Raw genomic sequence first — 54,513 nt, forward strand, 5'->3', positions numbered from 1 at the left:
GCCGCCCCAAACCCAGGCGCCTCGGTCTACCTGAAACACCCCAGCGTCCTTGTTGGGGCGGCTTCGCCCCCCAGCGCGGGGCAAGCCCGCTCACTACATGCGGAGTGTGATTACTGGCCAGCCGCGCTTCTCGGCCTCGGCACGAAGATTCGGATCCGGATCCACCGCCACCGGATGGGTCACTTGCTCCAGCAGCGGCAAATCATTCATCGAGTCGCTGTAGAAGTAGCTGTCTTGCAGGCTATATCCGGTTTCTTCCAGCCAACGGTTCAAGCGCGTCACCTTGCCTTCACGAAAGCACGGCACGTCGGTGCTGCGCCCGGTGTAGCGGCCATTGTCGATCTCGCACTCGGTGGCGATCAGGGTTTCAACGCCCAGGCGTGCGGCAATCGGCGCGGTGACGAAACGGTTGGTGGCGGTGATGATCACCAGCTTGTCGCCGGCGGCGCGGTGTTTGGCCAGCAGTTCCTCGGCCAGCGGCAGCATCAGCGGGTCGATGCAGTCGCGCATAAAGTCTTGGTGCCACTGCTCCAGCTGGGCCATTTCGGTACGGCCGAGGATTTCCAGGCTGAAGTTCAGGTAGGCGGCATTGTCCAGCTTGCCGGCCAGGTAGTCCTGGTAGAACGCGTCGTTGCGGGCCTTGTAGGCCACCGGGTCGAGAATCCCACGGGCGCACAGGTAATCGCCCCACGCGTGATCGCTGTCACCGCCGAGAAGGGTGTTGTCCAAGTCGAATAAAGCCAGGCGCATTGCAGTTACTCGCTGAAAAGTCTGTAAAAAGGCGTCCAGAATACGGTCTTTTCACAAGAGTGCACATAAGGTAAGAAGCCTCGTTGCCGCTTCATCAACCTTTGTGGAACAATGCGGCGACATGCGTTTGCGAGGTTGTTGCCGTGATCGACCCCGATGGTTTCCGTCCTAATGTCGGGATTATTCTTACGAATGATGCCGGACAGGTGCTATGGGCTCGCCGAATCAACCAAGATGCCTGGCAGTTTCCTCAAGGTGGGATCAACCCCGACGAAACCCCTGAAGACGCCTTGTACCGTGAGTTGAATGAAGAAGTCGGCCTTGAGCGTGAAGATGTGCAAATTCTGGCCTGCACCCGTGGCTGGTTGCGCTATCGTTTGCCGCAACGCCTGGTGCGTACCCACAGCCAACCGCTGTGCATCGGCCAGAAACAGAAATGGTTTCTCCTGCGCCTGATCTCCAATGAGCAGCGGGTGCGGATGGATTTGACCGGTAAACCGGAGTTCGATGGCTGGCGTTGGGTCAGCTATTGGTACCCGTTGGGCCAGGTGGTGACATTCAAGCGCGAGGTTTATCGTCGCGCTCTTAAAGAGCTTGCCCCGCGCCTTTTAGCGCGCGACTGACGACGGAGTTCGACCCCGAGCCATGCTCAATACGCTGCGCAAGATCGTCCAGGAAGTTAACTCCGCCAAGGATCTCAAGGCGGCGTTGGGGATTATTGTGTTGCGCGTCAAGGAAGCCATGGGCAGCCAGGTCTGCTCGGTTTACCTGCTGGACCCAGAGACCAACCGTTTTGTGCTGATGGCCACCGAGGGCTTGAACAAGCGCTCCATTGGCAAGGTCAGCATGGCGCCCAATGAAGGTCTGGTTGGCCTGGTGGGGACGCGTGAAGAACCCCTGAACCTTGAAAACGCGGCCGATCACCCGCGTTATCGCTACTTTGCCGAAACCGGCGAAGAGCGCTATGCCTCGTTCCTCGGCGCCCCGATCATTCACCACCGCCGCGTCGTCGGCGTGTTGGTCATCCAGCAGAAAGAGCGCCGCCAGTTCGACGAGGGTGAAGAAGCCTTCCTCGTGACCATGAGCGCACAGCTTGCCGGGGTCATTGCTCACGCCGAGGCGACGGGTTCGATTCGCGGCCTGGGCCGCCAGGGCAAGGGCATCCAGGAAGCCAAGTTCGTCGGTGTTCCGGGCTCGCCGGGGGCTGCGGTGGGGACGGCGGTGGTCATGCTGCCGCCAGCCGACCTCGACGTCGTGCCGGACAAGACCGTCGATGACATCGACGCAGAAATCAAACTGTTCAAGACCGCACTGGAAGGCGTGCGCGCCGACATGCGCAACCTGTCAACCAAGCTGGCGACCCAGCTACGCCCCGAAGAACGGGCGTTGTTCGATGTGTACCAGATGATGCTTGACGACGCGTCCCTGGGCAGCGAAGTCAAGAACGTGATCAAGACCGGCCAGTGGGCCCAGGGCGCGTTGCGCCAGGTGGTGACCGATCACGTCAACCGTTTTGAACTGATGGACGACGCCTACCTGCGGGAGCGCGCCTCGGATGTGCGCGACCTGGGCCGTCGCCTGCTGGCTTACCTGCAGGAAGATCGCACCAACAACCTGGTTTATCCCGATAACACCATCCTCGTCAGTCAAGAACTGACCGCCACCATGCTCGGCGAAGTGCCTCAGGGAAAACTGGTGGGTCTGGTCTCGGTACTCGGCTCGGGCAACTCCCACGTCGCAATCCTGGCCCGGGCCATGGGCATCCCGACGGTAATGGGCCTGGTGGACCTGCCGTATTCCAAGGTCGATGGCATCGACATGATCGTCGATGGTCATCGCGGCGAGGTCTACACCAACCCCAGCGTAGTGCTGCGCAAGCAGTACACCGAAGTGGTGCAGGAAGAGAAACAACTGGCGCTGGGCCTGGACTCATTGCGCGAACTGCCGTGTGTCACCCTGGATGGGCGCCGTATGCCGTTGCTGGTCAACACCGGCCTGCTGGCTGATGTAGCTCGCGCGCAGCAGCGTGGCGCCGAAGGGGTCGGCCTGTACCGTACCGAAGTGCCGTTCATGATCAACCAGCGGTTCCCGAGCGAGAAGGAGCAGTTGGCGATCTATCGCGAGCAACTGCAAGCCTTCCACCCGCTGCCGGTGACCATGCGCAGCCTGGATATCGGCGGCGACAAGTCACTGTCGTATTTCCCGATCAAGGAAGACAACCCATTCCTCGGCTGGCGCGGCATTCGCGTGACGCTCGACCACCCTGAGATTTTCCTCGTGCAGACCCGCGCCATGCTCAAGGCCAGCGAGGGCTTGAACAACCTGCGCATCCTGCTGCCGATGATTTCCGGTACCCATGAGCTGGAAGAGGCGCTGCACCTGATCCATCGTGCCTGGGGCGAAGTCCGCGACGAAGGTGCCGACGTGCCGATGCCGCCGATTGGCGTGATGATCGAAATTCCGGCTGCGGTTTACCAGGCCAAGGAGTTGGCGCGGCAGGTGGACTTCCTGTCGGTGGGTTCCAACGACCTCACCCAATATCTGCTGGCCGTGGACCGCAATAACCCACGGGTGGCCGACCTTTACGACTACCTGCACCCGGCCGTGCTGCAAGCCCTGCAACATGTGGTGCGTGAAGCCCATGCCGAAGGCAAGCCGGTGAGCATCTGTGGTGAAATGGCCGGCGACCCGGCAGCGGCGGTGCTGCTGATGGCGATGGGCTTTGACAGCTTGTCGATGAACGCCACCAACTTGCCGAAGGTGAAGTGGATGCTGCGCCAGGTCGAACTGAGCATGGCCAAGGACCTGCTGGCCGAGTTGATGACCATCGACAACCCGCAAGTTATCCACAGCTCGCTGCAGCTGGCGCTGAAGAACCTGGGGCTGACGCGGATGATCAACCCGGCCTCTGCCAAAACTCTCTAAAGCTTGGTACACATCAAAAATGTGGGAGGGGGCTTGCTCCCGATAGCGGAGGGTCAGTCAAGTAGATGTCGACTGACCCCCTCCCACAGTAGTTTTGTGGTGTTGCTCAGAGGCTGAGTTCTACTTCGCCCAACCTGCCTCCCAGTGGGCCGAAACTGCGTTCCACCATCCGCCGCGTCCCGTCGGCATTCACGATCAGCGCCGTACTCGCCCGCGTCCCATAGCTGGGGCTGGCAATGAACACGCTCGACAATAAACTCTCCGTGGCCAATCCCACGCCGGTGTCCGGCAAATCGGCAAACGGTGCGGTTTGTGGGTCACTCAATATGTCCAGCAAGGCTTGCGGCTGCGGATCTTCGAGCCGTTCGCGCAACGCCGCCTTGGCCTTGAGCAATTTGGGCCATGGCGTATCCAGCCCGGCATTGGAGAGCCCATAAACCCCAGGCTCCAGCCGTGTAGGCGCGGTGTGCTTGGCGTTGTAGTGCCACAGCTCATCGGGCGTGCCCACCAGCAGGTTAAAGCCGGCATATTCAATCGATCGTCCGTTAACGTCGGCCAAATAGTCGTCAATCGCTAATGTTCCGCTGAGAAAGCGCGCCACCAGCTCTCCCCGGGACTTGCGTGCCGGCGGCTGGTGCGGGTCCCGGATGTTGGTCAGGGCGGCAAAACGCCCGTCGGCGCTCACGCCCAACCAGGTGCCGCCCGCTTCCTGATCGCGACCGGCATACACCTGGGGCGCATCCGGCCACTGGGCCAGCGGCAGGCTGGGGCGGGCGTAGAACTCATCACGGTTGGCCGCGACGATCAGCGGTTGGGCGTGGCCCGGCCGCCAGGCGAAAACTATTAGGCACATCAGGCAAATCCCTTTTGTGTTTTTTGCCACTCTACTCACACCGCGGCGGGTGTTCCATCGCATCGAAGTTGGGTCGCACGCCTTCCATCCGTTAACATGCCTGGCGGTTCGGTACGTGTGAACTTCTTAATTTGAAATAGCGGCTGTAACGCAGGCTTAATCGCACACCGGCATGGTCCGGTGCGCCATGACTAATGATTTAACGAGGAGTCGCAATGCTGCCTTACCCGCAGATCAACCCGGTGGCCGTGGCCATCGGTCCGCTGCAAATCCACTGGTACGGGTTGATGTACCTGATCGGCATCGGCGGTGCCTGGCTGCTGGCTTCCCGGCGCCTGAACCGTTTCGACCCGACCTGGACCAAGGAGAAACTCTCCGACATGGTGTTCTGGATGTCGATGGGGGTGATCGTCGGCGGGCGCCTGGGGTATGTGTTGTTCTACGATCTGCCAGCCTATATCGCCCATCCGACGCTGATCTTCGAAGTGTGGAAGGGCGGCATGGCGTTCCACGGCGGGTTTGTCGGCGTGATGATCGCCGCGTGGTGGTTCGGCCGGCGCAATGGCAAGTCGTTCTTCCAACTGATGGACTTCGTCGCACCGTTCGTGCCGATCGGCCTGGGCGCCGGGCGCATCGGTAACTTCATCAACGCCGAATTGTGGGGCAAGCCGACTGACGTGCCGTGGGCCATGGTGTTCCCGCCGTTCAGCGACCCGGCGCAATTGCCGCGCCACCCGTCGCAGCTCTACCAGTTTGCCTTGGAAGGTGTGGCACTGTTCCTGATTCTGTACATCTTCTCGCGCAAGCCGCGTCCGACCATGGCGGTTTCCGGCATGTTCGCGCTGTTCTACGGGATCTTCCGTTTCATCGTCGAGTTCGTGCGGGTGCCGGATGCACAGCTGGGCTACCTGGCGTGGGGCTGGTTGACCATGGGGCAGATTCTCAGCCTGCCGATGATCATCGCGGGTCTGGGCCTGTTGTGGTGGGCTTACAATCGCCCGCAAGGCATCAAGAACACAGCGCTTTAAATTCGACGCCGAGGCTTTTGCCGGCCTCGGCTTCAACGATACGGGTACTCACATGAAGCAATATCTCGAACTACTGAACGACGTCGTGACCAATGGATTGACCAAGGGCGATCGCACCGGCACCGGCACCAAGGCCGTGTTTGCCCGTCAGTATCGGCATAACTTGGCCGACGGCTTCCCGCTGCTGACCACCAAGAAGCTTCATTTCAAAAGCATCGCCAACGAATTGATCTGGATGTTGAGCGGCAACACCAACATCAAGTGGCTGAACGAAAACGGCGTACGCATCTGGGATGAATGGGCCACCGAAGACGGCGACCTGGGCCCGGTGTACGGCGAGCAGTGGACCGCCTGGCCGACCAAGGATGGCGGCAAGATCAACCAGATCGACTACATGGTCCACACGCTCAAGACCAACCCGAACAGCCGCCGCATCCTGTTCCACGGCTGGAACGTCGAGTACCTGCCGGACGAAACCAAGAGCCCCCAGGAAAACGCGCGCAACGGCAAGCAGGCTTTGCCGCCGTGCCACCTGTTGTACCAGGCGTTCGTGCATGACGGTCATCTGTCGATGCAGTTGTATATCCGCAGCTCCGATGTATTCCTGGGCCTGCCGTACAACACCGCCGCGCTGGCGTTGCTCACCCACATGCTGGCCCAGCAGTGCGACCTGATCCCCCACGAGATCATCGTCACCACCGGCGATACCCATGCCTACAGCAACCACATGGAACAGATCCGCACCCAGCTGGCGCGTACGCCGAAAAAGCTGCCGGAGCTGGTGATCAAGCGCAAACCTGCGTCGATCTATGACTACAAGTTCGAAGATTTCGAAATTGTGGGCTATGACGCCGATCCAAGCATCAAGGCCGACGTGGCCATCTGAGGCCTGCACCGGTCATTGTGGGAGGGGCTGTGGTCACTAGAATCAGTGCCCATGGCTTCTGCCCACATGCGAAGGCTCAGCCTCGCTGGCCGCCACACTGCCGCTGACTTCCAGCCGCTGCAAAATCCCGCATTGATCCAGGCCCGCTCCACCGCCGCAGCGTTGGCGCAGGTCCAGCAGCTGTTCCTGTAGCACCAACAGCCCATCGATCCGCGCTTTCACGTGTTGGATATGCTCGTCGATCAAGGCATTCACGCTTTCGCATTGGTCCTGGGGGCTGTCGCGTAGCCCGAGCAGGCTGCGGATTTCTTCCAGGGTCATGTCCAGGCTGCGGCAATTGCGGATGAAGATCAGCCGTTCGGTGTGGGCCTGGGTGTATACGCGGTAGTTGGCGTCGGTGCGCGCCGGGGGCGGTAGCAGGCCCTCTTTCTCGTAGTAACGGATAGTTTCCACCTGGCAGTCGGTCAGTTTGGCCAGTTCGCCGATCTTCATTGCTGCAATCTCCAAATGGGTGCTTGACCCTATAGTGGCTACAGGGTCTTTACTTGGCAACAGGCACCTTTACGGACGCGACCGAATGAGCGATTCCATCCACACCCCGAATAAGCATGATCACAAACATGATCATGACCACGATCATGCACATAGCCACGACCACGGCGCCAAACTGACGCCGGTCAAGCCGCATGATCATGCCAGCCATGCGGGCTCTTGCTGTTCGAGCAAGGCTGCGCCTGCTGTGGTGACGCTCAGCCAAACGCCGACGGCGGGCTCGCGCTTGAGCACTTTTCGCATCGAAGCCATGGACTGCCCCACCGAGCAGACACTGATCCAGAACAAACTGGGCAAGCTCGCCGGCGTGCAGCAGCTGGAATTCAACCTGATCAACCGCATCCTCGGCGTGACGCATGACCTGCCGAGCACCGCGCCGATCATCGATGCCATCAAATCCTTGGGCATGCAGGCCGACCCGATTGAAGAGGGTGCCCCCGCCGCGCAGCCTCCCGCCAAGAAACACTGGTGGCCTTTGGCTGTGTCTGGCGTAGGAGCGTTGGGCGCCGAGGTGCTGCACTTCACTGGCGTCGCGCCGACCTGGGTGATCGCCTTGGTGGCGTTGGTGTCGATCCTCAGCGGCGGGCTTACCACCTATAAGAAGGGCTGGATCGCGCTCAAGAACCTGAACCTGAACATCAATGCGCTGATGAGCATCGCTGTTACCGGTGCCGTGCTGATTGGCCAGTGGCCCGAAGCGGCGATGGTGATGTTCCTGTTCACCGTGGCCGAGTTGATCGAAGCCAAATCCCTGGATCGTGCTCGTAACGCCATTAGCGGCTTGATGCAAATGACGCCGGAACAGGCCACGGTGCGGCAGGCCGACGGTTCATGGGTGGAACAGGAGGTCAAAAGCATTAAACTGGGCGCGATCGTTCGGGTAAAACCCGGTGAGCGCATCGGCCTCGACGGTGAAGTCACTGCGGGCCAGTCCACTATCGACCAGGCGCCGATCACCGGTGAAAGCCTGCCGATTGAAAAGACCGTGGGCGATAAAGTCTTCGCCGGCACCATCAACCAGGCCGGCTCCCTGGAGTACAAGGTCACCGCCGCGGCGAACAACTCTACGCTGGCGCGCATCATTCATGCGGTGGAACAAGCCCAAGGCGCGCGGGCACCGACCCAGCGTTTTGTGGACAGCTTCTCGAAGGTCTATACCCCGGCGGTGTTCCTGTTCGCGCTGGGTGTGGCGATCATCCCGCCGTTGTTCATGGCTGGCGCCTGGTTCGACTGGATCTACCGTGCCTTGGTGTTGCTGGTGGTGGCTTGCCCTTGCGCCTTGGTGATCTCGACGCCCGTGACCATCGTCAGCGGCCTGGCGGCGGCGGCGCGCAAAGGCATCCTGATCAAGGGCGGCGTGTACCTGGAGGGTGGCTACAAACTCGACTACCTGGCGCTCGACAAGACCGGCACCATTACCCACGGCAAGCCGGTGCAAACCGACTACCTGGCGTTGTTCCCCAACGTCGCGGACACCTCGCCCGCCCTGGCTGCCAGCCTGGCCGGGCGCTCCGACCACCCGGTGTCCCTGGCGATTGCCAATGCTGCTGTGGATAAAAAGCTGCCCCTACACGCTGTGGATAACTTCGCGGCCCTGGCCGGCCGTGGCGTGCGCGGGGATATCAACGGCGAAACCTATCACTTGGGCAACCACCGGCTGGTGGAAGACCTTGGCCTGTGCTCGCCGGCACTGGAAGAAAAGCTGTTCGCCCTGGAGAAACAAGGCAAGTCCGTGGTGTTGTTGCTCGACAAGTCCGGCCCCTTGGCGTTGTTCGCCGTCGCCGACACCGTCAAAGACAGCAGCCGTGAAGCCATCCAGCAACTGCACGACCTGGGTATCAAGACCCTGATGCTCACCGGCGACAATACTCACACCGCCCAAGCCATTGGCGCCCAGGTCGGTATCGATCAAGCCCAAGGCGACCTGCTGCCCACCGACAAGCTGCAAGCCATCGAAACCCTCTATGGCCAAGGCCACCGTGTCGGCATGGTCGGCGACGGCATCAACGACGCGCCGGCCCTGGCCCGCGCCGAGATCGGGTTTGCCATGGCCGCCGCCGGCACCGACACGGCGATCGAGACCGCCGACGTGGCCTTGATGGACGATGATTTGCGCAAGATCCCGGCATTCATTCGTTTGTCGCGGCAAACGTCGAGTATCCTCAAGCAGAACATCGTTCTGGCGCTGGTGATCAAGGCGATCTTTCTTGCCGTGACTTTCCTGGGCATGGCCACCATGTGGATGGCGGTGTTCGCCGATATGGGCGTAAGCCTGCTGGTAGTGTTCAATGGCCTGCGCCTGTTGCGCAAATAGAGGATGAGAGGGTGGTGTGCTGAGTGCCGAGTTGAAGGCGTTTTTCATGGTCGCCCGCCTGGGCAGCATTACCCAGGCGGCGAAGAAGCTCGGCCTGAGCCAGCCCACCGTCACCACCCAGATCCGCAACCTGGAAAGCCAGTACGGGGTCGAGCTGTTTTACCGTGGCGGGCGCCGCCTCACCGTCAGTGACGAAGGCGCGCGCCTGCTGCCGATGGTCAAGGCGCTGTTGCAGCAGGAAGCGGACATCGAGTTCTTCCTGCGCAACAACGGTCAGGTCCAGGGCGCTCTGCGCATCGCCGCGACGGCGCCGTATTACATCCTCGACCTGGTCAAAGCCTTTCGTGAGCGCCTGCCCCAGGTGGAGGTGTCGGTGGAAATCGGCAACTCCCAACAGGTGCTTGAAGCGCTGGATGATTACCGCGTTGACGTCGCCGCGTCCTCGCAATTGCTCGAAGACCCGCGGCTGATCCGCCGTGTGCTCGGCACCGACCCGTTGGTGTTGGCGGTCCATCGCAATCACCCGCTGGCAGCGCTGGAGCATGTGCCGCTGACGGCACTGGCCGGGCATACCTTGTTGATGCGCGAAGCGGGCTCGACCACACGGCGCCTGACGGAGGACCTGTTGCAAGGCGCGGGCGTGAGCCATGGCCCGTTGCTGGAAATCGGCAGCCGCGAATCGATCCGCGAGGCGGTGCTGCGCAACATCGGCATCAGCATCATTGCCCGCCAGGAAGTACCCCACGACCCGCAATTACGCGTGTTGACCATCGAAAACGCGCCGCAGATTGCCGAGTATCTGTACTGCCTCAAGGAGCGCAAGGGCGCACGGTTGCCGGCGGCGTTTCTGGGGTTGGCGCAGGAAATGTCGCCCCTCTGAGTAGGTAGGCGGCTTTGAGGGCCTCATCGGGAGCAAGCCCCCTCCCACATTCTGAATGTATTCACAGATCAAACTGTGGGAGGGGGCTTGCTCCCGATAGCGGCAGTCCAGCCACCGCACCTCCATGAGCCACACCCAAATCCACCAATACCACTATCACCGCGTTTTGCCTTCCTGCCACATGACCGACGCATTGCCCACCTAGCATGGCCTTCATCCGTTCGATGAGGTGCCTTGCATGAACACAGCCCTGACCCACCCCGGTGCGCCCATGACGGTGCGGGGCATCCAGAAACGCTTTGGTGCGTTTACCGCGCTGGACAACGTGTCCCTGGACGTCGCCGCCGGCGAGCTGGTGTGCCTGCTGGGCCCGTCCGGTTGCGGCAAGACCACCTTGTTGCGCTGCATCGCCGGCCTGGAACGCCAGGATAGCGGTGAACTGCGCCTGGGCCATCGCGACGTTTCCCTGCTCCCGCCTCAGGCGCGGGACTACGGGATTTTGTTCCAGTCCTACGCGCTGTTTCCCAACCTGACCGTCGAAGCCAATATCGGCTACGGTCTCACCGGCAGCGGCCGCGATGAGGTGCGCAAGCGCGTCGGCCAGATGCTGGAACTGGTGGGCCTGGTGGGCAGCGAAAAGAAGTACCCCGGCCAGTTGTCCGGCGGCCAGCAGCAACGTGTCGCCCTGGCGCGAGCGCTGGCACCGGCCCCTTCGCTGCTGTTGCTGGATGAACCGATGTCGGCCCTCGACGCCCGTGTCCGCGAGCACCTGTGCACCGAGCTGCGCCAGCTGCAACGACGCCTGGGCATCACCACCTTGATGGTCACCCACAACCAGGACGAGGCCATGTTGATGGCCGACCGTATTGCCGTGATGAACAACGGCAAGGTCGAGCAATACGCGACGCCCCAGGCGATCTACGACCGTCCGGCCACACCGTTTGTGGCGGAGTTTGTCGGCCAGGGCAACTGGTTGCCGTTCAGCCGCAACAGTGTCAGCCACGCTCAGGATGGTGGTATGAACCTGCGCTTGGCCGATGATGCCGGCGTGGCCCAGTCCGGGCGTTTGTTCTGTCGCCCGGAAGCCATCAGCGTCAACCCGCCGGTGCATGAAGAAAACCTGTTCCCGGCCAAGGTCCGCGAGATCACCTTTCTCGGCAACCGCTGCCGCATGAGCTTTGAGCTGGCGCAATTGCCCGGTCATCCATTGCTCGCCGAGCTGGCGCCGGAAGCCATGCCGCGCCTGGGTGCCCAGGATATCTGGGTGGCGCTGCCGCCGCGCAGCCTGCAGGTGTTTGCCTGAGATGGCTGCGGTGATGACGCTGCCGATAGCCCGCCAGGTGTCCCGTGCACAAATGGACGATCGTATTTTTGTGCTCGGCGGCAAACTGCTGTGGCTGTTTTTGCTGGTTATCGCGGTGCTGCTGCCACTGCTGGCGATCTTCTGGCGAGGTTTCAGTAGCGAAGCCGGGCAGGGCGGCGGGTGGATCGCGGCGCGAGAGCTGGTGACCAGCGACAATTTTCACTGGCTGCTGGGTAACAGCCTGAAAGTGTCAGTCAGTGTGGCTGCCATTGTCGTACCGCTGGCTTACCTGTTTGCCTACGCCCTGCAACGCACATTGATTCCCGGCAAGGCCGTTTGGCGCGGCCTGTCATTGCTGCCATTAATGGCGCCGTCGATGTTGCCGGGGATTGCGCTGGTGTACCTGTTCGGTAACCAGGGCCTGTTGCGCGGTTTGCTCTCTGAGAACATTTACGGCTTCTGGGGCATCGTGTTGGGTGAGGTGATCTACACCTTCCCACACGCCTTGATGATTCTGCTGTCAGCGCTGTCCCTGGCGGATGCGCGTTTGTTCGATGCCGCTTCCAGCATGGGTGCGAGCCCGGCCCGGGCGTTTCGCAGCATCACCTGGCCGGCCACGCGCCAGGCCGTATTTGCTGCGTCCTGCCTGGTGTTTACCCTGACCATCACCGACTTCGGGGTGCCCGTGGTGGTGGGAGGGGATTATCAGGTGCTGGCGCTGGAAGCCTACAAGGCGGTGGTCGGCCAGCAACAGTTTGGTCGTGGCGCATTGATCGGCATGGTGTTGCTGCTGCCGGCGCTGTTCAGTTTTGGCGTGGATGCCTGGTTGCGCCGGCGGCATGGCGACGCCATGAGCGGCCGCGCGCAAGTGTTTCGACCCGCGCCATCGCGTGCAAGAGACGGCTGTTATCTGGCCATCGTGATGCTGATCTGCACGGCACTGCTGCTGGTGTTCGGCATGGCGGTGTATTCCTCGCTGGTGAAGTTCTGGCCCTACAACCTGTCGTTGTCGCTCAACCACTACCAGTTCGAAGACACGGCAGGCGGTGGCTGGCTGGCCTATCGCAACAGCTTGACCATGGCCCTGTGCACGGCGTTGCTCGGCAGTGTGCTGATCTTCACCGGTGCCTACCTGATGGAAAAAACCCAAAGCCAGAAAGGCCTGAACCTGGCCCTGCGCATGCTCAGCTTCGTACCGATGGCGGTGCCAGGCTTGGTGCTGGGCCTGGGCTACGTGTTCTTTTTCAACCTCAACGGCAACCCGCTGCATGTGTTCTACGGGAGCATGACGTTGCTGATGGTGTGCACCATTGCCCACTATCTGACCACCGCACAAATGACCGCGACCACCGCCCTGCGCCAGTTGGATGCCGAGTTCGAAGCCGCCGCGCTGTCGCTCAAGGCGCCGCTGTACCGCCACTACCTGCGCGTCACGGTGCCGATCTGCCTGCCGGCGCTGCTGGACATCGTGCGCTACCTGTTTGTATCGGCGATGACCACCGTGTCCGCCGCGATTTTTCTCTACAGCCCCGACACTATCCTCGCCGCCGTCGCCGTGTTGAACATGGACGACGCCGGCAACGTGGGCGGTGCGGCGGCCATGTCGAGCCTGATCCTGTTCACTTCGGCCGGCGTTTCGCTGCTGCTGGCGTGGGCCTCACGTGGCGCGCTGCGTCGCTCCCAAGCCTGGCGCCAGTCCGCTCCCGGCCAATGACAACCCTGAAGGAGGTGCTCCATGTTCAAGCCCCTGGCGCTGGTCGCTGCGGTACTCACGGCATTCAGCCTGAATGCCTTCGCCAAGACCGAACTGACGGTGTACACGGCGCTCGAAGCCGAGCAGTTGAAGACCTACAAGCAGGCTTTCGAAAAGGCCAACCCTGACGTTGAGATCAAGTGGGTGCGCGACTCCACCGGCATCATCACGGCCAAGCTGCTGGCCGAGAAAGATCGCCCGCAAGCCGATGCAGTGTGGGGCCTGGCAGCTTCGAGCCTGGCGATCCTCGACCAGCAGGGCATGCTGGAGAACTACGCGCCCAAGGACCTGGGCAAGATCGGCAAAAATTACCGCGACCCCGCCAACCCACCGGCCTGGGTCGGCATGGACGTATGGGCGGCGACCCTCTGCTTCAACACCGTCGAGGCCGAGAAACAGGGCCTGACCAAGCCGGTGAGCTGGCAGGACCTGACCAAGCCTGAGTACAAGGGCAAGATCGTGATGCCCAACCCGGCGTCGTCCGGCACCGGCTTCCTCGATGTGAGCGCCTGGTTGCAGACCTTCGGTGAAAAGCAGGGTTGGCAGTACATGGACGAACTGCATCAGAACATCGGCCAGTACGTCCACTCCGGTTCCAAGCCGTGCAAGCTGGCCGCCTCGGGGGAGTTCCCGATTGGTATTTCGTTCGAGTACCCGGCGGTGCAGCTCAAGCGCCAGGGGGCGCCATTGGACATCATCCTGCCGAAAGAGGGTCTGGGTTGGGACATTGAAGCAACGGCCGTGATGAAGGGTACTGCTCACGCCGATGCGGCGAAAAAACTTGCCGACTTCTCCGCCAGCCCCGCCGCGATGGAGCTGTACAAGGACAATTTCGCTGTCCTCGCCCAGCCGGGCATCGCCAAGCCGCAGACCGAGCTGCCGGCCGACTACGAGCAGCGCCTGATCAAGAACGACTTTGCCTGGGCCTCGAAGAACCGCGACAGCATCCTCACCGAATGGCGCAAGCGCTATGACGGCAAGTCCGAAAAACAATAACCGATCGTTCCCACGCTCCGCGTGGGAACGCCACCCGGTCCCGAATTTGTGACGCAGAGCGTCATAGGATGCATTCCCACGCGGAGCGTGGGAACGAGAGGAATGCATGAGTAGTGATCTGTTGATTGTTGGCGCCGGCATCCTCGGCCTGTCCCACGCCTACGCGGCTGCCAGGCGCGGGCTCAAGGTCAGGGTCTTCGAGCGTAGCGCCACACCGCTCGGCGCCTCGGTGCGCAACTTCGGCCAGGCGCTGGTCAGCGGCCAGCCGCCGGGGCCGATGTTCGAGCTGGCGCGGCAAAGCCGTGACATCTGGGGCCATTGGGCCCAAGTGGCGGGCCTGCAACTCAAGCGCAACGGCTCGTACTTGTTCGCCCGCACCGAAGCCGAAGAGCATCTGCTCGAAGCCTTCTGTGCCGGCCGCGCAAGGGAACACGGCTACAACGTCGAGCTGCTGCAAGGCTCGGCGATGAAGGATCTGTACGGCGGCCAGTTTCGCCATCACCGCGCCGCGCTGCACGGCAAGGACGATCAGCAGTTGTATTCGCGCGAGGCGATTCCGGCGCTGATCGCCTATCTGGCCCAAACGCTCAAGGTCGAGTTTCACTTTTCCACTTTGGTACGCGACGTCGAACCGGACCATGTGCACACCACGGCAGGCAGCTTTCGTGGCGAGCAGGTCATCGTGTGCTCCGGCCACGACTACCAGACGCTGCTGGCCGAGGCGATGGCCGAACTCAACCCGCAGATCTGCCGCTTGCAAATGCTGCGGGCGCGACCGGCGGTCAATCTGAACCTGCAACATGCGTTGCTCACCGGCCTCAGCTGTGTGCACTACGGCGCCTTCGCCGACTTGCCGCAAGCTGCATCGGTGCAGGCGCAGATCCTGCGTGAAGCGCCTCACCTGGCGGCACAGGGTATTCACTTGCTGATCAGCCCGACGCCCCATGGCGAACTGATCATCGGCGATTCCCACGACTACGGCCGCGATGCATCGCCGTTCAACGCCGAACAGGTCGATGACTGGATGATCGAACTGGCTGAGCAGACCTTGGGGTGCAAGATCCAGGTGGTGGAGCGCTGGCAAGGTGTCTACGGCTCACGCGGTCCCGGGCCGTTCTCATTCCTGCGCGTGGCGCCGGGGGTGAGCGCAGCGCTGATGCATACCGGCGTGGGCATGAGCGTGGGGCCGGCGCTGGCCGAACGCAATATCAGTGCGTTGTGGGGCGCGGCGTCATGACCGCGGAGCAGGTGATTGCCGACGTCTTCGGTTTATACGAAAGGCATGGCGCGGCGGATTACATCGGCGAGCCGGTGTCGCAGATCGAGCACATGTCCCAGGCCGCGCAGTGGGCAATGGCTGAGGGTTTTGACGATGAAGTGGTGCTGGCGGCGTTTTTTCACGACATCGGGCATCTGTGCGGCCAGGGTGGTGAAAATATGGGCGGTTATGGTGTGGTCAGCCATGAGCGGCTGGGCGCGGATTATTTGCGCCGGGCCGGGTTCAGCGAACGCATGGCCAGGCTGGTGGAATATCACGTGCAAGCCAAGCGCTACCTGACCTTCAGCCAGCCCGACTATTACACCCGCCTGAGCGAAGCCAGCCGCCGTACCCTGGAGTACCAAGGGGGCGTGATGACGGCAGAAGAAGCGCGGGCTTTCGAGCAAGACCCGCTCTGCCAGGTCAGCCTGCGCCTGCGCTATTGGGACGAGCAGGCCAAGCAGATGCACGTGCCGGTGCTCGACCTCGAGGTGCTCAAGGGCAAGGCCCGGCAGGCATTGGCGACTTAGGTTTCGTCGAGGCGCAGAGCCAGCGCTTCAACTTGCTCCTGGCGCTCAGCCTGGCTGAGCTTGGCGTGGGGGTTGAGGGACGACCATTGCGGATGGGCGCGGGCTTTATGCAGTGCGTCCGGCAACTTGCCTTCGCGCCAGGTTTTGTCCTGCGGCGTATCGACCTTGATGCTGTGCATGGCCGCATGACCGCGCAGGTTGAGGGCTTTGAGCAACTGGCGCTGGCGCAGGGCGAGCAGGCGCAACACGCTGTCGTCCACAGTCAGTTCGCGCTGGCCTTTGATCTTGCCCAGCAGGCGGCTGCCATAACTGCGCGCGGTCTGCAGTGCGCCACCGGCAATCGCACCGGCCAGGGCGGCGGCGCCCAGGGTCAGGCCGCCGACCAGCAGGTCGACACCGGCACCGGCCGCCGCCCCCGCGGCGATCCCGCCCCCGACGCGCACGCCCAATTGCTTGAGCGTCTCCGGGTTGAACAGGTCGTCGCCCCAGCGGCCGTCGAGCAGTGGCAGGTCACTGGCGGCGGCATCCTGCGCGCGGAAGCCGAACTGCTTGAGCAGGGCTTCCACACATTTCTGTTCGCGCTGGCGCACGGCCTTGCGCAAATCGCTGATGGCTTGCTGCTCATCTTCGGTAACCACGCTGCGACGGCAAGCGGCGCAGTCGATCAACAGCTCGGCGATCAAGCGTGCGGCACTTTGCTGGCGGGCCTGGCGTTGGGCTTGCTGGTCGAGGATCAACCGTTCCAGTTGCGGCCGGGCGTTTTCCAGTAGCAGTGCCAGGCTTTCATACAAGCGCCGCTCGCCGTCTTCCGGTGGCGCTACGCTGTCGAAGCGCACCAGTGCATGCAGGCCCAGACGGGCCAGGGCTTCGCGCCAGTCCGGCTCGCGGTGGTCGCTGCTGCTGACGAAGTTGAGCACCGGCAGCAACGGCTTGCCGCAACTGGCCAGTACTTGCAGCTCATCGCGGTACTTGGCCAGCACCGGCTCGCGGGCGTCGATCACATACAGGCCGGCGTCCGAGGCCAACAATTGGCGCAGCACCTTGGCTTCCTGTTCGAAACGTTGGCGCGCTTCGCTGCCGTCCAGGAAGCGCGCCAGGCGCGCCGGGCCATCGAGGCGTTCGCCGGGGCGATCCAGGCGCTCCAGGTAGTCGAGCAGGGCGATGGCATCTTCCAGGCCGGGTGTGTCGTACAGCTCCAGCAAGGCTTCGCCGTCCACCGACAACCGTGCACCTTCGACATGCCGTGTGGTGCTGGGGCGATGGGAGACTTCACCGAAGCCCACATCCCGGGTCAGCGTGCGCAGCAGCGAGGTCTTGCCGACATTGGTGTGGCCGACCACAGCGAGTTTCAGCGGTTTAGTCATGACCGGTCTCCAGCCAGTTCAGCGGTGCGCAGTCGGCGAAAGGCAGCTCCAGTTGTTGCAGTGCGGCGTGCCAGTCACCCAGGCGTTCGGCATCCAGGGCTTGGCCGGGAGGCGCTTGCAGCAGCCAGACGCGGGTGGCGGTTGCGCTGCGCGCAAGTTCTGCGATCAATGCCAGGCTGCCACGGTCGGGTGAGCGGCGTGGGTCGCAGGCGATGGCCAGGCGTGCCGGCGGGAAGCGGCTGAGTTGTTCCAAAAGCTTGTTGCGCGACTCGCGGCTGTCGAGGATCCCGGCGTTTTTGACGCCGGCCGGCAATTTGGGAGGCCAGGGGTGCTGATCGTCCAGCTCGATGGCTACCAGCAAAGCGCCGTCGCTTTCCAGTTCGCTGACGCCGCCGGTGACGGCGTGCAGTTGCTCCGGTGCGGCATCGTTGACGCCGAGGCGTTCGCTGCTCGGCATCAGGCGTTCGCGCAATTGGCTGTAGCCGGGCAGGTTGAGGTCCAGGCGCAGGGCGGCGCGCCCGCGTTTCCAGCGCCACAGGCACAGCAGGGCAAGGATCAGCCTGGGCAGTATGCCGTAAACCAGCAACACCCCGACCAGCCACGCGGCCCAGGCCTGGCGGGCGCTTTCGATATTCAACGCGGAGTCGCCGCTGGCACGGATCATCTCGACCGTCGGCACATTGAAGCCCAGCCACGCGGGCAGGGCACCCAGGGCCTGGGTCACGGCGACGAAGGTGTCGGCGCCAAGGATGGTGGTTTCCCATACGAACCCATAGCGTCGGGTAGCGAGCAGCGTCAGCAAAATCACCATGGCACTGAGCAGCGCCAACAGCCAAAGGCTGTTGACCAGCACGCCCACAGCCCAGCGATTGAGTTTCTGCCGTTGCAGCAAGAGCAACAGCGCAGGCGCCAACTGAGCGGCCTTGGCGTCGCGGGCGAGCTTTTCGCTGAGCCACAGCCATAGGCGTCCCAGGCTGGCGCCGTGCTCACCGGCAAACAGCAGGCCCAAGGCCCAGCTGACCAGCAGGATCAGGTTCAAGCCGAGCAGGCTGCCCAAGGCCCAGAACACGTTGACCGGGGCCAGCCCGTTGCCCAGCGCGGCAAAGGCCAGGCCGGCGCCGCTGACGATCGCGACGATCGCCAGCAACACCAGGGCCAGGCGCGCGCCTTGCAGCCAGCGGGTCAGGGCGGCAGTCAGGCCATCGCGCTCGGCCAGGTGCAGGGCGCGCTGTTGAATACGCGTCGGCAGGTCGCCACCGGCCGTGCGGGCCAGGCGGTTGGCTTCCTGGTCTTCCAGGGGGCCGGCGTGTTCTTCACGCAGGCGCACGGTTTCCGTCAGCCAGAGTGTGTGCAGTGGGTTCAGTGCCGTCACGCGCCATCCTGTTGTGTCAGTGAGCCTGGAGCATAACCCCTGGCTCGTGGCTCTGGTATTCTCGTCGCCATGAAAAAAACTCTCCCTTTAAGCCTGATCGCAGCCCTCGGTGAAAACCGTGTGATCGGCGTCGACAACAGCATGCCCTGGCATTTGCCGGGGGATTTCAAATATTTCAAGGCCACCACGCTTGGCAAGCCGATCATCATGGGGCGCAAGACCTGGGACTCCCTGGGCCGACCGTTGCCGGGGCGCTTGAACATCGTGGTCAGCCGTCAGACCGATCTTGAGCTTGAAGGTGCGCAAGTTTTTCCATCACTGGACGCGGCGGTCGAGTGCGCCGAGGCGTGGGCGCTGGAGCAAGGCGCGGATGAGCTGATGCTGATCGGCGGCGCGCAGCTGTATGCGCAGGGGCTGGAACAGGCGGACCGCTTGTACCTGACGCGCGTGGCGCTGAGCCCGGAAGGGGATGCGTGGTTTCCGGAGTTTGATTTGAACCAGTGGAAGCTGGTTTCGAATGTCGAGAACCCGGCCGACGGTGATAAGCCGGCGTACACCTTCGAAGTCTGGGAAAAAGCTTAAAGCACCGGGAGCAAGCCCCCTCCCACATTTGAACGCGTTGCAACATGAGAATGCGCTCAAGTGTGGGAGGGGGCTTGCTCCCGATAGCGGTCTATCAGGCCTGCGCTAACTCGGCGTGCTCATCGGCATTCAGCAGCGCTTTATCCGTCTGCCCCATGATCTGGCTGGTAATCGCACCCGCCGTCATCGACCCGTTTACGTTCAACGCCGTGCGGCCCATGTCGATCAGCGGTTCCACGGAAATCAGCAGCGCCACCAGTGACACCGGCAAGCCCATGGCCGGCAGCACGATCAGCGCGGCAAAGGTTGCACCGCCGCCTACACCGGCAACGCCAGCCGAACTCAAGGTCACAATCGCCACCAGGGTTGCGATCCATAGCGGGTCCAGCGGGTTGATGCCCACGGTCGGGGCAACCATCACCGCCAGCATGGCGGGATAAAGCCCTGCGCAACCGTTCTGGCCGATGGTCGCGCCGAACGACGCCGCAAACCCGGCGATGGATTGCGGGATGCCCAACCGGCGGGTTTGCGCCTCAATGCTCAGTGGAATCGCCGCCGCGCTGGAGCGGCTGGTAAAGGCAAACGTCAGCACCGGCCACACCTTGCGGAAAAAGCGCAACGGGTTGATCCCGGCCAGCGACAGCAGCAGGCCATGCACCACGAACATCAGGCCCAGGGCCAGGTACGAGACCACCACGAAACTGCCGAGCTTGATGATGTCTTGCAGGTTGGAGCCGGCGACCACTTTGGTCATCAGCGCCAATACACCGTAAGGCGTCAGTTTCATCACCAGGCGCACCAGGCGCATCACCCAGGCTTGCAGGGTGTCGATGGCGTTGAGTACTTTCTGGCCTTTTTCCACGTCGTCCTTGAGCAGCTGCAGCGCGGCAACCCCGAGGAAGGCGGCGAAAATCACCACGCTGATGATCGACGTCGGCTTGGCTCGGGCCAGGTCGGCAAACGGGTTGGCCGGCACGAACGACAGCAGCAACTGCGGGATATTCAGGTCAGCGACCTTGCCGGCGTAATCGCTCTGGATCACTTGCAGGCGGGCCATTTCCTGGGTGCCGGCTACCAGGCCTTCGGCGGTGAGGCCGAACAGATTGGTCAGGCCGATGCCGATCAGCGCCGCAATGGCGGTGGTGAACAGCAGCGTGCCGATGGTCAGGAAACTGATCTTGCCCAGGGAAGAGGCGTTATGCAGGCGCGCCACGGCACTCAGGATCGAAGCGAATACCAGCGGGATCACGATCATTTGCAGCAGTTGCACGTAACCGTTGCCGACCAGGTCGAACCAGCCGATGGACGCCTTGAGGACTGGATTGCCGTCACCGTAGATCGTGTGCAGAACCGTACCGAACACCACGCCCAGGGCGAGGGCGAACAGGACCTTTTTGGCGAGGCTCCATTGGGCCCGACGGGTTTGTGCCAGGCCCAGCAACAGGGCCACGAACACCAGTAAGTTGAGAATCAGGGGCAGATTCATTAAAGCTCCGTTGAGAAGGCAGCCAATCGCACGAGCCTGCGATTGCGAACCGGGAAGCCTAACAGCTTGAAATATATTGATTTAATACCGATATGGAATGGTATCTGTCGTTTTTGGAATAAGCGTCTGACGCTCAGGCACATGCCTTTGGCGTGATCACGATGTAAGCGGTCGTGCTCGGGCGATAACTGTCATACAGATTTGTTAGCGTCGATGTCTTTGACCCAGGGAGAAAACGCTTATGAAGCTCGCGCCAACATTACTTGCCGCCGCCTTCTGCCTTGGCCTCGCCAGCCAGGCATCTGCCGCCACCGAGTTGAAGCATTGGCCGGCGCCTGCCGCCGAGCAACTGAACAAGATGATCGCTGCGAACGCCAACAAAGGTAATTTCGCGGTATTCGACATGGATAACACCAGCTACCGCTACGACCTCGAAGAGTCCCTGTTGCCCTACCTTGAAAACAAGGGCCTGATCACCCGCGACACCATGGACCCTTCCCTCAAGCTGATCCCGTTCAAAGATACCGCCGACCACAAGGAAAGCCTGTTCAGCTACTACTATCGCCTCTGCGAAGTCGACGACATGGTTTGCTACCCGTGGGTTGCGCAGATCTTTGCCGGCTTCACCCTCAAAGAACTCAAGGGCTACGTGGATGAGCTGATGGCCTCCGGCAAGCCCGTGCCGGTCACCTATTACGAAGGTGATGTGGTGAAGACCTCCGAGGTCCAGCCGCCGAAGGTGTTCACCGGCCAGGCCGAGCTGTACAACAAGCTGATGGAGAACGGCATCGAGGTGTACGTGATGACGGCGGCCTCGGAGGAACTGGTACGCATGGTCGCTGCCGATCCGAAGTACGGCTACAACGTCAAGCCTGAGAATGTCATCGGCGTGAGCACCCTGCTCAAGGATCGCAAGACCGGCGAGCTGACCACCGCACGCAAGCAGATCACGGCCGGCAAATATGATGAGAAGGCCAACCTCGGCCTGGAACTCACCCCCTACCTGTGGACCCCGGCGACCTGGATGGCCGGCAAGCACGCCGCGATCCTCACCTACATCGACGAATGGAAAAAACCGGTGATCGTCGGGGGGGATACCCCAACCAGCGATGGCTACATGCTGTTTCACGATGTGGACGTGGCCAAGGGCGGCATCCACTTATGGGTCAACCGTAAGGATAAGTACATGACCCAGCTCAACGGCATGATGGCCAAGCACGCGGCGGCGCAGGCCAAGGAAGGGTTGCCGGTGACGGCGGACAAGAACTGGGTGATCGTCAAGCCGGACGAGATTCAGTAACCAGGAGTGATATGGGAGGGGGCTTGCTCCTGATAGCAGAGTGTCAGTCGATACATGGGTTGGCTGGACTACCGCTATCGGGAGCAAGCCCCCTCCCACAATTGACCTCCAGTGTTTTGGAGAATACTCCCGGCAAAAAAAAGCCCCGCACTTGGCGGGGCATTTTTATGGGGGAGGCTTACAGGCCGTCGAGCATCGCCTTGTTACGCACCGCACCTTTGTCGGCACTGGTGGCCAACAGGGCGTAAGCCTTCAGCGCGGTGGTGACTTTGCGCGGGCGCTTTTCCACCGGCTTCCAGCCTTTCTTGTCCTGCTCGACCCGGCGCGCAGCCAGTTCTTCATCGCTGATCAACAGGTTGATCGAGCGGTTCGGAATGTCGATCAGGACTTTGTCGCCGTCCTGCACCAGGCCAATCGCGCCGCCGGCGGCGGCTTCCGGAGAGGCGTGGCCGATGGACAGGCCCGAGGTGCCGCCGGAGAAGCGGCCGTCGGTCAGCAGGGCGCAGGCTTTGCCCAGGCCTTTGGATTTCAGGTAGGACGTCGGGTAGAGCATCTCCTGCATACCCGGGCCGCCTTTCGGGCCCTCGTAGCGGATGATCACGATATCGCCTGCTTTTACTTCGTCGGCGAGGATGCCGCGTACGGCGCTGTCCTGGCTTTCGAAGATCTTGGCGTTGCCTTCGAACACGTGGATGGACTCATCCACACCGGCAGTTTTCACCACGCAGCCGTCCAGGGCGATGTTGCCGTACAGCACGGCCAGGCCGCCTTCCTTGGAGTAGGCGTGCTCGACGCTGCGGATACAGCCGTTTTCCCGGTCGTCGTCCAGCGTTTCCCAGCGGGTCGACTGGCTGAATGCGGTCTGGGTCGGAATGCCCGCCGGGCCGGCCTTGAAGAAGTGATGCACCGCTTCGTCACGGGTCTGGGTGATATCCCACTTGGCGATCGCTTCTTCCATGCTACGGCTGTGTACGGTCGGCAGGTCGGTATGCAGCAGGCCACCACGGGCCAGCGAGCCGAGAATCGAGAAGATCCCGCCGGCACGGTGCACATCTTCCATGTGGTACTTCTGAATGTTCGGCGCGACCTTGCACAGTTGCGGCACGTTGCGGGACAACCGGTCGATGTCGCGCAGGTCGAAATCGATCTCGGCTTCCTGGGCGGCAGCCAGCAAGTGCAGGATGGTATTGGTGGACCCGCCCATGGCGATGTCCAGGGTCATGGCGTTTTCGAACGCCTTGAAGTTGGCGATGTTGCGCGGCAGCACCGATTCATCGTTCTCGGCGTAGTAGCGCTTGCACAGCTCGACGATGGTGCGGCCGGCCTGGAGGAACAGTTGCTCGCGGTCGCTGTGGGTGGCCAGCGTGGAACCGTTGCCCGGCAAGGCCAGGCCCAGGGCTTCCACCAGGCAGTTCATCGAGTTGGCGGTAAACATGCCGGAGCACGAACCGCAGGTCGGGCAAGCACTGCGCTCGTATTCCGCGACCTTCTCGTCAGAAGCGCTGGAATCGGCGGCGATGACCATGGCGTCGACCAGGTCGAGGCCGTGGGAGGCGAGTTTGGTCTTGCCGGCTTCCATCGGGCCACCGGACACGAAGATCACCGGGATGTTCAGGCGCAGGGACGCCATCAGCATGCCGGGGGTGATCTTGTCGCAGTTGGAGATGCACACAATGGCGTCGGCGCAATGGGCGTTGACCATGTACTCCACGGAGTCGGCAATGATCTCGCGGCTCGGCAGGGAATACAGCATGCCGTCATGGCCCATGGCGATGCCGTCATCCACGGCGATGGTGTTGAACTCTTTGGCTACACCGCCGGCGCGCTCGATCTCGCGGGCGACCAACTGGCCCAGGTCCTTGAGATGGACGTGGCCCGGTACGAACTGGGTGAACGAGTTGGCAATCGCGATGATCGGCTTCTTGAAGTCGTCATCCTTCATCCCCGTGGCACGCCACAGTGCGCGTGCACCGGCCATGTTGCGGCCGTGGGTGGATGTTTTCGAGCGGTAATCTGGCATGGAGCACTCCGGGCGGCTAATCAGGTACTAAAGGGAAGTGAGCCTCTATTGACGTCAGGAACACCCGAAAAATGGCCGTGGTGTCCGGAAGTTGCCTCAAACGCTACGGGATCGCCGCGCGCAGTGGCCTTGAGCTCATAAACCCGCCGGGGGATGACTGGCGATGAATAGGGCCGATTCTACACCGTCTTCCTGTAGGCGCGAGCTTGCTCGCGAAAAACGTCAGCGAAGTCGCGGCGCTATCAGATAGCCCGCGTCGTCTATGGGTTTTTCGCGAGCAAGCTCGCTCCTACAGGGGCGGGACATATTCAGAACCACTGTTTAAAGGCCCATCGACGCCGCAACGCCTACCGTTTCTCTTCCACTCACGGAAGAGGACGATGGAATGTCCACTCAACAACATGCACATAGGCTACGCGCCGGGCGCTATTCGGAGTCGGGCCGCATTTACCTGATTACTGTGGTGACTCATCAACGGCAATGTGTCTTTCAGGACTGGCGCATCGGCCGGTTGCTTGTCAGTGAGTTCAGGGCGGCCCAGGAAGAGGGGGAGGCGACTTCGCTGGCCTGGGTAGTCATGCCTGACCACTTTCACTGGCTGGTCGAGTTGCATAACGGCGACTTGCCGAGGTTGATGCGTATCACCAAGTCGCGTAGTGCCCGTGCGATTAATAAGGCCAGGTGTTCGTTCGGGAGCTTATGGCAAAAGGGCTATTTCGACCGTGCACTTCGTCGGGAGGAAGACTTGAAGGCCATGGCCCGTTACATCGTGGCCAATCCCTTGCGAGCAGGACTGGTCAAACATATTGGCCAGTACCCGCTGTGGGACGCCATCTGGTTGTGACCTATCTCTCTGTAGGAGCGAGCTTGCTCGCGAAGAACGTCAACGATAACGCAGCGCTATCAGGTAGCCCGCGATGTCCTTGCGTTTTTCGCGAGCAAGCTCGCTCCTACAGGGGGCCTTGTGTTACTTAGCTATTCGGCAACAACCGGCAAGTAATGCTCTTGATATACCGCGTCTCGGCAATCGCCGGGTGCACCGGGTGGTCTGGGCCCTGGCCGCCGCGTTCGAGCATCTGGATATTGCGGTCCAGATGGCGGGCGCTGGTCAGCAGGATGTTTTGCAGGTCGTCTTCCGGCAGGTGCATGGAGCACGAGGCGCTGACCAGGATGCCGTCCTTGCTGAGCAGGCGCATGGCTTGCTCGTTGAGGCGACGGTAGGCGCCTTCGCCGTTTTTCATGTCTTTTTTGCGTTTGATGAAGGCCGGTGGGTCGGCGACGATCACGTCGAAGCGTTCTTCGCTGGCTTTCAGTTCTTTCAGGGCTTCAAAGACGTCGCCTTCGATGCAGGTCATTTTCTCGGCGAAGCCGTTCAGCGCGGCGTTGCGTTCTACGCCATCAAGGGCGAAGGCGGAGGCGTCGACGCAGAACACTTCACTGGCGCCGAAGGCGGCAGCTTGCACGCCCCAGCCGCCGATGTAGCTGTATAGGTCGAGTACGCGCTTGCCTTTGGCATACGGGGCCAGGCGCGCGCGGTTCATGCGGTGGTCGTAGAACCAGCCGGTCTTCTGGCCCTGGATCACCGGGGCTTCGAATTTCACGCCGTTTTCTTCCAGCGCCACCCACTCCGGCACCAGGCCGAACACGGTTTCGACGTAGCGGTTGAGGCCCTCGGCGTCACGTGCGGCGGAGTCGTTCTTGAACAGGATGCCGCTTGGCTTGAGCACTTGGGTCAGCGCAGCGATCACGTCGTCTTTGTGGGCTTCCATGGTCGCCGAAGCAATCTGCACCACCAGGATGTCGCCGAAACGATCGACCACCAGGCCCGGCAGCAGGTCGGAGTCACCGTAGACCAGGCGGTAGAACGGCTTGTCGAACAGGCGCTCACGCAGGGACAGGGCGACGTTCAGGCGGTGTACCAGCAGCGACTTGTCCAGCGGCAACTTGATGTCGCGCGACAGCAGGCGGGCGCAGATCAGGTTGTTCGGGCTCATGGCCACGATGCCGAGGGTCTTGCCGCCGGCCGCTTCCAGGATGGTCTGGTCGCCTGCCTGGAAGCCGTGAAGTGGGGTGGCGGCCACGTCGATTTCGTTGCTGTAGACCCACAGGTGGCCGTTGCGCAAACGACGATCGGCGTTGGCTTTGAGACGCAGGCTTGGCAGGGACATGACGTCGCTCCGGAAAAAAGAGCGGGAGTATACCTGTTGCGGCGCGGTTCATGTGGGAGTGGGCTTGCCCGCGATGCAGGCGGCGCGGTGTATCTGACGTACGGCGCTGATGCAATCGGCAACCAGCCCTCTCGCGCGTTTGACCGGGTTTTTGTTCAGGTTTTTGAGGTGTCAGTCAGGTTCCTATAGAGGTTAGAATCCCCGCCTAGCCCAGAGTGTGTACTTATGTCCCAAGAGCTTTCCGCCGAACAGATCCAACAGGCCCTGCAAGGCATCAGTGTGCCGCCTCAACCGCAAATCATGGTGGATTTGCAGATGGAGCAGTACATGCCCGACCCAGACCTGGAGGTGATTGCACGGCTGATCTCCCAGGACCCGGGCCTGTCCGGCGCGTTGTTGAAAATCGTCAACTCGCCGTATTACGGCCTGAGCAACAAGATCGCCTCGATCCAGCGCGCCGTGAACCTGCTGGGCAGCCGCTCGATCATCAACCTGATCAACGCGCAGTCGATCAGGGGCGAGATGAGCGACGACACCATCGTCACCCTCAACCGCTTCTGGGACACTGCCCAGGATGTGGCCATGACCTGCCTGACCCTGGCCAAGCGCACCGGCTCGCAAGCGGTCGACGAGGCCTATGCCCTGGGCCTGTTCCACGATTGCGGCGTGCCGTTGATGCTCAAGCGCTTTCCCAATTACATGACGGTGCTCGAGGAAGCCTACGCCAACGCCAACCCCGACTGTCGTGTGGTCGACACCGAAAACAACGCGTTCAACACCAACCATGCCGTGGTCGGCTATTACACCGCCAAATCCTGGCGCCTGCCGGAACACGTGACCGACGCGATTGCCAACCATCACAACGCCCTGGCGATTTTCAGCGATGAGTCGTCGCGCAATTCGCAGCTGAAAAACCTGCTGGCGATCCTGAAAATGGCCGAGCACATTTGCTCGTCGCACCGCGTGCTGGGCAACCAGGCGGTGGACCACGAGTGGGAAGCCATCGGCCATCTGGTGCTGGACTACGTGGGCCTGTCGGACTACGACTTCGAAAGCATGAAATTGTCGATCCGCGAACTGGGCGCCCACTAAACCTGTCTTCAAGAGGTACACATGCCCGAGTTACCAGAGGTCGAAACCACGAGACGCGGAATTGCCCCGCACCTGGAAGGCCAGCGCGTCAGCCGTGTGGTGGTGCGTGAGCGACGCCTGCGCTGGCCGATCCCGGAGGACTTGGACGTGCGCCTGTCCGGGCAACGCATCGTGCTGGTGGAGCGGCGGGCCAAATACCTGTTGATCAACGCTGAAGTGGGCACCCTGATCAGCCACCTGGGCATGTCGGGTAACTTGCGCCTGGTGGAAGCCGGCCTGCCGGCGGCCAAGCATGAGCATGTGGACATTGAACTCGAATCCGGCCTGGCGCTGCGCTACACCGACCCGCGGCGCTTCGGCGCGATGCTGTGGAGCCAGGACCCGCACAATCACGAACTGCTGATCCGCCTCGGCCCGGAGCCTTTGACCGAGCTGTTCGATGGCGAGCGCCTGTTCCAACTGTCCCGTGGCCGTTCGATGGCGGTGAAGCCCTTCATCATGGACAACGCGGTGGTGGTGGGCGTGGGCAATATCTACGCGACGGAAGCGCTGTTTGCGGCGGGCATCGACCCGCGTCGAGAGGCCGGCGGTATTTCACGAGCGCGGTACTTGAAGCTGGCGATCGAGATCAAGCGCGTGCTGGCGGCCGCCATCGAGCGGGGGGGTACCACGCTGCGGGACTTTATCGGCGGTGACGGACAGCCGGGGTATTTCCAGCAGGAACTGTTCGTCTACGGCCGGGGAGGCGAGGCGTGCAAGGTCTGCGGGAGCGAGTTGCGCAATGTGGTGCTGGGGCAGCGGGCGAGTGTGTTTTGCCCCAAGTGCCAGCGCTGATTGCGGTGTGATGGCGGATATCGCCATCGGGAGCAAGCCCCCTCCCACAGTTGACCAGGTTCCAACATGAGAATGCGGTCGAGTGTGGGAGGGGGCTTGCTCCCGATGAGGCCCGAATGGGCGCCGATAAGCTTCAGGCCTTACCGGTAATCTTCCGGTACTTCTCCATCAACTGCTCTTCGGTCTCGGGATGCGCTTCGTCGAGTGGAATGCAGTCTACCGGGCACACTTGCTGGCATTGAGGCTCGTCGTAGTGGCCGACACACTGGGTGCACAGGTTCGGGTCGATCACGTAGATCTCTTCGCCCTGTGAAATGGCAGCGTTCGGGCACTCGGGTTCGCAGACGTCGCAGTTGATGCAATCGTCGGTGATGATCAGGGACATGGAAACTCCTGCCAGGGCGGTCAGCCAAGGCATCTGAAAACTAATGCGCGCAATTGTGCCGCATTGGCGCCCGCAGTGCGAGCCTGTGGCGAGGGAGCAAGCTCCCTCGCCACAGTCATTCTTACTTCTTGAAGCGTAACGTCAGCGCATCGGCGACGGCCGGGTGCACGAACTTGGTGATATCGCCGCCCAACGCCGCGATCTCACGGACCAGCGTCGAGGAAATGAACGAATAACGTTCCGACGGCGTGAGGAACAGGCTTTCCACGTCCGGCGCCAATTGGCGGTTCATGTTGGCCAGCTGGAATTCGTATTCGAAGTCCGACACCGCACGCAGGCCACGCAGGAATACATTGGCGTTCTGCTCTTTGGCGAAATGGGCCAGCAGTGTGGAGAAACCCACTACTTCCACGTTGGGCAGGTGCTTGGTGACCTCACGCGCCAGTTCCACCCGCTGTTCCAGGGGAAACAGCGGGTTTTTCTTGGGGCTGGCCGCGACTGCGATGATCACATGGTCGAACAGGCGAGAGGCGCGTTCGACCAGATCGCCATGGCCTTTGGTAATCGGGTCGAAGGTACCTGGGTACAACACTCGGTTCATCGCGTCGTCCTGGCGGAGTCCGTTGGGGAACCGGATGGTATCGCAGCCATCCCGGTCGGCCAAGTCGACTTATGTAGATAGATACCGTGAATACCTGGTTTTTTCATGCTGTTTTCAGACGTTCGGCCAATGCCGTCGCCAGTTGCGCCGTCAAGCCATACACCGACAATTGCGGGTTGGCACCAATGCTGGTGGGAAATAGCGAGCCGTCGTGGATCGACAGGTTACGCAGTTGGTGATGGCGACCGAGGCTGTCGGCCACTGCGATTTTCGGGTCTTCACCCATGGCGCAACCGCCCATCACATGGGCGCTGCCCAGCGTGGTTCGGTGCAGTTCCAGGTTCAGGCCGTCAATCAGTTCGCGTGCTTGGGCCAGGGTGTTCACATGACGCGCATCGTGATGCAGTGGCTTGACCGACTTTGCGCCGGCGGCGAACTGGATCTCGGCCATGCTGTGAAAGGCCCGGCGCAGGCCGTCCCAGGCATAAGGTGAGACTTGATAGTCGAGCACGGGCGTACCGTCCCCGCGCAAGTCCACGGTGCCGCCTTGGCTGTCGGGGTGAAAACCGTCGCGCATCAACGCCAGCATGGCGTGGGTGTGGGGCAACTGGCCCATCTCCAGCGCGTTTTGCGTGCCGTAGCCACCGAACAAGGTACTGGCCAGGCCCGGGTGCAAGGGCGGCGCCTCGAGCTTGTAGGACATTTTGCCGGTGGTGCCGTCCTGCCATTGGAAGTGGTCGGAATAGATCGACTGTGGCGCACCGTAGAATGGGTTGATCACCTCGTCGAACAGCCCGGCGGAAAAATTCACCAGATGCAGGAACGTGCGCTTGCCCAGGCGCGAGTGCGGATCCGGCGCGTCCGAGCGCATCAGCAGTGCCGGGCTGTTGATGCCGCCGCCGGACAGCACGTAATGCTTGGCCTTGACCGTGATCTTGCGGCCGGTGGGTGCCACGCAGTGCTCGTCCATGGCCACGCACTCCAGGCTGCTGATGGTGTCGCCGCTGTATTTGAGGCGTTCGGCACGGGCCAGGTAGAGCAGCTCACCGCCTTTTTCCAGGGTGGCCGGAATGGTGGTCACCAGCATTGACTGCTTGGCGTTGACCGGGCAACCCATGCCGCAATAACCCAGGTTGAAGCAGCCGCGCACGTTGCGTGGGATCACGTGCCAGCTGTAGCCGAGCTGTTCGCAGCCCTTGCGGATCACATCGTTGTTGGCGTTGGGTGGAATGGCCCAGGGTGCGATGCCCAGGCGTTGTTCCATTTTCTCGAACCACGGCGCCATCTCGGCGCTGCTGTGGCCTTTGACCGCGTATTCACTGGCCCAGTGGGTCAGCGTGGGGTCGGGCGTGCGGAAGCTGGAGGTCCAGTTGATCAGCGTGGTACCGCCCACGGCCCGCCCCTGCAGGATCGTGATCGCGCCGTCCTTGCTCATGCGGCCGATACCTTCCTGGTACAGGCTGGCGTAAGCCTCGTCCTCCAACAGCTTGAAGTCGCTGCTGGTCTTGAGCGGGCCTTCTTCGATCAGCAGCACCTTGTAGCCCGCCGCGCTGAGGATTTCAGCCGTGGTGCCGCCGCCGGCACCGCTGCCGATGATCGCCACGTCGGCTTCCAGGGTCAGGTCGTTATCGAGGGCGGCGCCATTGTGGGTTTTCCAGCCGCGGGCCAGGCCGTCGCGGAACAGATCGGGTACGGGCATCAGGGTCGTCTCTTGTTTTTATGAGGGAAGATACGCATCAGATCTTCGGCGGGCCGGGGTAGCCGCAGTGGGCCCAGGACTCTGGCCGGAAGTACCAGGCCATGATCACCAGCTTGAGCAACGAGCCCTGGCCCATGCGCAGCAGGTTCAGGTAGCTGTTTTCCCAGCGGTGCAGGAAATTGCGGATTTGCTCCGCGCTGGCGTTTTCCCAACTGCCCCAGATCCCGGTCAACGGACCACGGGTGATGCCCATGGCCAATACATCGAACAGTTGCTGGGTGAGCTTGAACATTTCCGGCGACAGGTATTGCAGGCTGTAGTCGAGTTTTTTCAGGGTGTCTTCAACCCCGTCGACCACCGCCTGGGCGCTGGCGGCGCCTTCGAGCAGCACCGGGATCACCGCACGCAAGAAGGGCAGGTCACTGCTGCGCAGCATGGCAAAGCCGCTGGCCGGGGTGCTGCTGGAGCAGCCACTGAGACTGGCGCCCAACCCGGCGGTGGCCAGGAAGGCGCTGGCGCACAGGCCGATTTTCAAGACGCCGCGCCGTGACAGCGCGGGTGATTCAGTCAGGCTGGGGTTCATTGTTTTTATGGTCCCGAAGGTGGAGAGTCCCGAAGGTGTAGATATCAGCGGATAAACAGCTTCTGGATTAACTTCTGGATCGATTTTCCGTAGGGCGGGTAGATCAACTTTGCGGCGTTCAGGCGCTGTTTCACCAATACGCCTTTTGCCTTGCTGAACGTCAGGAAGCCTTCATGACCATGGTAGTGGCCCATGCCTGAGGGGCCGATGCCACCAAACGGCATGTCGTCCTGAGCCACATGCAGCAGAGTGTCGTTCAGGCATACGCCACCGGAATGGGTTTCGTGAAGCACACGGTTCTGTTCGCCCTTGTTGTAGCCAAAGTAGTAAAGGGCCAGTGGGCGAGGGCGTTGGTTGATGTAGGCAAAGGCTTGGTCGAGGCCGCGATAAGGCACGATAGGCAGCAAAGGCCCGAAGATTTCATCCTGCATCACGATCATGTCATCACTGACGTCAAGCAGCAGGCTGTGGGCCATGCGTCGTGCCTGGCCCTGGTCATACAGCGCAATCAGGGTGGCGCCTTTGTCAGTCGCGTCCTTGACGTAGCTATTGAGCCGGGCCAATTGCCGTTCGTTGATGACGGCGGTGTAGTCCGGGTTGTCGGCCAGGGTCGGATAAAACCCGCGAACGGCCTGGGTGTAGGCCTCGACGAAACCCTCGATGCGATCTTCCGGCACCAACACGTAGTCCGGTGCCACGCAGGTCTGCCCGGCGTTCAAGGCTTTACCGAAGGCGATACGTTCGGCGGCATCCTTGAGCGGCACATCGGCGGAAACGATGGCAGGCGATTTGCCGCCCAGTTCCAGGGTGACCGGCGTGAGGTGTTCGGCGGCAGCACGCATTACATGCTTGCCGATGCTGGTGGCGCCGGTAAACAGCAGGTGATCGAAGGGCAGCCTGGAAAACGCCATGCCCACTTCGGCCTCGCCCAGCACCACGCACACCAGGTCCTCGGGGAAGATTTTCGCCAAGAGGGCTTTGAGCAGCTCGCCAGTGGCAGGGGTGGACTCGCTGAGCTTGAGCATCACCCGATTCCCCGCCGCCAAAGCCCCGACCAGCGGGCCTATAGCCAGATACAGCGGGTAATTCCAGGGCACGATCACCCCGACCACACCCAGCGGTTGGTAGATGACTTTGGCTGAAGCCGGTTGGAAGGCGATACCTACGGCGCGGCGGGAGGGTTTCATCCAGCCCTTGAGGTGTTTGCTGGCATAGTGAATGCCATGCAGGCTGGGCATCAATTCGGCGAAGAGGGTTTCGTCGGCGCTGCGGTTGCTGAAGTCCTGGCTGATCGCGTTGATCAACGCCTGGCGTTCGTCACTGAGCAGGTCGCGCAATGCCTTGAGCCATTGCTGGCGCTGCTCGGCCGGCGGCATCGGGTTGGCCGCGTAGGCACGACGTTGTGCGTCGAACAGGGGCTGGAGTTGATCCGGCCCCTGGGAATCTTGCAGATAGGCAACGTTGGCAGACATGGCGCAGTTCCCGACTATTATTGGAATGCACCATTTATTAGAGTCATTACTCTAAATTGTCAAATGACATTGCAGCAACATGCGGATTTATCCTGGCAAGGATAGGCCGTAAGATGCCTCATCACGTGTACAGAAGCTGATCCCCTATGGCACCACGAGTAAAGACCAGCGAGCGCATTGTGCAAACCAGCCTGGAGCTTTTTAACCAGCAGGGCGAGCGTAGCGTCAGCACCAACCACATTGCCGCCCATATGGAAATTTCCCCGGGCAACCTGTACTACCACTTCCCCAACAAGCAGGCGATCATCGCCGTACTGTTTCGTGAATATGAAGCCCTGGTGGACAGTTTCCTGCGGCCGCCCCAAGGCCGCGCCGTCACCGTCGAAGACAAACGCTTCTATCTGCAGGCCGTGCTGGCCGGCATGTGGCGCTATCGTTTCCTGCACCGTGACCTTGAACATTTGCTGGAAAGCGACCCGGAACTGGCCACCGGCTACCGGCGTTTCTCCCAACGTTGCCTGACCCAGGGCGGTGCCATCTACCAAGGGTTCGTCGATGCCGGCATCCTCAATATGGATAAGGTGCAAACCGAAGCCCTGACCCTCAATGCCTGGATCATCCTCACCTCCTGGGTGCGTTTCCTGTGCACCACCAATGAAAACTCCGCGCACTTGAGCGCTGAAGCGATCAAACGCGGGGTGTATCAGGTGCTGGTGCTGGAGGCGGGGTTTGTCACGCCTCAGGCTAAGGAAGCAGTAGATGCACTGTTCAAAGAGTTTTACGTGCCGTTGAATCAGGCATTGGAAGAAGTGAAGTAGGACCTTTCCCTAATCTGTTCACAGGAGTCCGTCATGCCGCTTGCGCAACTGATCAGCCCCCAGCAACTGGCCGAGCGCCAACAGCGTGGAGGGCTGGTGATCCTTGATTGCCGTTTTGCCTTGGAAGACCCTGACTATGGGCTTTGCAGCTATGCCGAAGGGCATATCGAAGGCGCGCAATACGCCGACCTGGAGCGTCACCTCAGCGGCCCGGTGACGAAGGGCGTGACCGGTCGTCACCCGCTGCCGGCGGCGGACACTCTGGTACAGCAACTGCGGGCGTGGGGCATCAACGCCGACACCGACATTGTGCTGTATGACGACGGGCCTGGCGCCTATGCCGCCCGCGCCTGGTGGCTGCTGGCCTGGCTGGGCAAGCGCGATGGCGTGTTTATCCTGGACGGCGGCCTCAAGGCTTGGCACGCGGCCGGTTTCCCGTTGAGCCTGGATGCACCGCTGATCGAGCCGGGAGCCTTTACCGGCACGCCGGACAATCGTCTGCTGGTAGATGCCGAACAGCTGCAAAAACGTCTGGGCGAACCCGGCATGACGTTGATCGATGCCCGCGCTCAACCGCGTTTTCGCGGCGAAGTGGAGCCTATCGACCCGGTCGCCGGGCATATTCCTGGCGCGCAATGTGCGGCATTCAGTGAAAACCTGGGCAGTGACGGCCGCTTCCTGCCGGCCGAACAGCTCAAGCAGCGGTTTGCCGCGCAGTTGCAGGGCCGCTCGCCGGACAAGCTGGTTGCCTATTGCGGCTCAGGCGTGACGGCGTGCCACAACCTGTTCGCCCTGAGCCTGGCGGGTTACCCCTTGGGCACCTTGTATGCGGGGTCGTGGAGCGAGTGGATTACCGATCCTGCGCGGAAGGTCGCTACTGGCGATTGACGTAATGCCGGTGTGAATCCAATCAAAATGTGAGAGGGGGCTTGCTCCCGATAGCAGTAGGTCGGTCAGGACATCTGATACTGATACACCGCCATCGGGAGCAAGCCCCCTCCCACATGTTTAACTGCGTTTTGTCTGTAGCCATTGTGGGATTCGTCGTTCGAGGTAGTAGCCGGGGCGCTTCAGCGAACCGTCCACAAACCCCACATGCCCACCCTTGGCCAGCAGTTCGAACTCGGTGCAATCCGACAGTTCGCTGGCTTCGGGCAGGCTATGGTTGAACACGAAGGGGTCGTCGGCGGCCTGGATGATCAGGGTGGGGGTGCGGATCCCACCCAGGTAGTAACGGCTCGATGCGCGACGGTAATAGTCTTCGGCACTCAGAAAACCGTGCAGCGGTGCGGTCACTCGTCCGTCGAAATCCCAAAACGTACGCATTTTTTCCAACGAACCGAGTGCTTCCAGGGTTTTCAGCCCTTCAGCACGACCGTCCTGCAGAAAACGGCTCTGTTTGACGCGGATGTACGTCAGCATTTCGCGCATGAAATGCTTTTGGTAAACCCGGGAGAACCCCAGCCCGATACGATCCGCGCACTGATCCAGACGAAACGGCACCGATACCGCCGCCGCGCCTTGCAAGCCCGACCTTTCACCGGTTTCACCCAGATGCTTGAGCAGCACGTTGCCGCCCAGCGAATAGCCGACTGCATACAGGGGTGCCAACGGCCGTTTGGCTCGCAGGTGTGCAATCGCCGCCGCCAGGTCTTCACTGGCGCCCGAGTGATAGCTGCGCGCCAACAGGTTTGGCTCACCCGAACAGCCGCGCCAGTTCAACGCTGCACTGGCCCAGCCCTGCTCGGCGAGGGCTTTTTGCAGGCCGGCCACGTAGGGTGAGTTGGATGAGCCGGTCAGCCCATGCAGCACCAGCACCAGCGGTGCTTGCACGTCGTGGGGGCCATGCCAGTCGAGGTCAAGGAAGTCGCCGTCGTCCAGCCATAAGCGTTCGCGCTGGCGCTCGAGGTGGGTGGTCGGGCGCCACAACGGCCCCCACAGCGTTTGCAGATGTGGGTTGCCGAGGCCGAAGGCGGGCGTAAAATTTCCAGACGACATCTTCATGAAGGTCTCTGTAGTGAGCGGGCTTGCCCCGCGCTGGGCGGCGAAGCCGTCCCAATCCGTCCAACGCATGCGTCCGGGTAGAGCTCAGGCGTCTGGTTTTAAGGCATGTATCCAGGCAGAAATTAGGCGCCTGGTTTAGGGCGGCTGCGCCGCCCAGCGCGGGGCAAGCCCGCTCACGACATGGTGTTGCGGTGCCACAGGGCGTAATACACGCGGCCGGACTTCTGTTCCCGGTGCAGGCGCCAGCTGCCCGGCAGGCCAAGCGTGGATGGCGCAGTCTCGCTTTCAGTGTAGATCCAGGCATCGGGCGCCAGCCATTGGCGTTCTTCAAGCAACGCACACACGGTCGGCAACAGGTTCTGGTTGAACGGTGGGTCGAGGAACACGACGTCGTATTCGCTGGCCGGCTGGGTGTCCAGGTAGCGCAAGGCGTCGGCGGTCTGGACCTGGCCGGTGGTGCAGCGCAAGGTGCCCAGGTGTTCCTTGAGGCTGGAAACCGCCACATTGCTGGCATCCAGCGCCTGGCCTTGGGCCGCCCCACGGGACAGCGCCTCCAGGAACAGCGCGCCGCTACCGGCAAACGGGTCCAGTACCTTGGCCCCGCCGATGTGCGGCGCGAGCCAGTTGAACAGGGTTTCACGCACGCGATCCGGCGTCGGGCGCAGGCCCACGACATCGGGGAAGCTCAGCTTGCGGCTGCCCCATTCACCACCAATGATGCGCAGTTGGCCCACACCGTTATGGACGTTGTGGACAGGTTTTTTCGGGCGAGATGAACTGGCCATTAATGCTCCGGAACCCCGAGCGGTTGCTCGGCGGGTTTGTCAGTGGGGGGCGGTAGTGGCTTTTGCGCAATCGTCGGGCCGGCGGTCACGATGACCATCTTGTCGGCGCTCAAGTGTTTGTTCAAGGCAGCCTTGACCTGCTCTGTGGTCAGGGCCTGGGATTGTTTCATGAAATCTTCCAGATAGCTCAGCGGCAGGTTGTAGAAACCCATCGCGCCCAGTTGCCCGACGATATCGGCGTTGCTTGCCGTCGACAGTGGGAAGCTGCCGGCCAACTCGCGCTTGGCGTCATCCAGTTCCTTTTGCGTCGGGCCGGTCTTGAGGTAGTCGGCCAGCACGTCCTCGACCAGGCGCAGGGTGCCGCCGCTCATTTCGGCGCGAGTCTGCAGGTTGATCATGAACGGGCCGCGTACCTGCATCGGCGAAAAGCCGGAGTACACGCCGTAGGTCAGGCCGCGTTTTTCGCGCACTTCACTCATCAAGCGAGTGCCGAAGCCACCGCCGCCGAGGATCTGGTTGCCAAGGGAGAGGGCTGCGTAGTCCGGATCGGCGCGGTCGATACCCAGTTGGGCGAACAGCAGGTGAGTCTGCTTGGACGGAAACTCGATGTGGCTCAGGCCGGCCTTGGGCTCGCTTGGCTGAGCGATCTTGGCCAGCGCCGGACCTTTGGGCAGCGATGCGGAAACCTTGGCGGTCATCGCTTCGGCTTCGGCGCGGGTCAGGTCGCCGACCACTGCAATGACTGCATTACCCGCGGCGTAAGCTTTGGCGTGGAACGCCTGCAGCTGGGCGAGGGTGATTTTTGGAACGCTTTCGGCGGTGCCTTCGCTCGGGTGCGCGTACGGGTGGTCACCGTAGAGACGTTTGAACAGCTCCAGGCTCGCCAGTTTGCCGGGGTTCTGCTTCTGGTATTCGAAACCGGCAAGGATCTGGTTCTTGATGCGCGCCAGGGAGTCGGCCGGGAAGGTCGGCTTGCCGATCACCTCATCAAACAGGTTCAACGCGGCATCGCGTTTGTCGCTGTCGCTCAGGCTGCGCAAGGACACCAGCGCCATGTCGCGGTAAGCGCCATTGCCGAAATCGGCGCCCAGGCTTTCAAAACCGCTGGCGATCTGGCTCACATCCTTGCCCGGCACACCCTCGTTGAGCATGGCGTTGGTCATCAGGGCCAGGCCCGGGACGTCACCGTCCTGGCTGCTGCCGGCGGCGAACAGGACACGCATGTCGAACATCGGCAGTTCATGGGCTTCGACGAACAGTACCTTGGCGCCTTCAGCGGTGTTCCAGGTTTGCACGTCGAGTTTGCGGTTGGTCGGCGCCTTGCCGTCCAGTTCCGCGAGGGATTGCAGGGTGTTGCTCGATTGCGCCTTGTCCAGCGCCTGACTGGCGACGGATTCGCTTGGGCGCAGGAAGTACACGGCGCTTGCGGCGACCAGGGTGACGACGACCAGGCCGGGAAAGATCAGGCGGCTGCTTCGATTACTCATGAGCGGTCTCCTCAGGCAGAACATGGGCGACGCTCAGACGATCGCGGGTGAAATAGGTGCGCGCGGCTTTCTGGATATCTTCCGGCGTCACGCTTTGCAGCTCGGCCAGTTCAGTGTCCATCAGCTTCCAGGACAGGCCGATGGTTTCCAGCGAACCGATGGCCGTGGCCTGGCTGGTGATGGAGTCGCGCTGGTAGACCACGCCGGCAATGACCTGGGCGCGGATGCGCTCCAGTTCCTCGGCGGTCGGCGGTTTGGCTTTCAGCTCTTCCAGCAGGCGCCACAGGCCGGCTTCGGCTTGGGCAATGGTCTTTTTCTTCTGTTGGTTCGGCGTGGCCGTCAGGGTGAACAGGCTGTCGCCACGGGTGTAGGCGTCGTAGCCGGTGGAGGCGGCTGAAACCAGTTCTTCACCACGTTCCAGTTGTTCGGAAATACGTGCGCTATAGCCGCCATCCAGCAAGGCGGAGATCAGGCGCAGGGCTTGTACCGAGCGCTTGTCTTCGGCCGTTGCCAGGCTTGGGACGTTGAAGCCGAGGATCACGCTCGGCAGTTGGGTTTGCACACGCATGGTCAACAGGCGTTCGCCGGGCGCGGCCAGCTCCAGTGGGATCTTCGCCGGTGGCACGTCGCGTTTGGGAATCGGGCCGAAATACCGTTGGGCCAGGTTTTTCACCTCGTCCGGCGTGACGTCGCCGACGACCACCAGGGTGGCATTGTTCGGCACGTACCAGGACTGGTACCAGTGACGCAGTTCCTCGACCTTCATGCGCTCAAGGTCGGCCATCCAGCCGATAGTCGGCGTGTGGTAGCCGCTGGCCGGGTAGGCCATGGCCTTGAAGCGCTCGTAGGCCTTGGACATTGGGTTGTCGTCGGTGCGCAGGCGGCGTTCTTCCTTGATCACTTCGATTTCGCGGCTGAACTCATCGGCCGGCAGGCGCAGGCTGGCCATGCGGTCGGCTTCCAGTTCGAAGGCTACGCCCAGGCGATCACGGGCCAGCACCTGGTAGTAGGCGGTGTAGTCGTCACTGGTGAAGGCGTTTTCTTCGGCGCCCAGGTCGCGCAGGATCAGCGAGGCTTCGCCGGGGCCGACCTTGGCGCTGCCTTTGAACATCATGTGTTCCAGCGCGTGGGACAAACCGGTCTGGCCCGGGGTCTCGTAGCTTGAACCCACCTTGTACCAAACCTGGGACACTACAACTGGTGCACGATGATCTTCGCGCACGACCACTTTGAGGCCGTTATCCAGGGTGAATTCATGGGTAGGTTGTGGGTCGGCTGCGAAAGCGTAAAGGGGCAGACAAACTGTGCTGAGCAGCAGGCCTGCGGCGCGGCGGGCTAGAGCATTCATTCGTTTTTAAACCTGTTGGGCTGCCCGCTTGGTCTTAGCGTCGGCGGGCGAGGAGGTGCTAGGATACTGATCCGATTTGGACACGGCCACTGCGGCGGTCATCCTGTCCCGGGTTCAGTCGTCGGAATCTTGGAATAGAGCGTGGGTTTCCCCGACGATCTTCCACTTTTCGCCGATGTTATCGCTTCAGTCCTATATTGAATCGATTTGTCAGGGTCTTTATTTATGCCCTGGAAATGTTGCGCATGAACAAGCGAGCTTTAAAGCAGTCTGTTCTGCATTGAATTTATTTACCGAAGCGCCCTGGCGCATCGCTACTTTGAGATAGCCGTCCTCCATGTTTGGTTCCAACGACGACAAGAAGAGCCCAGCTGCGGCTGGCGAGAAAAAAGGCCTGTTCGGATGGCTGCGCAAAAAGCCGCAGGAACCCGTCGTCGAACAGCCGCAGGTTCAACCTGAGCCGATTCAAGAGCCCCCAGTAGTTGCGGCCGAACCGGTTGCCGAAGCTCCGGCGCCGGTGGTGTTGCCGATGGCTGAACCGGTGTTGCAGCCGGTGGTCGAGGCCGCGCCTGAGCCGGAGCCGGAGCCCGAGTCCAGCCCGATACATACGCCGTGGCCACAGTTGCCGGTGGCCGAAGAGCCCGTGGCGCTGGTTGAGGATGTGCAGGCTGAACATGTCACGCCGCCCATTCCTGCCGTCATTGAGCCCGTAACGGTAGTGGTCGAAGCGCCGCCGGCATTGGAGCCGGTTGCTACGGCCGTGATCGAGCCGGAGCCAGAGCCGGTTGTCGCCGCCGTCACCGAAGCCAGCAAAACCGGCTTCTTCGCTCGCCTCAAGCAGGGCCTGAGCAAGACCAGCGCAAGCATCGGCGAAGGTATGGCCAGCCTGTTCCTGGGCAAGAAGGTCATCGATGACGAACTGCTGGAAGACATCGAAACCCGCCTGCTGACCGCCGATGTGGGCGTCGAAGCCACTGCGGTGATCATCCAGAGCCTGACCCAGAAGGTGGCGCGCAAGCAGTTGACCGACGCCGACGCCCTCTACAAATCCCTGCAGGCCGAACTGGCCGCGATGCTCAAGCCCGTGGAAGCGCCGCTGGTTATCACGCCGAACAAGCCATTCGTGATCTTGGTTGTGGGTGTGAACGGCGCGGGCAAGACCACCACCATCGGCAAACTGGCGAAAAAACTGCAGTCGGAAGGCAAGAAAGTCATGCTGGCGGCCGGTGACACCTTCCGCGCCGCTGCTGTTGAACAGCTGCAGGTGTGGGGTGAGCGCAACAAGATCCCGGTGATCGCCCAGCACACCGGTGCCGATTCTGCTTCGGTGATCTTCGACGCCGTGCAGGCCGCCAAGGCGCGCAACATCGATGTGTTGATCGCCGATACCGCCGGTCGCCTGCACACCAAAGACAATCTGATGGAAGAGCTGAAGAAAGTGCGCCGCGTGATCGGCAAGCTCGACGCCGATGCGCCACACGAAGTATTGCTGGTGCTCGACGCGGGTACTGGCCAGAACGCTATCAGCCAGGCCAAGCAATTCAACCAGACGGTGCAACTGACCGGCCTGGCATTGACTAAGCTCGACGGCACGGCCAAAGGTGGCGTGATCTTCGCCTTGGCAAAACAGTTCGGGTTGCCGATTCGCTACATCGGCGTCGGTGAAGGCATCGACGACCTGCGCACCTTTGAAGCCGAACCCTTTGTACAGGCACTGTTTGCCGAACGGGAGCGTTCATGATTCGATTCGAACAGGTCGGTAAACGCTATGCCAACGGGCATGTGGGCTTGCATGAGCTGAGCTTTCGAGTGCGTCGCGGCGAGTTTTTGTTTGTCACCGGCCATTCCGGCGCCGGCAAGAGCACCTTGTTGCGCCTGCTATTGGCCATGGAGCGCCCTACCACCGGCAAACTGCTGTTGGCCGGGCAAGACCTGGCAACCATCAGCAATGCGCAGATTCCGTTCCTGCGCCGCCAGATCGGCGTAGTGTTCCAGAACCACCAGTTGTTGTTCGATCGCACGGTGTTCAATAACGTCGCGCTGCCGTTGCAGATCCTCGGGCTGTCCAAGGCCGAGATCATCAAGCGCGTGGACTCGGCCCTGGAGCGTGTCGCGTTGTCGGACAAGACCGATCTTTATCCTGGCGACCTGTCCACCGGCCAGCAACAACGCGTCGGCATTGCCCGCGCCATCGTCCACCGCCCGGCCTTGCTGCTGGCGGACGAACCGACCGGTAACCTCGACCCACGCCTTGCCGCCGAGATCATGGGCGTGTTCGAAGACATCAATCGTCTGGGCACCAGCGTGCTGATTGCCAGCCACGACCTGGCACTGATCGCCCGCATGCGTCACCGCATGCTGACCCTGCAGCGTGGCCGCCTGATCGGTGACGGGGAGGCGGGTGTATGAGTGCAACACGTAGCCCTAAAGTTTCCGAGCGCGTGGCGCCGAAAGCGGCTGACCCGCAACCGCAGAAGAAGAAAAAGCGCGACGATGATGAGGGCCCGGACTTCGGCACCCTGCTGCACGCCTGGATCGAAAGCCATCGTGCCAGCTTGCTCGACAGTCTGCGCCGCCTGGGCAAGCAGCCGATCGGCAGTTTCTTCACCTGTCTGGTGATGGCGGTGGCATTGAGCCTGCCGATGGGGTTGTCGCTGCTGCTCAATAATGTGGAGCGCCTGGGTGGCTCCTGGCAGCGTGCGGCACAGATTTCCCTGTACCTGAACATCGACGCCAGTGCCAAAGATGGCGAGGGCCTGCGCGATGACATCAAGCAATTGCCGGGCGTCGCCGATGCTGAATACATCAGCCGTGACCAGGCCCTTGAGGAATTCCAGCAACAATCCGGGCTGGGCGAGGCGCTCAAGGAGTTGCCGCAGAACCCGCTGCCGGGTGTGGTGCTGGTGACGCCCAATGAAGTCGACAAGCCGGCCCTGGAAGCCCTGCGACAAAAACTCGCAGAGATGCCCAAGGTGCAACAGGCGCAGCTTGATCTAGTCTGGGTGGAGCGCCTGGCCGCGATCCTCAAGCTGGGTGACCGCTTTGTATTCGGGCTGACGGTGCTGTTGGTGTCTGCATTACTTTTGGTGATAGGTAATACCATTCGTCTTCATATTGAAAACCGTCGCACCGAGATAGAAGTGATTAAACTGGTCGGCGGCACAGACAGCTATGTGCGTCGTCCTTTTCTGTACATGGGCGCGCTTTATGGCTTTGGTGCAGGGATTTTGTCCTGGGGCGTGCTGGCGTTTGGCCTTGACTGGCTGAACGACGCGGTCGTCGGGCTTGCCGGGTTGTACGGCAGCGATTTCGCTCTGGCCGGCGTGCCGGTGGCCGATGGTCTGAGTCTCTTGCTTGGCGCTGTCTTGTTGGGGTATATCGGTGCGTGGATTGCGGTCGCTCGTCATCTACGCGAGCTGGCACCGAAGTAGTTAATGTCAGATTAATGTGGTTTCGTTTGTATTGACCGTATGGGTGGTTTAGGGAACTTGTCCTACGGTTCCCGGTCAATTTTCGCAGTGCTTAATTGCACGAGTTATGTGAGTCGGAGGTTTTTTCGTATGACCACTTCTTTGCAACCTGCTTATGCCTTGGTCCCGGGTGCGAACCTGGAGGCCTATGTGCACACGGTGAACAGCATTCCATTGCTGACGCCCGAGCAGGAGCGTGAACTGGCCGAGAGTCTCTACTATGAGCAGGATCTGGAGGCGGCTCGGCAGATGGTGCTCGCCCACCTGCGGTTTGTCGTACATATTGCCCGTAGCTACAGCGGCTACGGTCTGGCCCAGGCTGACCTGATCCAGGAAGGCAACGTTGGCCTGATGAAGGCTGTAAAGCGCTTCAACCCGGAAATGGGTGTGCGCCTGGTGTCGTTTGCCGTGCACTGGATCAAGGCGGAAATCCACGAGTTCATCCTGCGCAACTGGCGCATCGTGAAAGTCGCGACCACCAAGGCCCAGCGCAAGCTGTTCTTCAATCTGCGCAGCCAGAAGAAACGCCTGGCATGGTTGAACAATGAAGAAGTCCACCGCGTGGCCGAAAGCCTCGGCGTGGAGCCACGTGAAGTGCGCGAGATGGAAAGCCGCCTGACCGGCCATGACATGGCCTTCGACCCGGCCGCCGAAGCGGACGACGACAGCGCCTTCCAATCGCCGGCCAACTATCTGGAAGACCACCGGTATGACCCGGCCCGTCAACTGGAAGACGCCGACTGGAGCGACAACTCCAACCACAACCTGCACGAAGCGCTGGAAGTGTTGGACGACCGCAGCCGTGACATCCTCTACCAGCGTTGGCTGGCGGAAGAAAAAGCCACGCTGCACGACCTGGCGCAGAAGTACAACGTGTCGGCCGAGCGGATTCGCCAGCTTGAGAAAAGCGCGATGAACAAGCTGAAGTTGTCCATCGCTGCTTAAAGCGCGGCCTGGTCAAAATGTGGGAGGGGGCTTGCTCCCGATAGCTGTGTTTCTGCCAGTTCATCTGTGACTGACGCACAGCAATCGGGAGCAAGTCCCCTCCCACAGTTGTTTGTGCGTTGTGTCAGTCGGACCAGGGGGCTTTTCTGGAGTTGTTCAGCTCAGCCAGGTAACCATCCCCACCCAACTGGCTCATCTGCTGGCGAATCCAGGCTGCCCGTCTTGCCACATACGCCGTTGGATGACTGGCACTCCATACCCGTGGGTTAGGCAGCACTGCAGCCAGATAACTGGCCTGCTGGCGAGAAAGCGCCTTGGCACTCACTCCAAAGTGATGCTCTGCTGCCGCTTGCGCACCAAATACCCCTTCATCCCATTCCACGCTGTTGAGGTACACCTCGAGAATCCGCTGCTTGGGCCACAACACCTCGATCAGCCCAGTGAGCCAGGCTTCCAGGCCCTTGCGGAAATAGCTGCGGCCGGCCCACAGGAACAGGTTCTTGGAGACCTGCTGGCTCAGGGTACTGGCACCGCGAATGGAGCCGCCGCGCTCGTTATGCAGAATCGCCGCCTGGATCGCGCCGAAATCAAAGCCCCAGTGTTGCGGGAAGCGCTGGTCTTCACCGGCCATCACCGCCACTTTCAGTTCATCGGAGATCTCATCCCACGGCACCCAGGTGCGCTGCAGGTCAATCGGCTCGCCATCAATCCAGGATTCGACCTTGCGCTCCACCATCAGCGCCGTGAACGGAGGCGGCACGACACGCAACAGCAGCACCAGCAATACACTGCCGATGGCAAACCATTTCACGATTGTGAGGAAACGCTTGAAGAGGAAACGCAGCATAGAGATGGCTTGGCCGAACCCGTTGAGCGGGCCATTATACAGACCCGGCCCTTTGAGTCTGACTGGAGTTCCTCATGCTGCGTAGCTTTCTGATGCTGGCTGCCTTTTTCGGCTTTACCGGTGTCGCCCTGGGGGCTTTCGCCGCCCACGGTCTGAAAAACCGCCTGAGCGCCGAGTACCTGGCGATCTTCCATACCGGCGTGACCTATCAGTTGGTGCATGCCCTGGCGCTGTTCGGCGTGGCGTTGCTGGCTGCGCATATCCCGGGCCGATTGGTGAATTGGGCGGGTCTCTCGTTTACCTTCGGCATCCTGCTGTTCTCCGGCAGCCTGTATGTACTGACCCTGACCGGGATCAGCAAACTGGGGATCATCACGCCATTTGGCGGGCTGGCGTTTCTGCTCGGATGGTTCTTCCTTGGCTTGGCCGCGTGGCGCTTGCAACTGACCGCTTGACGCTTGGAGCTGACCTTGAGGTCTCAATCGCGCTAGAATGCTGGCCCCTAAAAACGATGACGGCCCGTGGCATGCGCATTCTGTTGAACGGCGAATCCTTTGAACTGCCCGACGGTGAAACCGTTGCGGCCCTGCTGACCCGCCTGGACCTGACCGGGCGTCGCGTCGCAGTGGAGCTCAACCTGGATATCGTCCCGCGTAGCCAGCACGCCGAGACCGCGCTCACCGAAGGTGACCAGGTCGAAGTGGTCCACGCCATCGGCGGCGGCTAGCCGTCAGGCGCTCAATCGCGCCAACCCGCATTCTGCAGAACCTCACCCCATTTCGAGGATTTCCCATGAGCATCGTTCGTAGCGACAAGCCCTTCGTTCTGGCCGGTCGTACTTACCAGTCCCGTCTGCTGGTCGGTACCGGCAAGTACCGCGACATGGAAGAAACCCGTCTGGCCATCGAAGCCTCGGGCGCCGAGATCGTCACGTTTGCCGTGCGCCGCACCAACCTGGGCCAGATCGAAGGCGAGCCGAACCTGCTCGACGTGTTGTCGCCGGATCGCTACACCTTCCTGCCGAACACCGCCGGTTGCTACGACGCCATCGAAGCCGTGCGTACTTGCCGCCTGGCGCGTGAGCTGCTCGACGGCCATAACCTGGTGAAACTGGAAGTACTGGCCGACCAGAAAACCCTGTTCCCCAACGTGATCGAAACCCTCAAGGCCGCTGAAACCCTGGTCAAGGAAGGTTTCGACGTGATGGTCTACACCAGCGATGACCCGATCATCGCGCGCCAACTGGCAGAAATCGGCTGCATCGCCGTGATGCCGCTGGCTGGCCTGATCGGTTCCGGCCTGGGTATCTGCAATCCGTACAACCTGCAGATCATCCTTGAAGAAGCCAAGATCCCGGTCCTGGTGGATGCGGGCGTGGGGACTGCCTCCGACGCCACCATCGCCATGGAGCTGGGCTGCGACGCGGTGCTGATGAACTCGGCCATTGCCCATGCCCAGCAACCGGTCATGATGGCCCAAGCCATGCAACACGCCATCCTTGCAGGCCGCCTGGCGTATCTCGCCGGCCGCATGCCGAAAAAACTCTACGCCAGCGCCTCCTCGCCGCTGGATGGTCTGATCAAGTAAGAGCTATTGATGACTGAATCAAACGAAACGCCAAACACCGTGGAAGAAGGTGACGAGTCCAAGCACCGCCGTATCAAGAGTTTTGTGATGCGCGCCGGTCGCATGACCGAAGGCCAGCAAAAGGGCCTGGAGCAGGGCACGCCGCTGTTCGTATTGCCACTGGCTGACGCGCCGGTGGACTACGACCAGGTGTTCGGCCGTTCGGCCCCGCGTTCCCTGGAAATCGGCTTCGGCATGGGTCACTCCTTGCTGGAAATGGCCGCCGCTTCGCCGGAACAGGATTTCATCGGTGTGGAAGTACACCGTCCGGGTGTCGGCGCGCTGCTTAATGGCGTGTTGACCCAGGGCCTGACCAACCTGCGAGTCTATGACTGCGACGCGATTGAAGTGCTCAACCGCTGCATCGCCGACAACAGCCTCGATCGCCTGATGCTGTTCTTCCCTGACCCGTGGCACAAGGCTCGTCACCACAAGCGTCGCATCGTCCAGGCTTCCTTCGCGGAACTGGTACGCAGCAAGCTGAAAGTGGGCGGTATCCTGCACATGGCGACCGACTGGGAGCCGTATGCCGAATACATGCTGGAAGTGATGAACGTCGCGCCCGGCTACCGCAACCTGGCCGAAGACGGCAAGTGCGTGCCACGCCCGGCCGAGCGTCCGATCACCAAGTTCGAACGCCGCGGCGAGCGATTGGGGCATGGGGTGTGGGATTTGAAGTTCGAGAAACTGGCCTGACCCGGCTGCAGTTTTGAAATGCGGTAAAAAATGTGGGAGCTTGCTCCCACATTTGTTTTTGCAGTGTGCTTGGAATTAGCGGCGGTCTGCGACAACGCCAATCAACACCAGCACTACCACCAGCACCGGTGCCAGGCTGTAGTTATTGAACTGGCTCAACCCCCGCACAATCCACGGCGTGGCATAGATCAGCGCCGCGCCGCTGCCGATCATGCACACCAGCGCCATCAGCGGTACGCGCAAAGCGCCAGCAATGCTGCCCAGGCGCGCTTCGACCCAACCCTTGATGTCGGCGCCGAACAGCACCAGCAAACAGCCCACGAGGGCCAGGGAGATTTCCGACAGGTTGCTACGGCTCCAGCGGGACACAGTGGCGAGCAGGTCGAGTACCAAATCCATGTGATTTCCTTAAGAGCGATCAGCTCAAAAACTTCTGCAACAGGTCATTGAGAAAAAGTTGCCCGCGGTCGGTCGCCGCCAGGCGTGACGGTTCGACCTGCATTAAGCCACTTCGTTCTGCCTCGCGGCAGCCTTCGTCGAGGCTGGCCAGGTCGAGGCCGGTGCGTTCGGCATAGAGTCTGGCTTCGACGCCTTCGGTGAGGCGCAAGGCGTTCATCAGGAACTCGAACGGCAGTTCCTCGTTCGTCAGCTCTTTGGCTCCAGCTTGGAAGCTTTTGGCCGGGTTGAGGTAGTCCTTCGGCGCTCGCGTCTTCCAGGTGCGCACAATACGCCCGTCCGGGTGGCTGAGCTTGCCGTGGGCGCCGGCGCCGATGCCGATAAAGTCACCGAAGCTCCAGTAGTTCAGGTTATGCCGCGCCGGGCGGCCCGCCTGGGCATAGGCCGACACTTCATATTGCCGGTAGCCATGTTCGGCAAGCAGCGCCTGGCCGGCTTCCTGGATGTCCCACAGCGTGTCGTCTTCCGGCAGCGCAGGTGGCTGGTTCCAGAATACGGTGTTGGGCTCCAGGGTCAGTTGGTACCAGGACAGGTGCGTAGGCTTGAGCGCAATGGCCTGGCGCAGGTCGCTCAGGGCGTCGTCCAGGGACTGATCGGGCAGGCCGTGCATCAAGTCCAGGTTGAAGTTATCAAACCCCGCCTGGCGCGCCATGTCGGCAGCCCGTACGGCTTCATCGCCGTTGTGGATACGCCCCAGGGCTTCAAGCTTCGCCTGCTGGAAGCTCTGGATGCCGATGGACAGCCGGTTGATCCCCAGCTTGCGGTACGCGACAAATTTTTCTTGCTCGAAAGTCCCGGGGTTGGCCTCCAGGGTGATCTCGATGTCGTCGGCAAACGCAATGCGCGCTTGCACGCCTTCGAGCAAGCGCCCCAACGCGGCGGCGCTGAACAGGCTGGGCGTGCCGCCACCAAAGAAGATCGAACTCAGCTCGCGGCCATACACCGCATGCAGGTCCTGATCGAGGTCGGCCAGCAAGGCATCCACATACTCCGCTTCCGGCAGCACGCTGCTGGCGGTGTGGGAGTTGAAGTCACAATAAGGGCATTTGCGCACGCACCACGGGATGTGGATGTACAGCGCCAGGGGCGGCAAGTGGGGCAGGGCCGCCCGTGGTGTTCGCGCGCCGCCGTGAATCAGCGGTTGCGCGGAGGTGTTTTGAGTCATTTCAGGCCCAGGCGTTGGCGCAGCAAATCCATTGCGCGGGCGCGGTGGCTGATCTGGTTCTTGTCGGCCGGGCTCAGTTCGGCGCTGGAGACATTGCGCTCCGGTACCCAGAACAGCGGGTCATAGCCAAAGCCGTGTTCACCGCTGGGCGCGTGCAGGATACGCCCGTGCCACAACCCTTCGCAGAGGATCGGCAGCGGGTCGTCGGCGTGTCGCACCAGGGCCAGTACGCACACAAACTGCGCGCCACGCATGGCGTCCGGCACATCCTTGAGCGCGTCCAGCAGCTTGGCATTATTGGCCGCGTCTCCCTTGCCATCGGCATAACGCGCCGAGTAGATGCCAGGGGCGCCGCCCAGGAAGTCCACCGCCAGGCCCGAGTCATCGGCCAGCGCCGGAAGGCCGGAGAGGCGTGCGGCATTGCGCGCCTTGAGGATGGCATTTTCGACGAACGACAGGCCGGTTTCTTCCGGCTCGACCTGGCTGAATTCGCCGATCGAGCGCAGCTGCACGGAGCCACCGAGCATGGCTTGCAGTTCTTTGAGCTTGCCGGCGTTATGGCTGGCCAGTACGAGTTGGGTGAGGTTCATCATTCGGCCGGGAAGAGTTCTTGGACAAAGCTGAAACCGTGGGCCTTGCCGCCGGTTTCAACATTGATGGTGAAGGTCTTGAATTCCTGCTGCGGCACCGAGTATGGCGCGAGGTAGTTGGTCACGCCTTTTTCGGTGATCTGCTTGAAGGTCAGTACTTCGCTCTTGCCGAGCGAGTCCTTGATGGTGCCGGTCACTTGCGCCGCCACGGGCGTCACGCCCTTGAACACCGACACGTTGATCAAGCCCTTGTTCTTGCTGCGCACTACGCCCACTGCCTGGGCGGTTTCCGGCTGCAGGAAGCTGGAGGTGAAGGTGTTGTAGCGCACGGTGATATCGCCGAATTCCTTCGTGCGATTAGGGTCGATAACGTCGGCGGCCATGGCGTTGACGCCAAGCAGTGCGGTCAATAGAACAACAGCCAAACGGCTCATGTGCGTCCCTCTGGAAAATGATTAGACGGCAATCTTGTGGTCGGCCAGGCCAGGACTGCTGACCCGGTAAATCCCGATTTCTCCCAACAGGTTCGGCCACAGCTTACTCGCCCAACCGTGGCGGTGCTGTTGATCGACGGCAAGGCGGTTGATCACCTTGGCTTCACGCTCGCCGCACAGGGCTTCGAAGTCTTCGAAGGTGCAGAAGTGGATGTTGGGCGTGTTGTACCACGTGTACGGCAGGAAGTCCGAGACCGGCATGCGGCCCTTGGTCGCCAGGTACCAGCGGCAGCGCCAGTGGCCGAAGTTGGGGAAAGTGATGATGCACTGGCGGCCCACGCGCAGCATTTCGTCGAGGATGCGGTCCGGGTAGTGCACCGCCTGCAGGGCTTGGGTCATCACCACGATATCGAAGCTGTTGCTGGCAAAGTTGCCCAGGCCCTTGTCCAGGTCCTGCTCGATCACGTTGATGCCCTTGGCCACGCACTGGGCGATGTTGTCCGGGTCGTTTTCCAGGCCATAGCCGGTGACTTGCTTGTTGTCACGCAGCCAGCTCAGCAGTTCGCCGTCGCCGCAGCCCAAGTCGAGCACGCGGCTGCCGGCGGGTATCCAGTCTTGGATGATTTCCAGGTCAGCTCTCATGGCGTTCTCATACAGTAATACGGTTCATGTAGTTGCCGAACGCCTGCAAGTAACGCGGGATCGGGATCAGGAAGGCGTCGTGGCCTTGCGGAGCGTCGATCTCCAGGTAGCAGACGTCCTTGCGTGCCGCCATCAGCGCGTCCACCAGCTCGCGGGAGCGGGCCGGCGAGAAGCGCCAGTCGGTGGTGAATGACATCACGCAGAACTTGGCCGTGGCATTTTCGAAGGTTTTCGCCAGGTCGTCGTCGTGGTTGGCCGCCGGGTCGAAGTAGTCCAGGGCCTTGGTCATCAGCAAGTAGGTGTTGGCGTCGAAACGCCCTGAGAACTCCTCGCCCTGATAACGCAGGTAGCTTTCCACCTGGAACTCGACGCTGTGGAAGTCGTAGTTGAGCTTCTCGCTCTTGAGGCCACGACCGAATTTCTCGCCCATGGAGTCATCGGACAGGTAGGTGATATGCCCCACCATCCGCGCCAGCATCAGGCCGCGCTTGGGGATCACCCCGGCTTCCTGGAATGAACCGCCGTGGAACTCGGGGTCGGTGAGGATGGCCTGGCGTGCGACTTCGTTGAAGGCGATGTTCTGTGCCGAGAGTTTCGGCGCCGAGGCAATGGCCAGGCAATGGCGCACGCGATCCGGGTAGGTGATGGTCCATTGCAGGGCCTGCATCCCGCCAAGGCTGCCGCCGATCACCGCTGCCCATTGGCCGATGCCCAGCAGGTCGGCAAGACGAGCCTGGCTGTGTACCCAGTCTTCCACGGTCAATACCGGGAAGTCGGCACCGAAGGGTTTTCCGGTTTCCGGGTTGATACTGCTCGGGCCGGTAGAACCGTTGCAGCCGCCGAGGTTGTTCAGGCTGACCACGTAAAACTTGTTGGTGTCGATGGGCTTGCCGGGGCCGATGCAACTGTCCCACCAGCCGGGCTTGCGATCATCGGCAGCGTGGAAGCCCGCCGCGTGGTGATGGCCGGACAGGGCGTGACAGATCAGCACGGCATTGCTCGCCGTGGCGTTCAGTTGGCCGTAGGTTTCGTAGATCAGGTCGTAGGCGGGCAGCGAGCGGCCACAGGCCAGGGCCAGCGGCTCGCTGAAGTGCGCCACTTGGGGTACGACCAGTCCAACGGAATCGGGGGGAAAGGCAGCTGGCATCGACCCTGCTCTCGTTTAAATGAGGCGTAAGTCTAAAGAGCGCTGCACCCAGCGGCAAGCAAACCCTTCCCGGCGGATCGTTCCCACGCTCTGCGTGGGAATGCCTTTTGTGATGCTCTGCGTCACGCTTCGGGACGCGGAGCGTCCAGTGCTGCGTTCCCATGCTGAGCGTGGGAACGATCGTTGCGTGTCAGATCAGGCCGAACAGTTCCTTGGGCATGAACGCGTAATAAGCCAGGCGCGGAATCACCCAGCTTTGCAGGAGCTGGATCGCGATAAACGCGAAGATCGGCGAGATATCCAGGCCGCCCAGGTTAGGGATCAGGCGGCGGAACGGCGCCAGCACCGGCTCGGTGATCTGGTAGACCAATTCGGCGCCCGGGCTGCGGCTGCCAGGTGCGACCCACGACAGGATCACGCTGATGATCATCGACCAGAAGAGGATCTTCAAAAACAGCGAGAAAATGCCGATCAGGCCCCACGGCAACAACAACACCGTGTTGGCCTGGTAGCCGTTGAGCAGCAGGATCACGGCGAACAGCAGGATCTGCAGCAGCAGCGCCAGCACCAACGAAGACATGTCCAGGCCGAACATGCTCGGGATCACCCGGCGCAGTGGCTTGAGCAGCGGTTGGGTGGCCTTCACCACGAACTGGCACAGCGGGTTGTAGAAGTTCGCCCGCACCAGTTGCAGGATAAAACGCATCAGCACGATCAGCAGGTACAGGCTGCCCAGGGTCTGGATGATGAAAATGGCAGCGTCATTGATTCCGAGCATGTTGGTTTCCTAATGAAGGGGACGACTATTTGCCCAGCTGTTCGGCCATTTCAGCCGAACGATGCGCCGCGGCACCCAGTGCTTTTTCCACCAGGGCTTCAAAACCCCCGGCCTGAAAGGATTCGATGGCGGCCTGCGTGGTGCCGCCTGGGGAGGTTACGCGACGGCGCAGCTCGGCGGCATCCACCTCGCTGCCGACGGCCATGTGCGCGGCCCCCAGCGCGGTTTGCTCGGCCAGTTGTTCAGCTACTTCGTGGGACAGGCCCAGCTTGACGCCGGCGGCGGTCATGGCCTCGATCAGCAGGAAGAAGTAGGCCGGGCCGCTGCCGGAGACGGCGGTGACGGCATCCAGCTGCTGCTCCTGTTCCAGCCACAGGGCGCTACCCACGGCGGACAGCAGCTCCTGGGCCTGGTCGCGTTGTTCGGCGCTGACGCTGGAAGTTGCATACAGGCCGCTCACGCCCTGGCGCAGCAGCGCCGGGGTGTTGGGCATACAGCGCACAATCGGCTGGGCACCGAGCCATTGGCTCATGCTGGCGCATGTGATGCCGGCGGCTATCGACACCACCAGTTGCTGCGGTTGCAGGCTCGGGCGCAGGCTTTCGCACACGGCCTTCATGGCTTGCGGCTTGACCGCCAGCACGATCACGTCGACGCCCTGGATGGCTTCGGCGTTGTCGGCGAACGTTTCGATACCGTGCTCGGCGCTGACGCGGGCGCGGGTCTCGGCACCGGGGTCGCTGGCACGGATCTGCTGGGCTTGCAGGCCCTTGGCCCGCAGGCCGCCGATCAGGCTGGCCGCCATGTTGCCGGCGCCGATAAAGGCAATACGCGTGTTGCTCATGACAGGTCCTTATTCAGAGAGAAGTCAGCCATTTCACGGCTGGCCGTAGTCGCGGGCGCCAAACAGGGCGGTACCGATCCGCACCCAGGTGGCGCCTTGGGCGATCGCCGACTCAAGGTCATGGCTCATGCCCATCGAAAGTGTGTCGAGCGGCAGGTTCAAGCTCGCTTGCAGGTCTCTGACCGTTGCGAACGCCGCATCTTGCGCCGCGCGGTCTTCAGTCGGCTCGGGGATCGCCATCAACCCGCGCAGCTTCAGGCGCGGCAGGGCGCTGATGGCATTGGCCAGTGCCGGCAGGTCGGCGGGTGTGCAGCCGGACTTGCTGGCTTCGCCACTGACGTTGACCTGGATGCAGATGTTCAGCGGCGGCAGGTCGGCCGGGCGTTGTTCGGACAGGCGTTGTGCGATTTTCAAGCGGTCCACGGAATGCACCCAGGCGAAGTTCTCGGCGATCGAGCGAGTCTTGTTCGATTGAATGGGGCCGATGAAGTGCCAACTCAAGGGCAGGTCGGTTAATTCGGCCTGTTTGCCCAAAGCTTCCTGCAGGTAGTTTTCGCCAAAGTCGCGCATTCCGGCGGCAAAGGCTTCGCGCACGGCTTGCGCGGGTTTGGTCTTGCTCACGGCCAGCAGATGGATGCTGTGTTCATCACGTTGCACGGCATGGGCCGCGGCACGGATCCGCTCGCTAACCAAGCCAATGTTGTCTGCTATCGTCGACATTCAAGATGCACCCGTGGATATGGAGTCCGCGGCATTCTACTGGAAATGGAAAGCCCTATGGATATCACGCAATTGCTCACGGCCAGCGTGCGCCGTGGCGCCTCAGACCTGCATTTGTCCGCCGGTCTGGCGCCGATGCTGCGCATCGATGGCGAAGTCTGGCCCCTGGAGGGGTCGATACTTTCGCCACCGCAAGTTGCGGACTTATTGAGCCCTTTGCTCAATCAACACCAACAAAAGGATTTCGAAACATCTCTTGAAACGGATTTTGCATTTGAATTGCCTGGCGTGGCGCGCTTTCGGGCCAATGTGTTCCGACACGATCGCGGCATGGGGGCGGTGTTTCGTACCATTGCTCAGGTGCGAAGCCTGGAAAGCCTGGGCCTCGGGGAGGTGTTCCAGCGTATCGCCCAATTGCCTCGTGGGCTGGTACTGGTGACCGGGCCGACCGGGTCGGGCAAGTCCACGACACTGGCGGCGATGATCGACCACCTCAACCAGCATCGGCGCCAGCACATCCTCACCCTCGAAGACCCCATCGAATTTATCCACAAACCCAAATCGGCATTGATCAACCAGCGGCAGGTGCACCGTGATACCCACAGCTTCTCGGCGGCCCTGCGTTCGGCGTTGCGCGAAGACCCGGATGTGATTCTGGTGGGAGAGCTGCGCGACCTGGAAACCATCCGCCTCGCGCTGACGGCGGCCGAGACCGGGCACCTGGT

General features: G+C 61.6%; 54 protein-coding genes (1 of these 54 only partly in view). 27 read left to right on the plus strand and 27 right to left on the minus strand.

Annotated features, from left to right (window positions below; genetic code table 11):
• Positions 1-93: 93 nt before the first annotated feature.
• A complete protein-coding gene (locus ACQRBT_RS10760; RefSeq protein WP_412046180.1) occupies positions 94-750 on the minus strand; it encodes an HAD family hydrolase in 657 nt (218 codons plus the stop codon).
• A gap of 143 nt (positions 751-893) precedes the next feature.
• On the opposite strand from ACQRBT_RS10760, the gene ACQRBT_RS10765 reads away from it, so the two are divergent.
• Together ACQRBT_RS10765 and ptsP are read left to right on the plus strand one after the other, a co-directional pair.
• A complete protein-coding gene (locus tag ACQRBT_RS10765) occupies positions 894-1,373 on the plus strand; it encodes an RNA pyrophosphohydrolase (RefSeq protein ID WP_003176750.1) in 480 nt (159 codons plus the stop codon).
• A gap of 22 nt (positions 1,374-1,395) precedes the next feature.
• Entirely contained in the window at positions 1,396-3,675 is a 2,280-nt protein-coding gene (gene ptsP, locus ACQRBT_RS10770; RefSeq protein WP_161548633.1) for a phosphoenolpyruvate--protein phosphotransferase, read from the plus strand.
• 106 nt (positions 3,676-3,781) lie between these two features.
• Here the strand turns inward: ptsP and ACQRBT_RS10775 are convergent, their stop codons facing one another.
• Positions 3,782-4,528 (minus strand): NRDE family protein, encoded by a 747-nt coding sequence (locus tag ACQRBT_RS10775; protein ID WP_060753509.1) that lies wholly within the window; start codon positions 4,526-4,528, stop codon positions 3,782-3,784.
• Between the two features lie 215 nt (positions 4,529-4,743).
• Between ACQRBT_RS10775 and lgt the strand changes: the two genes are divergently transcribed.
• Entirely contained in the window at positions 4,744-5,556 is an 813-nt protein-coding gene (lgt, locus tag ACQRBT_RS10780) for a prolipoprotein diacylglyceryl transferase (protein ID WP_060753508.1), read from the plus strand.
• A gap of 52 nt (positions 5,557-5,608) precedes the next feature.
• The gene (locus ACQRBT_RS10785; RefSeq protein ID WP_060753507.1) at positions 5,609-6,442 is read left to right on the plus strand and encodes a thymidylate synthase; all 834 of its coding nucleotides are present in this window, start codon (positions 5,609-5,611) and stop codon (positions 6,440-6,442) included.
• Between the two features lie 42 nt (positions 6,443-6,484).
• Here ACQRBT_RS10785 and cadR read toward each other — a convergent pair whose 3' ends face one another.
• Positions 6,485-6,934 carry a Cd(II)/Pb(II)-responsive transcriptional regulator gene (cadR, locus tag ACQRBT_RS10790; protein WP_060753506.1) on the minus strand — a complete coding sequence of 150 codons (450 nt, stop codon included), beginning with the start codon at positions 6,932-6,934 and terminating at the stop codon, positions 6,485-6,487.
• Positions 6,935-7,019: 85 nt separating this feature from the next.
• Between cadR and ACQRBT_RS10795 the strand changes: the two genes are divergently transcribed.
• The 7 genes from ACQRBT_RS10795 (at position 7,020) to ACQRBT_RS10825 (ending at position 16,028) form a co-directional block, all read left to right on the plus strand.
• Positions 7,020-9,308: a heavy metal translocating P-type ATPase gene (locus tag ACQRBT_RS10795; RefSeq protein ID WP_412046179.1), complete on the plus strand. Its 2,289-nt coding sequence runs from the start codon at positions 7,020-7,022 to the stop codon at positions 9,306-9,308.
• 16 nt (positions 9,309-9,324) lie between these two features.
• A complete protein-coding gene (locus tag ACQRBT_RS10800) occupies positions 9,325-10,188 on the plus strand; it encodes a LysR family transcriptional regulator (protein WP_090368163.1) in 864 nt (287 codons plus the stop codon).
• 238 nt (positions 10,189-10,426) lie between these two features.
• On the plus strand, positions 10,427-11,491 hold the full coding sequence (locus ACQRBT_RS10805) for a putative 2-aminoethylphosphonate ABC transporter ATP-binding protein (RefSeq protein ID WP_412046178.1): 1,065 nt from the start codon (positions 10,427-10,429) through the stop codon (positions 11,489-11,491).
• A 1-nt stretch (position 11,492) separates the two neighbouring features.
• Complete coding sequence (locus tag ACQRBT_RS10810; RefSeq protein ID WP_412046177.1) at positions 11,493-13,205, plus strand: putative 2-aminoethylphosphonate ABC transporter permease subunit; 1,713 nt, start codon at positions 11,493-11,495, stop codon at positions 13,203-13,205.
• 21 nt (positions 13,206-13,226) lie between these two features.
• Positions 13,227-14,240 (plus strand): putative 2-aminoethylphosphonate ABC transporter substrate-binding protein, encoded by a 1,014-nt coding sequence (locus ACQRBT_RS10815; RefSeq protein WP_060753501.1) that lies wholly within the window; start codon positions 13,227-13,229, stop codon positions 14,238-14,240.
• A 106-nt stretch (positions 14,241-14,346) separates the two neighbouring features.
• A complete protein-coding gene (locus ACQRBT_RS10820) occupies positions 14,347-15,477 on the plus strand; it encodes a TIGR03364 family FAD-dependent oxidoreductase (RefSeq protein WP_412046176.1) in 1,131 nt (376 codons plus the stop codon).
• Complete coding sequence (locus ACQRBT_RS10825) at positions 15,474-16,028, plus strand: phosphonate degradation HD-domain oxygenase (RefSeq protein WP_090368173.1); 555 nt, start codon at positions 15,474-15,476, stop codon at positions 16,026-16,028. Before ACQRBT_RS10820 ends, ACQRBT_RS10825 begins: the two co-directional genes overlap by 4 nt.
• Here the strand turns inward: ACQRBT_RS10825 and ACQRBT_RS10830 are convergent.
• Positions 16,025-17,392, minus strand: coding sequence for a DUF3482 domain-containing protein (locus ACQRBT_RS10830; protein WP_090368175.1), 1,368 nt, complete (start codon positions 17,390-17,392; stop codon positions 16,025-16,027). The genes ACQRBT_RS10825 and ACQRBT_RS10830 overlap by 4 nt on opposite strands.
• Positions 17,385-18,764 carry a DUF2868 domain-containing protein gene (locus ACQRBT_RS10835; protein WP_412046175.1) on the minus strand — a complete coding sequence of 460 codons (1,380 nt, stop codon included), beginning with the start codon at positions 18,762-18,764 and terminating at the stop codon, positions 17,385-17,387. The genes ACQRBT_RS10830 and ACQRBT_RS10835 overlap by 8 nt, the downstream gene beginning before the upstream one ends.
• A 69-nt stretch (positions 18,765-18,833) precedes the next feature.
• Between ACQRBT_RS10835 and ACQRBT_RS10840 the strand changes: the two genes are divergently transcribed.
• Entirely contained in the window at positions 18,834-19,346 is a 513-nt protein-coding gene (locus ACQRBT_RS10840) for a dihydrofolate reductase (RefSeq protein WP_060753496.1), read from the plus strand.
• A 94-nt stretch (positions 19,347-19,440) separates the two neighbouring features.
• Here ACQRBT_RS10840 and ACQRBT_RS10845 read toward each other — a convergent pair whose 3' ends face one another.
• Entirely contained in the window at positions 19,441-20,832 is a 1,392-nt protein-coding gene (locus tag ACQRBT_RS10845) for an L-cystine transporter (protein WP_412046174.1), read from the minus strand.
• Positions 20,833-21,073: 241 nt separating this feature from the next.
• Between ACQRBT_RS10845 and ACQRBT_RS10850 the strand changes: the two genes are divergently transcribed.
• Entirely contained in the window at positions 21,074-22,132 is a 1,059-nt protein-coding gene (locus tag ACQRBT_RS10850; RefSeq protein WP_090368182.1) for a phosphorylcholine phosphatase, read from the plus strand.
• A gap of 178 nt (positions 22,133-22,310) precedes the next feature.
• Here the strand turns inward: ACQRBT_RS10850 and ilvD are convergent, their stop codons facing one another.
• Positions 22,311-24,152, minus strand: coding sequence for a dihydroxy-acid dehydratase (ilvD, locus tag ACQRBT_RS10855; protein WP_104994945.1), 1,842 nt, complete (start codon positions 24,150-24,152; stop codon positions 22,311-22,313).
• A gap of 385 nt (positions 24,153-24,537) precedes the next feature.
• On the opposite strand from ilvD, the gene ACQRBT_RS10860 reads away from it, so the two are divergent.
• Entirely contained in the window at positions 24,538-24,996 is a 459-nt protein-coding gene (locus ACQRBT_RS10860; RefSeq protein WP_060753491.1) for an REP-associated tyrosine transposase, read from the plus strand.
• Between the two features lie 127 nt (positions 24,997-25,123).
• Here ACQRBT_RS10860 and ACQRBT_RS10865 read toward each other — a convergent pair whose 3' ends face one another.
• Entirely contained in the window at positions 25,124-26,320 is a 1,197-nt protein-coding gene (locus ACQRBT_RS10865; protein ID WP_412046173.1) for a class I SAM-dependent rRNA methyltransferase, read from the minus strand.
• A gap of 279 nt (positions 26,321-26,599) precedes the next feature.
• Here ACQRBT_RS10865 and ACQRBT_RS10870 point away from each other — a divergent pair, with 279 nt between their 5' ends.
• A complete protein-coding gene (locus tag ACQRBT_RS10870) occupies positions 26,600-27,412 on the plus strand; it encodes an HDOD domain-containing protein (protein WP_174554053.1) in 813 nt (270 codons plus the stop codon).
• Between the two features lie 21 nt (positions 27,413-27,433).
• Positions 27,434-28,246 (plus strand): bifunctional DNA-formamidopyrimidine glycosylase/DNA-(apurinic or apyrimidinic site) lyase, encoded by an 813-nt coding sequence (gene mutM, locus ACQRBT_RS10875; protein WP_060753488.1) that lies wholly within the window; start codon positions 27,434-27,436, stop codon positions 28,244-28,246.
• 133 nt (positions 28,247-28,379) lie between these two features.
• Here the strand turns inward: mutM and ACQRBT_RS10880 are convergent, their stop codons facing one another.
• The 5 genes from ACQRBT_RS10880 to ACQRBT_RS10900 all read right to left on the minus strand — a co-directional run bounded on the left by ACQRBT_RS10880 (position 28,380) and on the right by ACQRBT_RS10900 (position 32,986).
• Entirely contained in the window at positions 28,380-28,631 is a 252-nt protein-coding gene (locus tag ACQRBT_RS10880; RefSeq protein WP_003195146.1) for a YfhL family 4Fe-4S dicluster ferredoxin, read from the minus strand.
• A gap of 121 nt (positions 28,632-28,752) precedes the next feature.
• Entirely contained in the window at positions 28,753-29,232 is a 480-nt protein-coding gene (gene coaD / locus ACQRBT_RS10885; RefSeq protein ID WP_003176711.1) for a pantetheine-phosphate adenylyltransferase, read from the minus strand.
• 103 nt (positions 29,233-29,335) lie between these two features.
• Positions 29,336-30,931, minus strand: a complete 1,596-nt coding sequence (locus ACQRBT_RS10890) for a GMC family oxidoreductase (protein WP_412046172.1) — start codon at positions 30,929-30,931, stop codon at positions 29,336-29,338.
• 37 nt (positions 30,932-30,968) lie between these two features.
• Entirely contained in the window at positions 30,969-31,514 is a 546-nt protein-coding gene (locus ACQRBT_RS10895) for a twin-arginine translocation pathway signal protein (protein ID WP_412046171.1), read from the minus strand.
• Between the two features lie 44 nt (positions 31,515-31,558).
• Positions 31,559-32,986, minus strand: coding sequence for a coniferyl aldehyde dehydrogenase (locus ACQRBT_RS10900; protein ID WP_244384914.1), 1,428 nt, complete (start codon positions 32,984-32,986; stop codon positions 31,559-31,561).
• Between the two features lie 146 nt (positions 32,987-33,132).
• On the opposite strand from ACQRBT_RS10900, the gene ACQRBT_RS10905 reads away from it, so the two are divergent.
• Both ACQRBT_RS10905 and ACQRBT_RS10910 read left to right on the plus strand, forming a co-directional pair.
• A complete protein-coding gene (locus ACQRBT_RS10905) occupies positions 33,133-33,804 on the plus strand; it encodes a TetR/AcrR family transcriptional regulator (protein WP_060753484.1) in 672 nt (223 codons plus the stop codon).
• A 33-nt stretch (positions 33,805-33,837) separates the two neighbouring features.
• Positions 33,838-34,692 (plus strand): sulfurtransferase, encoded by an 855-nt coding sequence (locus ACQRBT_RS10910; protein ID WP_412046170.1) that lies wholly within the window; start codon positions 33,838-33,840, stop codon positions 34,690-34,692.
• 120 nt (positions 34,693-34,812) lie between these two features.
• On the opposite strand, the gene ACQRBT_RS10915 is transcribed toward ACQRBT_RS10910, so the two are convergent.
• The 4 genes from ACQRBT_RS10915 to ACQRBT_RS10930 all read right to left on the minus strand — a co-directional run bounded on the left by ACQRBT_RS10915 (position 34,813) and on the right by ACQRBT_RS10930 (position 39,428).
• Positions 34,813-35,808 (minus strand): hydrolase, encoded by a 996-nt coding sequence (locus tag ACQRBT_RS10915; RefSeq protein ID WP_104994938.1) that lies wholly within the window; start codon positions 35,806-35,808, stop codon positions 34,813-34,815.
• A gap of 173 nt (positions 35,809-35,981) precedes the next feature.
• The gene (gene rsmD, locus ACQRBT_RS10920; RefSeq protein WP_060753481.1) at positions 35,982-36,593 is read right to left on the minus strand and encodes a 16S rRNA (guanine(966)-N(2))-methyltransferase RsmD; all 612 of its coding nucleotides are present in this window, start codon (positions 36,591-36,593) and stop codon (positions 35,982-35,984) included.
• Positions 36,593-38,080: a M16 family metallopeptidase gene (locus ACQRBT_RS10925; RefSeq protein WP_412046169.1), complete on the minus strand. Its 1,488-nt coding sequence runs from the start codon at positions 38,078-38,080 to the stop codon at positions 36,593-36,595. Before ACQRBT_RS10925 ends, rsmD begins: the two co-directional genes overlap by 1 nt.
• Positions 38,073-39,428 carry a M16 family metallopeptidase gene (locus ACQRBT_RS10930; protein WP_412046168.1) on the minus strand — a complete coding sequence of 452 codons (1,356 nt, stop codon included), beginning with the start codon at positions 39,426-39,428 and terminating at the stop codon, positions 38,073-38,075. Before ACQRBT_RS10930 ends, ACQRBT_RS10925 begins: the two co-directional genes overlap by 8 nt.
• Positions 39,429-39,765: 337 nt before the next feature.
• On the opposite strand from ACQRBT_RS10930, the gene ftsY reads away from it, so the two are divergent.
• The 4 genes from ftsY (at position 39,766) to rpoH (ending at position 43,843) form a co-directional block, all read left to right on the plus strand.
• Positions 39,766-41,169 carry a signal recognition particle-docking protein FtsY gene (ftsY, locus tag ACQRBT_RS10935; protein WP_412046167.1) on the plus strand — a complete coding sequence of 468 codons (1,404 nt, stop codon included), beginning with the start codon at positions 39,766-39,768 and terminating at the stop codon, positions 41,167-41,169.
• The gene (gene ftsE, locus ACQRBT_RS10940; protein ID WP_003176700.1) at positions 41,166-41,837 is read left to right on the plus strand and encodes a cell division ATP-binding protein FtsE; all 672 of its coding nucleotides are present in this window, start codon (positions 41,166-41,168) and stop codon (positions 41,835-41,837) included. Before ftsY ends, ftsE begins: the two co-directional genes overlap by 4 nt.
• A complete protein-coding gene (ftsX, locus tag ACQRBT_RS10945) occupies positions 41,834-42,859 on the plus strand; it encodes a permease-like cell division protein FtsX (protein ID WP_090368208.1) in 1,026 nt (341 codons plus the stop codon). Before ftsE ends, ftsX begins: the two co-directional genes overlap by 4 nt.
• Positions 42,860-42,988: 129 nt before the next feature.
• Positions 42,989-43,843 (plus strand): RNA polymerase sigma factor RpoH, encoded by an 855-nt coding sequence (rpoH, locus tag ACQRBT_RS10950; protein ID WP_060753475.1) that lies wholly within the window; start codon positions 42,989-42,991, stop codon positions 43,841-43,843.
• Positions 43,844-43,967: 124 nt separating this feature from the next.
• Here the strand turns inward: rpoH and mtgA are convergent, their stop codons facing one another.
• Positions 43,968-44,690 carry a monofunctional biosynthetic peptidoglycan transglycosylase gene (gene mtgA / locus ACQRBT_RS10955; RefSeq protein ID WP_412046166.1) on the minus strand — a complete coding sequence of 241 codons (723 nt, stop codon included), beginning with the start codon at positions 44,688-44,690 and terminating at the stop codon, positions 43,968-43,970.
• A 74-nt stretch (positions 44,691-44,764) separates the two neighbouring features.
• Here mtgA and ACQRBT_RS10960 point away from each other — a divergent pair, with 74 nt between their 5' ends.
• The 4 genes from ACQRBT_RS10960 to trmB all read left to right on the plus strand — a co-directional run bounded on the left by ACQRBT_RS10960 (position 44,765) and on the right by trmB (position 47,012).
• Complete coding sequence (locus ACQRBT_RS10960; protein ID WP_060753473.1) at positions 44,765-45,145, plus strand: DUF423 domain-containing protein; 381 nt, start codon at positions 44,765-44,767, stop codon at positions 45,143-45,145.
• Between the two features lie 71 nt (positions 45,146-45,216).
• Positions 45,217-45,417 (plus strand): sulfur carrier protein ThiS, encoded by a 201-nt coding sequence (thiS, locus tag ACQRBT_RS10965; RefSeq protein ID WP_031320180.1) that lies wholly within the window; start codon positions 45,217-45,219, stop codon positions 45,415-45,417.
• A 65-nt stretch (positions 45,418-45,482) separates the two neighbouring features.
• Positions 45,483-46,277: a thiazole synthase gene (locus ACQRBT_RS10970; RefSeq protein WP_412046165.1), complete on the plus strand. Its 795-nt coding sequence runs from the start codon at positions 45,483-45,485 to the stop codon at positions 46,275-46,277.
• Between the two features lie 9 nt (positions 46,278-46,286).
• Complete coding sequence (gene trmB, locus ACQRBT_RS10975; protein WP_060753471.1) at positions 46,287-47,012, plus strand: tRNA (guanosine(46)-N7)-methyltransferase TrmB; 726 nt, start codon at positions 46,287-46,289, stop codon at positions 47,010-47,012.
• 75 nt (positions 47,013-47,087) lie between these two features.
• On the opposite strand, the gene ACQRBT_RS10980 is transcribed toward trmB, so the two are convergent.
• The 9 genes from ACQRBT_RS10980 to ACQRBT_RS11020 all read right to left on the minus strand — a co-directional run bounded on the left by ACQRBT_RS10980 (position 47,088) and on the right by ACQRBT_RS11020 (position 53,788).
• On the minus strand, positions 47,088-47,411 hold the full coding sequence (locus tag ACQRBT_RS10980; RefSeq protein ID WP_016972961.1) for a DUF3392 domain-containing protein: 324 nt from the start codon (positions 47,409-47,411) through the stop codon (positions 47,088-47,090).
• A gap of 19 nt (positions 47,412-47,430) precedes the next feature.
• Positions 47,431-48,633 (minus strand): radical SAM family heme chaperone HemW, encoded by a 1,203-nt coding sequence (gene hemW, locus ACQRBT_RS10985; protein ID WP_412046164.1) that lies wholly within the window; start codon positions 48,631-48,633, stop codon positions 47,431-47,433.
• Positions 48,630-49,226 carry an RdgB/HAM1 family non-canonical purine NTP pyrophosphatase gene (rdgB, locus tag ACQRBT_RS10990; protein ID WP_060753469.1) on the minus strand — a complete coding sequence of 199 codons (597 nt, stop codon included), beginning with the start codon at positions 49,224-49,226 and terminating at the stop codon, positions 48,630-48,632. The genes hemW and rdgB overlap by 4 nt, the downstream gene beginning before the upstream one ends.
• Positions 49,223-49,657, minus strand: coding sequence for a DUF4426 domain-containing protein (locus ACQRBT_RS10995; RefSeq protein WP_090368220.1), 435 nt, complete (start codon positions 49,655-49,657; stop codon positions 49,223-49,225). Before ACQRBT_RS10995 ends, rdgB begins: the two co-directional genes overlap by 4 nt.
• Before the next feature lie 21 nt (positions 49,658-49,678).
• Complete coding sequence (metW, locus tag ACQRBT_RS11000) at positions 49,679-50,299, minus strand: methionine biosynthesis protein MetW (RefSeq protein WP_060753467.1); 621 nt, start codon at positions 50,297-50,299, stop codon at positions 49,679-49,681.
• Positions 50,300-50,306: 7 nt separating this feature from the next.
• Positions 50,307-51,446, minus strand: a complete 1,140-nt coding sequence (gene metX / locus ACQRBT_RS11005; protein WP_090368222.1) for a homoserine O-succinyltransferase MetX — start codon at positions 51,444-51,446, stop codon at positions 50,307-50,309.
• A 190-nt stretch (positions 51,447-51,636) separates the two neighbouring features.
• Entirely contained in the window at positions 51,637-52,224 is a 588-nt protein-coding gene (locus ACQRBT_RS11010) for a YggT family protein (protein WP_060753465.1), read from the minus strand.
• Positions 52,225-52,249: 25 nt separating this feature from the next.
• Entirely contained in the window at positions 52,250-53,068 is an 819-nt protein-coding gene (proC, locus tag ACQRBT_RS11015; protein WP_090368224.1) for a pyrroline-5-carboxylate reductase, read from the minus strand.
• A gap of 33 nt (positions 53,069-53,101) precedes the next feature.
• Positions 53,102-53,788 carry a YggS family pyridoxal phosphate-dependent enzyme gene (locus ACQRBT_RS11020; protein ID WP_104994930.1) on the minus strand — a complete coding sequence of 229 codons (687 nt, stop codon included), beginning with the start codon at positions 53,786-53,788 and terminating at the stop codon, positions 53,102-53,104.
• Positions 53,789-53,845: 57 nt separating this feature from the next.
• On the opposite strand from ACQRBT_RS11020, the gene ACQRBT_RS11025 reads away from it, so the two are divergent.
• On the plus strand, positions 53,846-54,513 hold the 5' portion of the coding sequence (locus tag ACQRBT_RS11025) for a type IV pilus twitching motility protein PilT (protein WP_161548655.1). It continues 364 nt past the right edge of the window; 668 of the gene's 1,032 nt are visible here — the first part of the coding sequence; the start codon lies at positions 53,846-53,848; its stop codon lies beyond the right edge, outside the window.

It is taken from the genome of Pseudomonas sp. R19M (assembly GCF_050312585.1).
GTDB classification, from domain to species: Bacteria; Pseudomonadota; Gammaproteobacteria; order Pseudomonadales; family Pseudomonadaceae; genus Aquipseudomonas; species Aquipseudomonas palleroniana.

Excerpts from the sequence above, each read along its gene's own strand:
- ACQRBT_RS10910 (WP_412046170.1), top strand. The coding sequence starts at position 33,838 with ATGCCGCTTGCGCAACTGATCAGCCCCCAGCAACTGGCCGAGCGCCAA.
- ACQRBT_RS10865 (WP_412046173.1), bottom strand. The coding sequence starts at position 26,320 with ATGTCCCTGCCAAGCCTGCGTCTCAAAGCCAACGCCGATCGTCGTTTG.
- ilvD (WP_104994945.1), bottom strand. The coding sequence starts at position 24,152 with ATGCCAGATTACCGCTCGAAAACATCCACCCACGGCCGCAACATGGCC.
- cadR (WP_060753506.1), bottom strand. The coding sequence starts at position 6,934 with ATGAAGATCGGCGAACTGGCCAAACTGACCGACTGCCAGGTGGAAACT.
- ACQRBT_RS10830 (WP_090368175.1), bottom strand. The coding sequence starts at position 17,392 with ATGACTAAACCGCTGAAACTCGCTGTGGTCGGCCACACCAATGTCGGC.
- mutM (WP_060753488.1), top strand. The coding sequence starts at position 27,434 with ATGCCCGAGTTACCAGAGGTCGAAACCACGAGACGCGGAATTGCCCCG.
- ACQRBT_RS10845 (WP_412046174.1), bottom strand. The coding sequence starts at position 20,832 with ATGAATCTGCCCCTGATTCTCAACTTACTGGTGTTCGTGGCCCTGTTG.
- ACQRBT_RS10825 (WP_090368173.1), top strand. The coding sequence starts at position 15,474 with ATGACCGCGGAGCAGGTGATTGCCGACGTCTTCGGTTTATACGAAAGG.
- ACQRBT_RS10860 (WP_060753491.1), top strand. The coding sequence starts at position 24,538 with ATGTCCACTCAACAACATGCACATAGGCTACGCGCCGGGCGCTATTCG.
- metX (WP_090368222.1), bottom strand. The coding sequence starts at position 51,446 with ATGCCAGCTGCCTTTCCCCCCGATTCCGTTGGACTGGTCGTACCCCAA.
- ACQRBT_RS10775 (WP_060753509.1), bottom strand. The coding sequence starts at position 4,528 with ATGTGCCTAATAGTTTTCGCCTGGCGGCCGGGCCACGCCCAACCGCTG.
- rdgB (WP_060753469.1), bottom strand. The coding sequence starts at position 49,226 with ATGATGAACCTCACCCAACTCGTACTGGCCAGCCATAACGCCGGCAAG.
- ACQRBT_RS11010 (WP_060753465.1), bottom strand. The coding sequence starts at position 52,224 with ATGCTCGGAATCAATGACGCTGCCATTTTCATCATCCAGACCCTGGGC.
- lgt (WP_060753508.1), top strand. The coding sequence starts at position 4,744 with ATGCTGCCTTACCCGCAGATCAACCCGGTGGCCGTGGCCATCGGTCCG.
- ACQRBT_RS10925 (WP_412046169.1), bottom strand. The coding sequence starts at position 38,080 with ATGAGTAATCGAAGCAGCCGCCTGATCTTTCCCGGCCTGGTCGTCGTC.
- ftsY (WP_412046167.1), top strand. The coding sequence starts at position 39,766 with ATGTTTGGTTCCAACGACGACAAGAAGAGCCCAGCTGCGGCTGGCGAG.
- ACQRBT_RS10890 (WP_412046172.1), bottom strand. The coding sequence starts at position 30,931 with ATGCCCGTACCCGATCTGTTCCGCGACGGCCTGGCCCGCGGCTGGAAA.
- ACQRBT_RS10840 (WP_060753496.1), top strand. The coding sequence starts at position 18,834 with ATGAAAAAAACTCTCCCTTTAAGCCTGATCGCAGCCCTCGGTGAAAAC.
- ACQRBT_RS10960 (WP_060753473.1), top strand. The coding sequence starts at position 44,765 with ATGCTGCGTAGCTTTCTGATGCTGGCTGCCTTTTTCGGCTTTACCGGT.
- coaD (WP_003176711.1), bottom strand. The coding sequence starts at position 29,232 with ATGAACCGAGTGTTGTACCCAGGTACCTTCGACCCGATTACCAAAGGC.
- ACQRBT_RS10805 (WP_412046178.1), top strand. The coding sequence starts at position 10,427 with ATGAACACAGCCCTGACCCACCCCGGTGCGCCCATGACGGTGCGGGGC.
- trmB (WP_060753471.1), top strand. The coding sequence starts at position 46,287 with ATGACTGAATCAAACGAAACGCCAAACACCGTGGAAGAAGGTGACGAG.
- ACQRBT_RS10930 (WP_412046168.1), bottom strand. The coding sequence starts at position 39,428 with ATGAATGCTCTAGCCCGCCGCGCCGCAGGCCTGCTGCTCAGCACAGTT.
- mtgA (WP_412046166.1), bottom strand. The coding sequence starts at position 44,690 with ATGCTGCGTTTCCTCTTCAAGCGTTTCCTCACAATCGTGAAATGGTTT.
- ACQRBT_RS10980 (WP_016972961.1), bottom strand. The coding sequence starts at position 47,411 with ATGGATTTGGTACTCGACCTGCTCGCCACTGTGTCCCGCTGGAGCCGT.
- ACQRBT_RS10900 (WP_244384914.1), bottom strand. The coding sequence starts at position 32,986 with ATGTCTGCCAACGTTGCCTATCTGCAAGATTCCCAGGGGCCGGATCAA.
- ACQRBT_RS10970 (WP_412046165.1), top strand. The coding sequence starts at position 45,483 with ATGAGCATCGTTCGTAGCGACAAGCCCTTCGTTCTGGCCGGTCGTACT.
- rsmD (WP_060753481.1), bottom strand. The coding sequence starts at position 36,593 with ATGGCCAGTTCATCTCGCCCGAAAAAACCTGTCCACAACGTCCATAAC.
- ACQRBT_RS10785 (WP_060753507.1), top strand. The coding sequence starts at position 5,609 with ATGAAGCAATATCTCGAACTACTGAACGACGTCGTGACCAATGGATTG.
- rpoH (WP_060753475.1), top strand. The coding sequence starts at position 42,989 with ATGACCACTTCTTTGCAACCTGCTTATGCCTTGGTCCCGGGTGCGAAC.
- thiS (WP_031320180.1), top strand. The coding sequence starts at position 45,217 with ATGCGCATTCTGTTGAACGGCGAATCCTTTGAACTGCCCGACGGTGAA.
- hemW (WP_412046164.1), bottom strand. The coding sequence starts at position 48,633 with ATGACTCAAAACACCTCCGCGCAACCGCTGATTCACGGCGGCGCGCGA.
- ftsX (WP_090368208.1), top strand. The coding sequence starts at position 41,834 with ATGAGTGCAACACGTAGCCCTAAAGTTTCCGAGCGCGTGGCGCCGAAA.
- ACQRBT_RS10850 (WP_090368182.1), top strand. The coding sequence starts at position 21,074 with ATGAAGCTCGCGCCAACATTACTTGCCGCCGCCTTCTGCCTTGGCCTC.
- ACQRBT_RS10810 (WP_412046177.1), top strand. The coding sequence starts at position 11,493 with ATGGCTGCGGTGATGACGCTGCCGATAGCCCGCCAGGTGTCCCGTGCA.
- metW (WP_060753467.1), bottom strand. The coding sequence starts at position 50,299 with ATGAGAGCTGACCTGGAAATCATCCAAGACTGGATACCCGCCGGCAGC.
- ACQRBT_RS10915 (WP_104994938.1), bottom strand. The coding sequence starts at position 35,808 with ATGAAGATGTCGTCTGGAAATTTTACGCCCGCCTTCGGCCTCGGCAAC.
- ACQRBT_RS11020 (WP_104994930.1), bottom strand. The coding sequence starts at position 53,788 with ATGTCGACGATAGCAGACAACATTGGCTTGGTTAGCGAGCGGATCCGT.
- ACQRBT_RS10995 (WP_090368220.1), bottom strand. The coding sequence starts at position 49,657 with ATGAGCCGTTTGGCTGTTGTTCTATTGACCGCACTGCTTGGCGTCAAC.
- ACQRBT_RS10880 (WP_003195146.1), bottom strand. The coding sequence starts at position 28,631 with ATGTCCCTGATCATCACCGACGATTGCATCAACTGCGACGTCTGCGAA.
- ACQRBT_RS10895 (WP_412046171.1), bottom strand. The coding sequence starts at position 31,514 with ATGAACCCCAGCCTGACTGAATCACCCGCGCTGTCACGGCGCGGCGTC.
- proC (WP_090368224.1), bottom strand. The coding sequence starts at position 53,068 with ATGAGCAACACGCGTATTGCCTTTATCGGCGCCGGCAACATGGCGGCC.
- ACQRBT_RS10815 (WP_060753501.1), top strand. The coding sequence starts at position 13,227 with ATGTTCAAGCCCCTGGCGCTGGTCGCTGCGGTACTCACGGCATTCAGC.
- ftsE (WP_003176700.1), top strand. The coding sequence starts at position 41,166 with ATGATTCGATTCGAACAGGTCGGTAAACGCTATGCCAACGGGCATGTG.
- ACQRBT_RS10905 (WP_060753484.1), top strand. The coding sequence starts at position 33,133 with ATGGCACCACGAGTAAAGACCAGCGAGCGCATTGTGCAAACCAGCCTG.
- ACQRBT_RS10760 (WP_412046180.1), bottom strand. The coding sequence starts at position 750 with ATGCGCCTGGCTTTATTCGACTTGGACAACACCCTTCTCGGCGGTGAC.
- ptsP (WP_161548633.1), top strand. The coding sequence starts at position 1,396 with ATGCTCAATACGCTGCGCAAGATCGTCCAGGAAGTTAACTCCGCCAAG.
- ACQRBT_RS10795 (WP_412046179.1), top strand. The coding sequence starts at position 7,020 with ATGAGCGATTCCATCCACACCCCGAATAAGCATGATCACAAACATGAT.
- ACQRBT_RS10820 (WP_412046176.1), top strand. The coding sequence starts at position 14,347 with ATGAGTAGTGATCTGTTGATTGTTGGCGCCGGCATCCTCGGCCTGTCC.